Consider the following 57217-nt stretch of genomic DNA (forward strand, 5'->3'; position numbering starts at 1 on the left):
GGTTTCGTGTGGCCGCCGGGGGGCGACATCGCAGGCTACCGGGGCCTTCCCCCAACACCCCAGCCCCGTGACCGGTGCCCCTCAGCGGCGCCGCCCGCGGCCGGGGGCGCCGGCGAACGCCTGGGCGATGCCGAGCCAGTCCCGAGCTCCCTCGGTGGCCACCAGGGCGGTGTCCTCGTGGTGGCGCCGCTGGGTGACGACGAGGCACAGGTCGAGGGCGGGACCGGTCACCCGTTCGCCGGCGTCGGGCTCGCCCCACGCCCACAGCGTCCCGTCGGGGGCGTCCACCTCGACGCGCACCGGCGACGCCGGCACGTCCCTGCGGCGCAGGCGGTAGGAGTGGGCGCGGGTGGCCACGCCGAGGTGGGCGATGTGGCGGAGGCGGGCGGTCGGGGTGCGCTCGACGCCGAGGGCGTCGGCCACGTCCTGGCCGTGGGCCCAGGTCTCCATCAGCCGCGCCGTGACCGAGCTGGCCGAGCTCATGTCGGGCCCGAACCACGGCAGCCGGGCCGACGGGTCGGCGTCGACGAAGCTCGCCACGAGCGCCTCGCGGGCGCCGACGAACCAGCGGTGCACGGCGGTGGCGTCGAGGGTCCGGGCGTCGGCCGCCACCTGGTCGGGGAAGTCCGGGCCGCGGCCCATCACCTCGGCGGCGGCGGTGCGGAAGCCGTCCGGGTCGACGAGCGCCTGGACCGCGGCGTCGTCGAAGAAGGCGAGGTGGCTCACCTGGTCACGGATCAGCCAGCCCTCGGCCGGGGTGGGGCGGTCCCAGTCGGGCGGCCCCAGCGGGGCGAGCAGGGCGAGCAGGTCGTCGGTCTCGGCCTCGAGGTCGGCGACGAGCGCCGGCAGGTCGACCGGCATCAGCCCCGCCGGAAGAGGCGACGGATCCGGCCCCGGCGCTGCTGACGGGTCCACTCCCGCTCGGCCTCGGACCGGGCCGCCTCGACCGCCTCGCCCACGATGGCCTCGGCCTCGTCGAGCAGGGCGACGATCTCGTGGGGCCGCTCGTCGAGGCCCGGCGGCTCGGCGGGGGGCCGGGTCACGGCCAGGCTGCCCTGGTCCCACCCCACGTCGGCCAGCCGCGGGGCGTAGGCGGCGCACTCGGCGGGGCAGCGCCACGGCGCCTCGGGGGCCAGGTCGAGCTCGCAGGTCCGCATCGTGTCGCCGCTGTCGTAGACCCGGCTGGCGAAGAACCGGCACTGGTGGCGCATGGGCACGCCCCCAGTCTGCCGCCCCGGCCCCGGCGACGGCCGGCGGGTCAGGAGGTGCGCCGGCGGACGACGACGAGCGCGGCGGCGCCGACGGCGAGGACCAGGACCGCACCGCCGACGAGGGCGGCCGCAGGGAGGGCGCGATCGGTCCCCGCCGACCCGTCCTCGTCGATGGCGGCCCCGCCGGGGCCGGGGGTCGCGGCCGTCCCCGGGGCGGGAGCGGGCGGCGCCTCCGGCTCCGGCCCCTCGGCGAGGGGCGCGCTCCCCCGGCCCAGCTCGGCCGGCACGGCCTCGTCGGCGGTGAGGGGGCGCGTCCCCGTGCAGAGGTCGGTGTGGAGACCGTCGTCGTCCTCGAGGGCGAAGACCAGGTACCGACCCTCCTCGAACGCGTACTCGCAGGCCCCCGAGCTGACCTCGCCCCCGAAGACGACCACTTCGGCCGGGGCCTCGCCGTCGTAGAGGCGCTCGACCGCCACCGTGTTGCGCACGGCGTCGTGGACCTCGGTCTCGCCCGACGGCTCCTGGTCGACGACCACGCCCACCAGCACGACGTCGGCGTAGGCGACCTGCTCGGCGACGCCCCACGCCGCGCAGGAGCACGCCCCCGCCACCGTCGGGGCCGGCCCGACGGACACGGCAGCGACGATCACGACGAGGGCGAGGAGGCGGCGCACGGGTGTCTCGACGACGGAGGCGGCCGTCCGGTTCCCGCTCAGCCGTCGGCGGTGGCGACCGGTGGCGGTGAGACGACGGAAGGGGGTCTGACCCCCTTCCGTCGGTCAGCGCCCGGTGTGCGTCAGCCGACGCTGCCCTCCATCTGGAGCTCGATCAGGCGGGACCACTCGACGGCGTACTCCATCGGCAGGGTGCGGGTGACGGGCTCGATGAACCCGTTCACCACCATGCCCATCGCCTGCTCCTCGGTGAGGCCCCGGCTCATCAGGTAGAAGAGCTGCTCGTCGGCCACCCGGCTGACGGTGGCCTCGTGGCCGATCCGGGCGTCGTGCGAGCCCACCTCCATGTAGGGGTAGGTGTCGCTGACCGACTCGGGGTCGAGGATCAGGGCGTCGCACTGGACGTGGCTCTTGCAGCCGTAGGCGTCGTCCTCGACCCGGACCAGGCCCCGGTACGAGGTGCGCCCGCCGTGGCTGGAGATCGACTTGGACACGATCTTCGAGCTGGTCTCGGGGGCGGCGTGGACCATCTTGGCCCCGGTGTCCTGGTGCTGGCCGGCGCCGGCGTAGGCGACCGACAGGACCTCGCCGGTGGCCTTGGGCCCGACGAGCCAGACGGCCGGGTACTTCATGGTGAGGCGGCTGCCGATGTTGCCGTCGATCCACTCCATGTGGCCCTCGGCCTCGACCTTGGCCCGCTTGGTGACCAGGTTGAACACGTTGTTCGACCAGTTCTGGATGGTCGTGTAGGTGACCCGGGCCTGCTCCTTGACGATGATCTCGACCACGGCCGAGTGGAGCGAGTCGGAGGTGTAGGTCGGGGCCGAGCAGCCCTCGATGTAGTGCACCTTCGAGCCCTTGTCGGCGATGATCAGCGTCCGTTCGAACTGGCCCATGTTCTCGGCGTTGATCCGGAAGTAGGCCTGCAGCGGCATCGAGACCTCGACGCCGGGCGGGACGTAGATGAAGCTGCCGCCGGACCAGACCGACGAGTTGAGCGACGCGAACTTGTTGTCGTTCATCGGGATCACGGACCCGAAGTGCGGCTTGACCAGGTCCGGGTGCTCCCGGAGGGCCGTGTCCATGTCGCAGAAGATGACGCCCTGGGCCTCGAGGTCCTCGCGGTTGCGGTGGAACACGACCTCGGACTCGTACTGGGCGGTGACGCCGGCCAGGTACTTCCGTTCGGCCTCGGGGATGCCGAGCTTCTCGTAGGTGTCCTTGATGGCGTCCGGCAGCTCCTCCCACTTGTCGACCTGACCCTCGGTCGGCTTGATGTAGTAGTAGATCTGGTCGAAGTAGATCTCCGACATGTCGCCGCCCCAGTTGGGCATGGGGCGCTTCTGGAAGCGGCGGAAGCTGTTGAGGCGGTACTCCAGCATCCAGTCGGGCTCGCCCTTCATCCACGACATCTCGCGGATGATGTCCTCGCTCAGCCCGCGGCGGGGCTTGAAGACGTAGTCCTCCTCGTCGGCCCAACCGAGCTTGTAGCGACCGAGGTCGAGATCCTGGACGGCCATGAAGGCTGCCTCCTGCCGGGGTGCGGCGTGGCGGTGGTTTCTCCTACGCCGATGGTAGCAACCCCCTCCCCCGATGCCGCGGGTCGGGCGTCACGCCGCTCAGCCGGCGGGAGCGTCGTCCTCGGTGCCGTCGGCCTCGGCGGCCGGGTCGGGGAAGGTCACCGTCACCGTGCGCTCGTCCACGCCCCGGACCAGGGTGACCTCGACCGACGGGCGGTCGGCGGCGGCCTCGAGGGCGTCCCACAGGTCGTCGACCGACGGGACCGGCACGCCGTCGACCGCCGTGACCAGGTCGCCCTCGGCGAGACCGGCGGCGGCGGCGGGCGAGCCCTCGACGACGGCCCGGACCAGGAGGCCGGGGGCCTCGGGCAGCCCGACCCGCCGGCGGAGCTTGGCCGCCTGGGGCCCGGGCACGATCACCACGCCGAGGCGCCGGGACCGCAGGTGGCGCCCGGCGACGAGGGCGTCGACCCGCTGGCGCAGGTCGGCGTCGGCCGGGAGGGCCAGGTAGAAGCCGTCGCCGAGGCGGTGGGTGTTGAGCCCGACGAGCCGGCCCTCGGCATCGACCAGGGGACCGCCCGACGAGCCCCGGGCCAGGGGGGCGGTGTGCTCGACGGCGCCGTTCACCCGGCGGCCCCGGGGGCCGCGGAAGCTGCGCCCCACCCCGGACACGAAGCCGGCGGTGATGCGGTCGCCGCCCCGGCCCCGGGCCAGGGCGAAGACGGCATCGCCGACCTCGGTCTCGTCGTCGGACCACGTCAGCGGGGTGGCGTCGCCGGTGGGGACGTCGAGGACGACGATGTCGTGGTCGGGGTCGGAGCCCACGACCGCCCCCTGGGCGTGTGTCCCGTCGGCGAAGGTGACCTGGGTCGTGCGATCCCGCAGGTTGTGGGCGCTGGTCAGCACCCGGTCGGGGGCGACGACCACGCCGGCGCCGCGGGCGTGGCGGCCGATGGCGACGGTGGCGGGGGCGGCGGCGGCGTGGGCCGCCCGGGTGGCGGTGGCGATCTCGGCGAGGGACATGCTCGGCTCCTACTGACTTGCGATGTGCAAGTGACTCTAGACCCGTCGGCGCCGCCCGCGCCCCCCGACCTCGGACGAGAACCGCACCATCCTGCGGGGTTCCGTCCGCATCTCGGGTGGGACCGGCAAGATGGCGCCATGCCCCGCCCCGGCCACGACCCCCACCCCCGGTCCCGGGGGCGGGGTCCGACCGGTCCCCCGCCCTCGGCACCCGAGCCCGATCTGGTGCGGGCGGTGGAGCGGGTCGGCGACCGGTGGGTCCTGCTGATCGTGGCCTCGCTCCTCGACGGACCCCGTCGCTTCGGCGACCTGGGCGAGGGCCTGGGCGTGGCGCCCAACATCCTCACCGCCCGGCTCCGGCAGCTGGCCGAGGACGGCCTCGTCGTGGCCCGGCCCTACAGCGAGCGCCCGCTGCGCCACGAGTACGTCCTCACCGGGTCGGGTCGAGAGCTGGCCGACGCCCTCACCCTGCTCTCGGAGTGGGGCTCGCGCCGGCGCGGCGGCCGGGGCGCCGCCGCCTTCCACGCCCGCTGCGGCACCGCCCTCGAGCTGCGGCCCTGGTGCCCCACGTGCGACCGCACCGTCGACCCGGCCGAGGCCACCCCCGAGGCCTACGACGTCTGACGTCCCTCAGCCGAGCGGGTGGTAGCCGGGGACGCCGGCGTGGGGGGTGTCGAGGTACACCTTGGCCTCGGGGTGACCGCTGAAGCGGCCGTGGCTCCAGCGGACCTCGACGTGGCCCCGCACGCTCACGTCGGCGCCGGCCTCGCGGTCGGCCACATTGGCCTGCCACCGCACCACGGGCTGGCCCGCGGGCTCGGGCCACACCTCGAAGGCGGTGAGCCGGTAGCGCTGCTGCCAGTCCCAGGCGGTGTCGATGCGGAGGCGCATCGGTGGCGCGGTCGCGGTCGAGGCGCCGAGGACGAAGTAGGGGGCGCCGCCGAGGCGGAGGAGCCGCCACAGGAGGCGTTCCTTGTCGGTGCGGTCGCCGAGCGTGCCCTTCCACCGGTCGGCCGAGCGCTCGGCCACGGCCCGGACGAAGGCGGCGTAGGGCTCCTCCACCGACGCCGGGGTGATGCGCTTGAACGCCGACTTGAGCAGGTCCCGGCCGCTCCGGGCCAGGTCGCCCACCATCTCGGGGACGTGGGCCAGCTCGGCCGCCCCGGCGATCCCGCTGGCGGCCAGCTCGTCGCGCGACGCCTCGTAGTACCGCTGGAGCTCGGTGGGGGCCACGGTCGAGAACCAGTCCCCCGCCCGGGCCACGGGACCGGACAGCCCCCCGTCGAACAGTCCGGTCGGGGCCACGTTGTGCAGCACCTTCGACAGGTACTTGCACGAGACCAGGTAGACGCGGTCGACGCGGAGGTCGGCCGGCACGTCGGACTGGAGCGGCAGCTTGTCGGGCCCCTTCCACTCGACGCGGGTCGGCACCCGGCTGCGCAGCCCGTCGGTGGCCCGGAGGAAGGCCAGGCCGTTGTCCCAGGCCCGGTGGAAGTCGGCGTCGTGGTCACCGGCGGCGCGGGCGGCGACGAGCCGGTCCCACGTGGCGTCGGGGACCCCGACGATCTCGGCCGGGCGGGCGGCGAGGGCCCAGTCGAGGTCGCCCAGGCCCATCATCGCCAGGCCCGTCGTGATCTCGGTGACCTCGGTCCGGAGCGACGGCATCCCCAGAGCGTCGCACGTCCGCCCGGACCCGGTGGCGAGCCGGCGCGCCTCGGTCCGTTCTGTCGCGCTCACCGCTCACCCGTGAGCGCCTGGCGCGACAGAACGAGGTACGCCCGGCACGCCAACGGTTCTGTCGCGCTGAGCGGTCACCGGTGAGCGCCTGGCGCGACAGTACGGGATCGGCCCGACTCGGGCCGCCGTCGTCGGGCCGGGGCGACGATCAGGCCAGGGTGGCGACGGCCTCGACGAGCACGGCCGGGTCGTCGGAGCACACCCCGTCGGCGCCGCGGGCGAAGACCGCGGCGGCCACCGCCGGGTCGAGCGTGTTCCAGCCCACGATGCCGGCACCCGTCGCCCGCACCGCCGCGACCCAGGCCTCGGTCAGCGGGGCCAGGGCGCCGGCGCCGAAGACGTCGTAGCAGGGGTGGACGAAGTCGAGGTCGAGCCCCCGCACCAGGCTGTGGACGTCGATGCCGGGGTCGTGGAACAGGAGGCTGGTGGTGAGGCCGGCCTCGGACTTGAGCCGTCCGGCCAGGTCGGCCCGGAAGCTGGCGCCGACGGCGTGGTCGGCCAGCCCGTGCGCCCGCAGGAGGTCGCCGAGGACGACCGGGCCGCCGGGCAGCAGCTGCTTGACGTCGAGGTAGATGCCCAGGCCGGCCTCGGCCACCACGGCCAGGACGTCGTCGAGCCGGGGTGGGTCCGGAGCCTCGGCCTCCGCCGCCGCGGCGCGCACCTCGGCCTCGGTCATCTGGGAGATCCACCGCACGCCGCCGCCGGCGACCACCCCGTCGTGGACGGCCAGGAGGACGCCGTCGGCGGTCATGTTCACGTCGACCTCGACGTCGGTCGCACCCCGGGCGGCAGCCTGGCGCACCGCCTCGGGCGAGTTCTCGGGGGCGAAGAGCGACGCCCCCCGGTGGGCGATCAGGTGCCGCTCGCCACCGGGCACCCAGTGCCCCGGCTCGGGCACCTCAGCGGGGCTCGAGGTCGTCGGCGCGCCAGAACCCGAGCTCGGGCCGGTCGACGGACCCCGACGCGTAGGCCGCCAGCCGGCGCCGCCCTTCGGGCGAGAGCACCTCGACCACGTCGAACAGGGCGGCGGGGCCGGCCGAGCGGAGGGCCCGGTCGATGGCCGAGCGGGGCCTGGGCGCCGAGGGCACCAGCAGCACCGGCGGGTCGCCGTCGTTGACCCCGGCGATGACGGCGCCCCGACCCACGGCGGCCATGGCCGTGTCGGTGCGGGCCAGGCCCGACGGCGCCACCGTGAACCCCCCGGCCAGCTCGAACAGCCAGCGTCGGCCCGAGGCGTCGACGGCGGTGACCGGCACCGTGAGGCCGACGCCGGCGACGACGTGCTTCTCCTTCACGTCGGCGAAGCCGACCTCGCCGAGCACGGCCATCGCCAGCTTCCGCATGGCGTCGCCCCGCACCCGGGCCTCGGCCAGCGCTGCTTCGGCCGGGTCGGCCACCCGCGCCACCACGGCCGCCTGCTCGACCTCGACCCGGCGGCGGGCGATGGCGACGTAGGCGGGGTCGAGGTCGTAGCCCGCGTACCGGCGCCCGGTGCGCACGGCGGCGACGGCGGTGGTGCCCGAGCCCAGGAAGGGGTCGACGACGAGGTCGTCGGCGTAGGTGTAGAGCTCGATCAGCCGCTGCGGGAGGGCGACCGGGAACGGGGCGGGGTGCTCGACGCGCGACGCCGACTCGGTCGGCATCTCCCACACGTCGAGGGTGGCGTCGAGGAACTCGTCGCCGGTGATGGTGGCGGCGTGGGGCAGCCCCTCGGCCTTGCGTTCGGCCGGCGTCAGGGCCCGCTCGAAGCGGCCCTTGGCCGCGATGACGACCCGCTCGGTGAGGTCGCGCAGGACGGGGTTGCGCGGCTGGCGGTAGGTGCCCCACGCGCAGTTGCCGCCGGCACCGCGGGCCTTGACCCACACCACCTCGCCCCGGATGAGCAGCCCGAGGTCGTCCTGGAGGATCCGGATCACGTCGGCCGACAGCGAGCGGTAGGGCTTGCGCCCGAGGTTGGCGATGTTGACGGCGATGCGGCCGCCGGGTTCGAGCACCCGGACGCACTCGGCGAAGACGTCGCGCAGCATGGCGACGTACTCGACGTAGCTGTCGGGAACCGCCGGGTTGTCGGCGTCGATGATCTCGTAGGCCTTGCCGGCGAAGTAGGGCGGCGAGGTGACGACCAGGGCGACCGAGCCGTCCTTGAGGTCGCTCATGTCGCGGGCGTCGCCGTGGACGAGGGGCTCGTCGGGCGAGTGCCGGACGACGGTGTCGTCGGTGCTCAGCTCGGGGGTGGTGAAGCGGGCGTAGAAGTCGGAGGCGTCGTGGCTCTCGCGCCGGCCCACGCCGAAGGCCGAGGTGGAGGTGGGCCGCCGTGGGCGCCGGGGGGTGTCGGCCATGGGAGAACCGTAACGGAGGGGTGTGACAGTCCGAGCGGAGCGAGGCCGCTCAGGGCGGCGGGCGGGGTCGGAGGACGTGTGACAGCCGAGCCGACGGGCTGCGCCCGGGTGGGGCGGGCAGCCGGAACTAGCCTCGCCGGGCCATGGCCGCCGACGACGACACCACCCCGACCGACCCGGCCAGCGTCATCGACGCGGTGGCGGCGGGTGCCGCCCGCCCCGAGGGCGAGGACGAGCACGACGGCGTCCCCGGCGGGGCCGACGACGAGGTGGCGGCGTGGCGCGACAAGCTGGCCACGGCGGCCATCTCCCCCCGGGCCAAGGAGGCCCTGACCGAGAGCCGCGAGCACCTCGACGCCGCCTGGCACAGCTCCGACGCCGGCACCGAGGCGGCCCCGGCGGGCAAGCTCCGCCACGCCCACCGGGCCGCCCTCGTCGGCATGCGCCACGTCACCTCCCACCAGGTCCCGTTCAACCGGGAGCTGGTCGTGGCGGTCGACCGCCTGACGCGCGTCGTCGAGGAGCTGGCCACCCGGCTGGAGCTGGTGGACACCCTCGAGGAGCGCTACGGCGGCATCCTCCGCCGGGCCCAGGCCGGGGTGGCGACCGCCGGGGTGCAGATCGACGACCTGGCCGGGGAGCTGGCCGAGGTGGTGGCCGGGCTGGAGGACGTCACCGCCCGCCTGGCCGACGTCGAGGCCGACGTCGCCGGGCAGCGCCAGGTGCTCGGGGCGACGCGAGCCCGCGAGGACGTGGTCCTCCGCACCCTCACCGGTGCAGCCGGCACCGGCACCGGCACCGACACGGCGACCCTGGCCGCCGAGGTCGACCGGGCCGACGCCGCCCTCCTCCGCCGGCTGGCCGCCGCCGGCCGGCCCCGCCCCGAGACGGTGCTGGCCTGGGCCCGCCAGCTCGAGCCGGCGGTCGCCGCCGCTGCGGCCGGTGCGCCGGTGCTGGACCTCGACCCCGACCGGGGCGAGTGGCTCGACGTCTGGGCCGGGCTCGAGGGACCGGCGAGCGGCGTCGAGAGCGACCCAGCAGCCGCGGCCGTGCTCCGCGAGCGGGGCCACGACGTCTCCGACGGCGAGCCCGTCGCCCACCTCGCCGAGCTCCCGGCCGGCTCGCTCGGCGCCGTCACGGCCGTGGCCCTGGCCGACGTCCGCCCCCTGGGCGAGCTGGTCGCCGTGGTCGACGCCGCCGTCACCGCCCTCCGGCCGGGTGGGGCCCTCGTGCTGGTGGTCGCCGACCCCGCCGGCGCCGCCACCGGCGACGTCCTCTGGGCCGACCCCCGGCGCCGGCCCGTCCACCCCGACGCCCTCGTGCTCCTCGCCCTCGACCGGGGCTTCGCCGAGGCCGAGGTCGTCGGTCTCGAGGACGGACCCCCCTCCCTGGCTCTGGTGGCCCGCACCGCGGGCGGCGCGCCGCCGCCGGCGTGACCCCTCGCCGGTCGGGGCGCGGCCGCCGCATCGCCGTGCTCAAGCCCGACGTGGGCGTGGCCGGCGGGTTCGAGCGGGTGGCGGCGCGGGTCGAGGCGACCCTGCGGGCCGACGGGCACGACGTCACCCGCCTGAGCGTCGAGCTGCCGTGGGACCCCCGCCCGCGGGTCTTCGGCACCGCCATCTCGCCCGAGGCGTGGTGGTCGTCGCCGGAGTACTTCCGCTACCTGGCCGGGGTGGAGGAGTTCGACCGGGTGGTCACCCGGCGCTTCGACGCCGTCGTGTCCACCCAGCCCCCCTCGACCACGCACCGCCACCCCCGCCACCTGGCGCTGTTCTTCCACCACCACCGCGTCTTCTACGACCTGGAGGACGTGTGGCTGGCGGGCGGGTTCGCCCCCGACCCGGACCTCCATCGCCAGGCCGGCATCCGCGTCCGCGCCCTCGACCAGCCCCGGTTCGAGGCCGTGCGGTGGTTCGCAGCCGGCTCCGAGACGGTGCGCCGCCGGCTCGGGCACTTCAACGGCATCGACCGGGTGTCGCTCTTCCACGCCGGGATGGCCGTGGGCGGCACCGTCGCCGCCGCCGCCCGCCGGGCCGCGGCCGGTGAGCGGCGCGACGGACCCGTGCTCTGCGTCGGCCGGCTCGAGTTCCCCAAGCGGCCCGAGCTGCTCGTCGCCGCCATGCGCCGGCTGCCCGAGGTCCCCGCCGTCCTCGTGGGCGACGGCGGCCGCACCGAGTGGGTCCGGGCCATCGACCACCGGCTCTCCCGCCCCGGGCTCGACCTCGACCGGGTCGACGAGACCGCCCTGTGGTGCTGCCGGGTCGACGACGGCGAGCGGGCGCCGCGCGGGTGGCGGTCGAACGTCGCGGTGGCGGGCCGGGTCGACGACCCCACGCTCGAGCACCTCTACGCCACGGCGCCGTGCGTGGTCGCCCCCGCCCTCGACGAGGACTACGGGCTCACGGCGATCGAGGCCATGGCCCACGGGGCGCCCGTCGTGGTGTGCGAGGACGGGGGCGGTCTGGCCGACCTGGTCGACCACGAGGTCGACGGCCTGGTGGTGGCGCCGACCGGCGCCGCCATCGCCGCCGCCGTCGAACGGATCCTCACCGACCCCGACCTGGCCGCCACCCTGGCCGCCGGCGCCCTCCGGCGGGCGGCGGCGACCACGTGGGCCCGGGCCGACGACCAGATCCGGGCCGCCCTCGCCATCACCTTCGACGAGGCCGAGCCCGATGGCGACCTGGTGACGGTCGGGGGCGACACCGCCGCCGTCGGATCGGTCGACGGGCCGTGAGGGTCGCCGTCGTCGCCCCCCGGTCCGAGCCGCCCACCGTCGGCGGGGCCGAGCGGGCCTGGACCGGGCTGGTCGGGGCCCTCGCCGCCGCGGGCCACGAGGCCGAGCTGGTGACCCGGCCCGTGGCGGAGGGCTCCTTCGCCGAGGTGGCGGCGGGCTACCGCACCTTCGCCGCCCTCGACCTGTCGGGCCACGACCTGGTCATCAGCTCCAAGTACCCGGCCTGGATGGCGCCGCACCCCCGGCACGTGCTCTGGATGTTCCACCCGCTGCGCGGCCTCTACGACACCTACCACCTGTTCCGGGCCCCGATGGACCCCGGGCCGGTGGCGGACCCGACGCGGGCCCTGCTCGACCTCGTCGCCGGCCCGGCCCGCCGCGACCGGGTGACCGAGGTGCTCGACGCCGTCGACGCCGCCGTGGCCGAGCTGGGCGCCGACCACGACGACCTGCGCCTGCCGGGCCCGACGTCGCGCCTCGTCGTCCACTGGCTCGACCGGGTCGCCCTGGCGCCGGGGGCGATCGCCCGGCACACCGCCCTGTCGCGGACCATCGCCGTCCGAGCCGACTACCTGCCGCCGGGCGTCGGGGCCCACGTCGCCCACGCCCCCTCCGACGTGCCCGCCTCCCACCCGCTCCCCGGCGCCCCGGCAGGGGACGCCGAGCGGCCCCGGACCCACCTGTTCACCACCAGCCGCCTCGACGGGCCCAAGCGGATCGACCTGGTCATCCGGGCCATGGCCCACGTCCCCGGCGAGGTCCCCCTCCTCGTCGCCGGCACCGGCCCCGACGAGGAGCGCCTGCGCGCCCTCGCCGCCGAGGACCCGCGCATCCGGTTCCTCGGCCGGGTGACCGACGAGGAGCTGGGCCGCCTCTACGCCGAGGCCATCGCCGTGCCCTTCGTCCCCTACGACGAGGACTACGGCCTCATCACCGTCGAGGCCATGGCCGCCGGCGCCCCCGTCGTCACCGTCGCCGACAGCGGCGGACCCACCGAGGTGATCCGCGACGGCGTCGACGGCCTGATCACCGACGCCACCCCCGAGGCCCTCGGCGCCGCCCTGGCCGGCCTGGTCGCCGACCGGGCCCGGGCCCGGGAGGTGGGCGAGGCCGCCCGGCGCCGGGCCGCCCGCATCTCGTGGCCGGCGGCGGTCCGCACGATCCTCGGCGACCTGGCCGACGACGCCCCGCCTCCGGCCCCGGACCGCCGACCGGGGCCGGGCACCGGTCGGAGGTCGGCGGGCCCGGGGGGACGGCCCAAGGTCGTGGTGCTGACGACGTTCCGGGTGGCCGACCGGGGCCACGGGGGGCAGCTCCGGAGCTTCCACCTCTACGGGGCGCTCGGCCGCCACGCCGACGTCGAGATCGTGAGCCTCACCGACGGCGGCGACGCCGGCTCGACCGAGCTGGCTCCGGGCCTGGTCGAGACGGCCGTGCCGGTGAGCGACGCCCAACGGGCGGCGGCCGAGGAGATGTCCCTCGCCGTGGGGATCCCCGTGAGCGACCTGGCCGCCGGGAGCGAGATCGAGCTCACCCCCGCCTACCTCCGGGCCCTCCGGACCGCGGCCCGCACCGCCGACGTGGTGATCCTGGCCGAGCCCTACCTCCACCCCGCCCTGGCCGCCGCCGGCGTCGACCTCCCCTTCGTGTACGACGCCTTCAACGTCGAGGCCGACCTCAAGGGCGACGTCCTCCCCCCCACCCGGGCCGGGCGGGCCGTCCTCGACCGGGTGACCGCCCTCGAGGCGCGGGTCTGCGCCGAGGCGGCCGCCATCACCGCCTGCAGCCGGGCCGACGCCCACGCCCTCGCCGCCGCCGGTGGCCGGTCGAGCCGGGTGGCCACGGTCGTGCCCAACGGCACCGACGTGCGGGCCCACCCGATGCCCGACCCCGAGACCCGGCGCCGCCGCGGGGCGCGCTGGCTCGAGCGCTACCGGGCCCTGGACCCCCGGCCGAGCCGCCTCGAGGCCATCGCCGTGTTCTTCGGCAGCTGGCACCCGCCCAACCTCGACGCCGCCGAGGCCGTGCTGTGGGCGGCGCCCGCCGTGCCCGAGGTCCTCTTCGTCCTCGGCGGGCGCCACGGCGATGCCTTCGAGGGGCGACGGTTGCCGGGCAACGTCGTGTTCACCGGCGTGGTGCCCACCTCGGCCAAGGACGCCCTGCTGAGCGCGGCCCACGTCGCCCTCAACCCGGTGCGGCTCGGGTCGGGCACGAACCTCAAGATCATCGAGTACCTGGCCGCCGGCATCCCCGTGGCGTCGTCGACGTTCGGGGTCCGGGGCCTCGAGGTGGCCAACGGCGTCCACGCCGTCATCGGCGACGACGTCCGGACCGCCGTCCAGTCCGTCCTCGCCGACCCCGAAGCCGCCGACGAGCGGGCCCGGGCCGGCCGGGCGCTGGTTGAGGAGGCCTACGACTGGTCGACCCTCGGGGAGCGGCTGTGGGCCGTCGTCGCCGACGTCATCGGGACGGCGAGGGGCCCGTCGGCCCCGGCCCGCCGGGGCTGACGGGGCGGGGCCACCGCCACCGCCGATCGGGTCCGCGAGCAGGCGCCCGGTACCCTTGTCCGGCACTCCGAGGAGACCGATTGACCATCGCTGGCACCGACCCCCACGACATCGAGGACCGGACGATCGATCGCGAGATCGGTCCGGCCACCGAGATCTCCAAGCGGCCGAACCCCGTCCGGCGGCTGATGAACGTCTGGGCCTACCGGGAGCTGCTCGGGAACCTCGTCCGCAAGGAGCTGAAGGTCAAGTACAAGAACAGCGTCCTCGGCTTCGTGTGGACGCTGCTCAACCCGACGCTCTACCTGGTCGTGTTCTCCCTGGTGTTCCAGGAGGTCCTGCGGGTCCAGGTCCCGTACTACGCCATCTTCTTCCTGTCGGGCCTGCTGGTCTGGAACTTCTTCTCCACCGCCCTCGGCTCCGGCACCGGCTCGATCACCGGGAACGCCCAGCTGGTGCAGAAGGTCTGGTTCCCCCGCGAGATCCTCCCGCTGGCCGCCATCGGCGCGGCCATGGTCCACTTCGCCCTCCAGGCCATCGTCCTCGTGGCCGCCCTGGGCATCTTCCGGCGGGCGCCGTCGGCCGAGTACGCCATCGCCCTCCCCCTCGCCATCCTCGTGCTGGTGGTGCTGGCCGCGGCGCTGGCCATCGCCCTGTCGGCGGTCAACGTCTACCTGCGCGACACCGAGCACCTGCTCGAGCTGGCCCTGCTGGCCTGGTTCTGGTTGTCGGCCGTCGTCTACCCGTACCGGCAGGTGGCCGAGCGGCTGGGCCCGAGCCGGGAGTGGATGGCGTCGCTGAACCCCATCATCCCCATCGTCCTCACCTTCCAGCGGGTCCTCTACAACCCCGAGGACACCACGCTCGGCTGGTACACCAACGGCGGTCGGGAGGGCTCCCGGTTCGACCCCACCAACGCCATCCCCGACCAGCCCGTCCCGGCCCTCATCCACCACCCCCTGGAGTGGTACCTGACCCGCCTCGGCCTCGTCGGGCTGGTCTCGATCGGGCTCCTGCTCGGCGCCCTGTGGCTCTTCGGGCGGCTCGAGGACGACATGGCCGAGGAGATCTGAGCATGGCCGAGGTCATCACCATCGACTCGGTCAGCAAGGTGTTCAAGCTGGCCAAGGACAAGCCCAAGTCGGCCAAGGAGCGCGTCATCCGGGCCGGGCGGATCAAGTGGGAGGAGTTCCGGGCCCTCGACGACGTGTCGTTCGCCGTCCAGCAGGGCGAGACGCTCGCCATGCTGGGCCACAACGGCAGCGGGAAGTCGACCCTCCTCAAGTGCGTGGCCGGCACCCTGCGCCCCACCACGGGCACCATCACCCACCGGGGCCGGCTGGCCGCCCTCCTCGAGCTGGGCGCCGGCTTCCACCCGGACCTCACCGGCCGGGAGAACGTCTTCCTCAACGGCTCGATCCTCGGCTTCTCCAAGGCCCAGGTGGAGGGCATCTTCGACGACATCGTCGACTTCGCCGAGCTCGAGGAGTTCATCGACCTCCAGGTGAAGCACTACTCCTCGGGCATGTACGCCCGGCTCGGCTTCGCCGTGGCCATCAACGTCGACCCCGACATCTTGCTGGTCGACGAGGTTCTCTCGGTCGGCGACGAGGCCTTCCAGCGCAAGTGCATCGACCGCATCCGGCGGATGCAGCGCGAGGGCCGCACGATCCTCGTCGTCTCCCACGCCACCGACCTGGTCCGCCAGATCGCCGACCGGGCCGTCGTGCTGGACCACGGGAAGATGGTCGCCGACGCCGCCCCCGGCGAGGCCATCCGGGCCTTCCGCGAGGCCCTGGCCGCCCGAGGCGTCGACATCCCCCTCCACGCCGAGGAGACCGACCACACCCCGCCGACGCTCGCCGACCCCGTCACCGGTGAGATGCCCATCATCGTCAGCCCCAACGCCCTGGTCGACGACCCCGGCGCCACGGTGAGGATCCGCCACGTCATCGCCGAGTACCCCGACGAGGACGCCGGCCACATGCTCCCGGGCCAGCCCCTCAAGCTGCGGATCGGCTACACCGCGACCGGGATGATCACCGACGTGGCCTTCGCCGTCGAGATCTTCGACGAGGACGGCACCCGCCTCATGGGCACCACCACCGACGTGCTGGAGCAGTACATCCACGCCGTCAAGGGCGACGGCGAGGTCAACTTCGTCTTCGACAACATGCCCCTCCTCGACGGCACCTTCCCGCTCACCGTCGCCATCCACTCCCACGACGGCGGCACCATCTACGACGAGCGCGAGTTCGAGGACACCTTCTCGGTCATGAACCCGGGCCGCACCCGCGGGATCGTCAACTTCCCGGTCAAGGTCGAGCACCTCTTCAACTTCTGAAGCCAGGTCGCAGACGCGGTCGTCTGCCGAACCGGGGCGCTGCCCGACCCCTTCCCGCCGAAGCTCGCTGCGCTCGCCGGCTCACTCCGACGCAGGCCGGGTGAGGGGGCTGCCGCCAGGCCCACCGGAACGCTTCGCGGGCGGTCGGCGCCCGCCTGCGTTCTCGGTGGCAGATGTCGGACGTACGTCCCACATATCCCACCGAGTTCGGCGTCAGGGGGTGGGAGGCTGGCCGACATGGCCGTGGTGAGCGTCGACGGGGCGGCGTTCGCCCACCCGGGTGGGGCGCCGCTGTTCGAGGACGTGGCGTTCCGCGTCCGGTCGGGCCAGCACGTGGCGCTCGTCGGGGCCAACGGCGTGGGCAAGTCGACGCTGCTGCGCTGCATCGCCGGCGAGCACGCCCTCACCGAGGGCACCATCCACTGCGACGGCACGGTCGCCCTGATGCCCCAGGCCATCGGGACCGGCGCCGAGGGGGCGGCGACGGTGCGGGACCTGCTGGTCCGCTTCGCCCGCGCCGCGGTGCGCGACGCCGCCCTCGCCCTCGACCGGGCCGAGGCGGCCAACGCCGCCGCGCCCAGCGAGGCGACCGGGCTCGCCCTCTCCGACGCCGTGATCGGCTGGGCCGACGTCGGCGGCTACGACCAGGAGAGCCGGTGGGACGCGGCGTGCGACGCCATCCTCGGCGGCGGGCTCGACGCGGTCGGCGGGCGGGCCGTCGCCACCCTCTCCGGCGGGGAGCGCAAGCGGCTGGTGCTCGAGTCGCTGCTCGCCAGCGACGCCGACGCCCTCCTGCTCGACGAGCCCGACAACTTCCTCGACATCCCGGCCAAGCGGTGGCTCGAACGCCGCCTCCGGGCCTCGCCCAAGACCGTCCTCGTGGTGAGCCACGACCGGGAGCTGCTCGCCGACGCCGCCGACGCGGTCGTCACCGTCGAGGGCAACGGTGCGTGGACCCACCCCGGAGGGTGGGCCACCTACAGGGCGGCGCGGGAGGCCCGCAACCAGGCGCTCGGCGACGCCCGCGCCCGGTGGAAGGCTGAGGAGCGGCGCCTCTTCCAGCTCTTCAAGGAGCTCAAGCAGCGGGCCTCGGTCAGCGACACCAACGCCAAGAAGGCGGCCGCCGCCGAGCACCGCTGGGAGCGGTGGGTCGAGGCCGGACCGCCCCCTCCCCCACCCAAGGACCGCGCCGTGCGGATGAGGCTCGCGGGGGCCGACAGCGGCCGCATCGTCCTGCGCTGCGAGCGGCTCGCGCTGACCGGCCTGACCGACCCCTTCGACCTCGAGGTGCACCTGGGCGACCGGGTGGCCGTCCTCGGGCCCAACGGGACCGGCAAGAGCCACCTGCTGCGCCTGCTCGCCGGGGACGCGACCGTCGGGAGCGCCGGCACCTTCCGCCTCGGCGCCCGGGTCGTGGCCGGCCTGTTCCACCAGACCGACGAGGTGGCGGCCTTCGCCGGCCGCACGCCGTTGGAGGTCGTGCGGGACGAGCACGACCTGGTGGAGGGGCCGGGGATGGCCGCCCTCGGTCGCTACGGCCTGGCCGAGTGCGCCCGGCGCCCGGTCGAGACCCTGTCGGGCGGGCAGCAGGCCCGGCTCCAGGTCCTGGGGTTGGAGCTGTCCGGCGTGAACTTGCTGCTCCTCGACGAGCCCACCGACAACCTCGACCTGGGATCGGCCGAGGCCCTCGACGCCGCCCTCGCCGGGTTCGTGGGGACGGTCGTCGCCGTCACCCACGACCGCTGGTTCCTGCGGGCCTTCGACCGCTTCGTGATCCTCGACGACGACGGCTCGGTCGTCGAGGCCCTCGACCGCGACGCCGCCCTCCACGCCGTCACCGGCGACCCCGCCTACCCCACCAGCAAGTCCGCCCTCGTCCCCCTCAGCGACGAAGCCCGGCAGCGGAGCGTCTAGATGTCGCTGATGCCCGAGGAGGTGCTGGGCGGCGTCACCTCGCGGAAGATCTGGTCGTACATCGGGACGAGGGCGGCGAGGACCGTGGCCAGGCCGCCCTCCGGTGGCCCGTGGAAGAGGTCGAGGACGTAGGTGTCGGACGCGTTCCACCCGGAGACGAGGGTGATCTGGCCCACCGGCACCCCGCCCATCAGGACCGGCCGAGGGGCCTTCCGGCCCGTCCCGATCCGCTGCCGGCGGAGCTCGATCGGGACGTCGATCCCCAGGCAGTGGACCAGCCACGGCTTGTGCGACCAGGTCTCGGCCCGCACCCACGCGACGGGGGCCAGGTCGGGCCCGACGACGACGTACCCCCACGGTCGCAGCGGAGGCCAGCCGAAGGTGGCACAGGTCTGGTCGACCAGGTGGGGGTCACGGGTCAGCCGGAGGACCTCACCCCCGTCCTCGTCGTAGAGGTCGAGGGTGGCGGCCCGCTCGCCCGGGTGCCGGCCGTCGACCGGGGGCCGCTCGACCATGGTGCCGATCAGGACCCCGTCGCCGTCGTAGTAGGCGTACGCCGGCCCGCCGATGCTCCGGGGCCGGAGCTGGGCGACGACGAGACGCGACCTGCCGACCAGGTCCGAGCCACCCGGGTCGGGCGGCGGCACCGGCGGTGGCGCCGACGCCCCCGCCTGGACCCCGCGGGGATGCTCCGCCCGCACGTCGTCGCACCACCGGTCGCCGTCCCACCACCGCACCCCCCGGCCCACCGAGGGGGTCGGGGTACCAGTCGGCCTTGGGTCCTCCCGGCACGGCCATGCGGTGAGCCTCCCGCTCGCCTCGTGCTCCCGGCGAGGGGCAGGCGTCCCCGCGGTCGCGCCGCTAGTTGAAGCCTCGGTTGTCCTGCTTGAGGGCGGTGTCGATGCTGAGGGCGGCGGCCACCACCAACGAGCGGAGGGGGTCCTCCAGGGGCCGGTGGATCGTCACCACGTAGTTGTCGGCGGTGGTGAAGACGGCCTTGGCGAAGCCTTCCCACGTCTTGGTGATGCGGGCCACCTCGGTGTCGGTGTGGTCCCTGATCGAGAAGTTCCACGCCCGCCAGTTCTCGGCGTTGAGCGAGCCCACGGCGTGGCCGCCCGAGCTGAGCCCGAAGCGGATCTTGCCGAAGACGTTCTCCTGGGTGATCTCGCCGACCGGCTGGCCGTCGCCGCGCTCGATCTGGAAGCGGGACTTGAACACCTTCGCCGGCCGGGTGATGCGCAGCAGGGCCGTGCCGTGGCCGTCGACGATCTCGAGCCGGTGGGTCATGAACTGGTCGTAGGAGGTGAGGGCCCGGACGACCTTCTTCGCGGTGGTCTGCCCGACCTGGCGCACGGCCGCGATCTGCTGGCCGTGCTGGTCGTAGACGGCGTACTCGTTGGTGATCTCGATCAGCTTGGCCTTCTGGTTCACCACCAGGACGGGCTCGGTGAAGATCGTGCCCCCGCCCGACGACGCCGCCGGGGCGACCTGCTGGTGCGGGACCTGCTGGCTGGCGAAGGGCCCTCCGGCATGGCGGTCGCTCGCCGCCCGGGCCACCTGGGCCTGGACGTCGTGGGGGGCGTCGGTGCCGGCGGGCACGGCCCAGTCGTCGCTGGACTCGACGGCCGGGGCGCCGCCCCGGACGACGTTGGGGGTCCAGGTCGCACCGTCGAACCAGCGCTGCTCGGCCCGGCCGTAGGGGTCCGGGTACCAACCGGCCGGCGTGCCTCCGGGGGTGCTCATGGCGGTGTCCTCTCTGCGCGTCTCGCCCGCGCTCGACCGGGGCGGGCGGCCATCATGCCGCCTCCCCGGCCCCCCTCCGACACCCGTCCGCCGGGCAGCCCGCCCCCCCGCGGGGACGGGCTGCCGGAGGTGGGGTCAGGCGCTGTAGGTGAGCTTCCCGCCGTCGAGGACGACGCGGCCGTCGTCGCCGGTGGTCTGGAACAGGGCCTCGCCGGTGCCGGTGTCCCACATGCGCACGGTCAGCCGCTCGCCGGGCAGCACCGGGGACGAGAACCGCCCCTCCATGGTGCGGAACCGGGCCGGGTCGCCGCCGCAGAGGCGGTGGAGCAGGGCCCGGCCGGTGAAGCCGTAGGTGCACAGCCCGTGGAGGATCGGCCGGTCGAAGCCGCCCATGGCCGCGAAGGTCGGGTCCGAGTGGAGGGGGTTGCGGTCGCCCGAGAGCCGGTAGATCAGGGCCTGGTCGCTGCGGGTGACGTAGGCCTGCTCGTGGTCCGGGTCCCGCTCGGGCGGGGGGTTCTTGGGGCCCGACGGTCCGCGCTCGCCGCCGAAGCCGCCCTCGCCCCGGATGAACGCCGACATGGTGGTGGTGAAGAGGGGCGCGCCCGAGCTGGTGTCGGTCGAGACCGAGCGGACCTCGACGAGGGCGCCCTTGCCCTTGTCGTAGATGCCGGTGATCTCGCCCACGGTCTCGACCTCGCCCTCGACGGGGATCGGCGAGTGGAGCTCGATCGCCTGCTCGCCGTGGACGAGCATCGCCGGGTTGAACGACCCGATGGAGGCGAAGGCCCCGCCCCCGCCGACGCCGAGCACCACGGCCATGGTCGGCAGCACCTGCTGGTCGATGCCGTTCGAGTTCTCGGTGGTGAACTGGAGCTCGTCGAGCGGGTCGACGGCACCGGCCCCCACGCCGAGGGCGTAGAGGATGGCGTCCTTCGACGTCCAGGAGTGGCGGACCGGGTCGCTCTTGGACCCGACGGCGTCTGGGTTGATGGCCATCGTCGTCCCTCAGCTCTCGTCGTAGCCGAACATGTTGGCGTTGGGCCGGGCGTCGGCGACCAGCTGCATGGCGATCTCGCCGATCAGGGCCGGGTCGAGGACCGGCTCCGCCGTCGGTCCTCGGTGCCAGCCCTCCGACACCGACAGGGCCTGGCCGGTCACGTCGAACACCCGACCGGTCACGCTGCGGCTCTCGGGCGACGCCAGCCACACGACGATCGGCGCGATCCACTTCGGCGACATCTTCTCCTTGGTCTCCTCGTCGGCCTGCCCCATGCCCAGGTTCTCGGTCATGCGGGTGAGCGCGGCGGGGGCGATGGCGTTGACGGTGACCCCGTACCGGGCCAGCTCCTTGGCCGCGATGATCGTGAAGGCGGCGATGCCGGCCTTGGCCGCGCCGTAGTTGGTCTGGCCCACGTTGCCGTAGATGCCCGAGGGCGACGAGGTGTTGATGATCCGGCCGTCGACCTCCTCGCCGGCCTTCGACCGCTCGCGCCAGTAGGCGGCGGCGTGGCGGGCCGGGGCGAAGGTCCCCTTGAGGTGGACCTGGATCACGGCGTCCCACTCGGCCTCGGACATGTTCGTGAGCATCCGGTCCCGCAGGATGCCGGCGTTGTTGATGAGGACGTCGAGCCGTCCGAAGGTGTCGACGGCCTGCCCGATGAGGTTCTCGGCCCCGGCCCAGGTGGAGATGTCGTCGCCGTTGGCGATCGCCTCGCCGCCGGCGGCGACGATCTCGTCGACCACGTCGTGGGCCGGGCCCGTCGAGTTGCCGCTGCCGTCGATCTCGCCGCCGAGGTCGTTGACCACGACCTTGGCACCCTGCTCGGCGAGCATCAGCGAGTGCTCGCGGCCGATGCCCCGGCCCGCTCCCGTGACGATGCACACCCGTCCCTCGCAGATCCCTGTCACCTGGTCGACTCCTGTCGTCGTGCGTCATGCCGGCCGATGGGTGGCCGGCGGCCCGCCATGATGCACCACGACGGGCCGCCGCGGATCGGTCCCTCCGGATCGATGGCAGACCTCCCCCATCGGGGCGAGGTGCCGCCTCGATCCGAGCGTCACCTGGCAAGGTGGGAGGGTGCGACGCCCCCGGACTCGGTCGATCATCGGCACCGGCATCCCCGTCGTCGTCGTCATGCTGTTCTTCGGCGCCTGGGCGTTCGACACCAGCGCGGCGGCCGACGGCACCCTCCGCAACGTCGAGCTCGACGGCCGCGACGTCGGCGGTCGCAGCGAGGCCGAGGTGGTCGAGATGGTCGCGGCGATGGCCGAGGACTTCGGCGCCCGGCCGGTCGAGATCGACACCGGCGCCCGCACCCTCGAGTCCACCGCCGGGGAGATGGGCCTGTCGTTCGACGTGGCGGCCACCGTCCGGGCCGTGTTCGACGAGGGCCGGGAGGGCGCGGCGCTGGCCCGCCCCTTCGCCTGGGCCGGCTCGTTCGTCTCGCCCTACGAGGTGAGCTCGCGGTTCTCCCTGCGCGACGACCAGCTGGCGCTCGTCCTCGCCAGCCTCGAGGGCGAGGACGCCCGGGCTCCGGTCGAGCCCGTCGTGACCCCCACCCCCGAGGGGATCACCGTCGAGCCCGGCCAGCCGGGCGAGGCCCTCGACCCGGATGTGGTCGCCGAGCGCCTGATGGAGGCCGCCCGCGCCGGCGAGGACCCGCTCACCATCGAGGTCGTCCCCGAGCAGCGCGATCCGGTGATCTCCGACGCCCAGGCCCAGGCCGTCGCCGATCGGGCCGCGGCCTACACCTCCGACCCCCTCGTCGTCACCGTGGCCGGCCAGCAGGTCACCTTCGAGCCGGCCGAGCTGCGGACGTGGCTGGGGGCCCAGATCACCTCCGACGGCATGGCCCTCGAGTTCGACGGCGAGGCCATCACCGCCGCCCTGACCGAGCGCATCGGGTCGCTGGGCGACGCCGAGCCCCAGGACGCCCGCTTCGACGTGGTGAACGGGACGGTGCAGCTGATCCCCGCCGTCGTGGGCCTGGCGTGCTGCGCCGACGACGCCGCGTCCCGGGTGGCCGACGCCCTCCGCGGGGGGCAGCCCACCGTCGAGGTCGAGGCCGTCACCCAGGAGCCCGAGCTGACGACCGCCGAGGCCGAGGCTCTGCGCATCCACGAGCCGGTCGGCACCACCACCGAGTGGAACGGCCAGGCCCAGGTGAAGTCGTTCACCACCTACCACGCCCCCGGCGAGGCGCGCGTCACGAACATCCACCGGATCGCCGACCTCGTCCGGGGCGCCCTGGTGCTGCCGGGCGAGACCTTCTCCGTCAACGGCCACGTCGGCCAGCGGACCGTCGAGAAGGGCTTCGTGGTGGCCGGCGCCATCGCCAACGGCGAGCACGTCGACGAGGTCGGCGGCGGCGTCTCGCAGTTCGCCACCACCTTGTTCAACGCCGCCTTCTTCGCCGGGCTGCCCTTCGGCGAGTACCAGGCCCACTCCGAGCACTTCAGCCGGTACCCGCGGGGCCGCGAGGCCACCATGGGCTGGGAGCACCCCGACCTCCAGTTCGTGAACGACACCCCCTACGGCATCCTCATCTGGACCAGCTACACCGACACGAGCATCACCGTCACGCTGTACTCGTCGCAGCACGCCTTCGGCGAGCAGGTCGCCCAGACCGAGGAGCCGGCGGGCAACTGCACCCGGGTCACCACCACCCGGCGCATCACCTACCCGGACGGCACCACCGCCACCGACACCGTCGGGGCCCGCTACCGCCAGGGCGGCGCCACCAGCTGCTGATCGGGTCCCCGACGTGAACGTCGTCCGGGTGTCAAGGGGTCAGACACCATCCGACCGTCGGGGGACGCGGCTGGCCTGTTCGGCACGGTCGGAAGGCATCCGACCCCGGCACGTACGATCTGCCGATGGGTGAGCTGCGGTACGAGGACCGGATGAGCGACTCGGACGCGCTCATGTGGACCATCGAGAAGGACGCCATGCTGCGGTCGACGATCACGGCGGTCGCCGTGCTCGACCGGGCCCCCGACCACGACCGCCTCCGCCACCTGCTCGAGCGGGGGACCCGCCTGGTCCCCCGCCTCCGGCAGCGGGTCCGGGCCCACCCCCTCTCCATCGCCCCGCCCCGATGGGAGATCGACCCCCACTTCGACCTCGACTACCACCTCCGCTTCGCCCGGGCCGCCGGGACGGGCGACCTGCGCAGCGTCCTCGACATGGCCCAGCCCATCGCCATGGCCGGCTTCGACCGGGCCCGGCCCCTGTGGGAGGCCACCTTGATCGAGGGGATGGAGGACGACCGGGCCGCCCTGGTGATGAAGGTCCACCACGCCATCACCGACGGTGTGGGCAGCATCAAGCTGGCGCTGATCATGTTCGAGCTCGAGCGCGACGGCACGGCCGAAGACATGCCCGCCGCCCCGGCGGCGAAGGTGATGTCGGAGGTGTCCCGCTGGGTCGACGCCATCGCCCACGAGCAGCGCCGGGCCCTCGGCATCGCCCGGCGCTCGGGGGCGACCGTCGCCGGCTCGGCGGTGACGGCCGCGACGTCCGTCGTCGGCGACCCGGCGGGGACCGCCGCCCGCGTGCGGGAGACGGTCGAGTCGGTGGCCCACCTGGTCGCACCGGCCACCGCCCCCCTCTCGCCGGTGATGACGGGTCGCTCGCTCTCGGTCCGCTTCGACAGCATCGAGGTGCCGCTGGCGGCGGTGAAGGCCGCGGCCAAGTCCGCCGGAGCCACGCTCAACGACGCCTTCGTCGCCGCCACCGCCGGCGGGTTCGCCCTGTACCACCAGGAGATGGGCGCTCCGGCCGACGCCCTCCGCATGACGATGCCCATCAACGTGCGCACCGCCGGGACCGAGGACGTGGCCGGGAACCAGTTCGTCCCGGCCCGGTTCCCGATCCCGCTCGACGTCGAGGACCCGGTGGAGCGGATGCGGGTCCTCCACGAGCTGGTGCTGCGCCAGCGGGGCGAGCCGTCGCTGGGGTTCGTCGAACCCATGGCCGGACTGCTCCGCCGGCTGCCCACCACCCTCACCACCGGGTTGTTCGGCTCGATGCTGAAGGGCGTCGACCTGGTCACCAGCAACGTGCCGGGCGCTCCCCTCCCGATCTACACCGCCGGCGGCCGGGTCGAGGCCATGTACGCCCTCGGACCGCTGACGGGGGCGGCGGCCAACCTGACCCTCCTCAGCTACCTCGACGACCTCCACATCGGGGTCAACGTCGACCCGGCGGCGGTGACCGAGCCCGACCGGCTGGTGCGGGCCCTGCGGACGGCGTGGGACGACCTCCTGGCCGCGGGCGCTCCCGCCCGCGCGGCGCGGCGGCGTCGCTCCTCGTCGCCGGCGTGAGCGAGAGCGACCTGGACGTCGACGTCCTCGTGGTCGGCGGCGGGCCCGGGGGCGCGGCGGCGGCCGTGGCCCTGGCCCGGGCCGGGCGCGAGGTCGTCGTCGTCGACAAGGCCACCTTCCCCCGGGACAAGATCTGCGGCGACGGGCTGACCACGGGCGCCCTGCACCACCTCGAGCACATCGGCGTCGACCCCGGCCGGGTGGCCTCGTGGCGCACGGTCGACACCATGGAGGTGGTGACGCCCTCCGGGGAGGTGCGGACCCTCCCGTTCCCCCAGGGGCAGGGCGCCTACGCCGCCGTGGCCCGCCGCATCGACCTCGACGCCGAGGTGCTCGACGCCGCCCGGCGGGCGGGGGCGACGGTGCACGCGGGCCACGCCCTGTGCCGCGTCGCCGCCCCCGGGTCGGCGGACGAGCCGTTCGTCGGGTCCGTCACCGGGTTGGGCACCGTGCGGGCCCGCCACGTCGTCGGCGCCGACGGCATGTGGTCCCCCCTGCGCAAGGCGATGGGCCTGGCCGTGCCCGGCTACCGGGGCGACTGCCACGCCTTCCGCCAGTACCTGCGCGGCGTCGACGCCGCCGCCCTCGACGCCCTGTGGGTCTGGTTCGAGCCCGACGTGCTGCCCGGGTACGCCTGGTCGTTCCCCCTCGGCGACGGCTCGGTCAACGTCGGCTTCGGCATCCACCGGGGCGGACGGATGGGGGTCTCGGAGATGGGCGAGGTCTGGCGGTCGCTGCTCCGTCGGCCGGCGCTCACCCGGGTCCTGGGCACGGGGTGGGAGGCCGAGGGGCCGCCCCGGGCCTGGCCCATCCCGGCCCGACTGGGCGCCCTGCCGCTCGCCCACGGGCGGGCCCTCTTCGTCGGCGACGCCGCCGGCGCCTGCGACCCCATGACCGGCGAGGGCATCGGCCAGGCCCTGGCGTCGGGGCTCGACGCCGCCGCCGCGGTGCTTGCAGGCCGGTCCTGCGACCCGGCCGGCATCGCCGCCGCCTACGAGACGACCCTGCGGCGGGGCCTCGTCCGCGACAACGCCATGGCCGCCCGGCTGCTCCCGCTCCTCCGGCGCCGCCAGGGCGCCGAGGCCGCCGTCCGCGTCGCCAGCGCCACCCCCTGGGTCCGGCAGAGCTTCGCCCGCTGGCTGTTCGAGGACTACCCGCGAGCCCTCGTCCTGACCCCCCACCGCTGGCACCGCGGCGCCTTCACCGGCCCGGGTTCCTACCGCTGACCGGCACCTCCTCGGGGCGGACGGGGTGTACCGGGCCCGGAAACTGACCCACCGGTCAAGTCAGCGGCCTAGGGTGGGCCCATGCGCACGCGCCTGACCGAGATCCTCGACGTCGAGCACCCGATCATGCTCGCCGGGATGGGCGGGGTGTCCTACGCCGAGCTGGTCGCGGCGGTGTCCGAGGCCGGCGGCTTCGGGTGCATCGGCGCCTCGACCATGGCCCACCCCCAGCTGGTGGAGGAGATGGCCGCCGTCCGGGAGAGGACGGCCAAGCCCTTCGGCGTCGACCTCCTCACCGCCGCCCCGCAGGACTTCGAGGCCAAGATCCGCGACATCGCCAAGGGTGGGGCGACCATCTACGTCGCCGGCCTGGGCGTCCCCCGCGACGTGGTCGACCTCTGCCACGAGCTCAACCTCCTCGTGGTCAACATGTGCGGCAAGGTCCGCCACGCCGTCGCCGCCGTCGAGGCCGGCTGCGACCTGGTCGTGGCCCAGGGCACCGAGGCGGGCGGCCACACCGGCCAGGTCGCCACCTTCGCCCTCGTGCCCCAGATCGTCGACGCCGTCGGCGACAAGATCCCCGTGGTCGCGGCCGGCGGCATCAGCGACGGCCGGGGCCTCGCCGCCGCCCTCGCCCTCGGCGCCGACGGCGTCTGGGTCGGGACCCGCTTCATCGCCACCCCCGAGGCCCACACCGTCCCCGGCTACAAGGACGCCCTGCTCGGCCTGGGCGAGGACGGCACCATCGTCACCCGCGCCTACACGGGCAAGACCTGCCGGGTCGTGCGCAACTCCTACACCGAGGCCTTCGAGGAGGCAGGGGGCACCCCGGAGCCGTTCCCGTACCAGGTGCTCAAGTCGATCGAGGACGGCGCCAACCACCTCGGCGGCGGGCCCGACACCGAGGTCGACCCCGACCGCGAGTTCATGCCCGCCGGCCAGGGCGCCGGCGCCATCACCGAGCTGGTGCCGGCCGCCGAGCTGGTCGAGCGCTTCGTGGCCGAGGCCGAGGCCGCCCTCGCCCGCGCCACCTCCCCCGTCTGACCGTCCTCGGCACGGAAGCGCACGTCTGCGGTGCCCGTCCGGGCCGAGTTCGCATCGCGGCGATGACCTGGCACGCTGGGGGGGCATGTCGAACATCCCCACGCTCCAGCCGGCGCGCACCGACGTCGACGTCGACACCCGCATCGACGAGCGCACGACCGACGACGGCGACCACGAGAAGCTGGCCCACATCGTCCTGCCCAAGTCGGCGGTGACCGAGGCCTACATCACCGGCACGCCGGTGACCGCCCTGTGCGGCAAGTCATGGGTGCCCACCCGCGACCCCGGCCGCTACCCGGTCTGCGAGACGTGCAAGGAGATCCTCAACGCCGCTCGCGGCCGCCAGGGCAAGCCCCCGATCTGAGCCCGGCGAGCGCCGGTGGCCGACCGCCGTCAGCCCAGGGGCTGCATGAAGCTCCAGAAGCCGCCCTCGGGGTCGAGGGACGACCACTCCCGGTACCCGTAGGGCTGGTCGACGGGCTCGTAGCGGACGTCGGCGCCGTGCTCGGACGCGTGGCGGAAGTGGGCGTCGCAGTCGTCGACCATCACCGCGGTCATCGCCGTGCACGTCCCCGCGGTCCGGGGCGAGCTGTAGCCCATGTCGGGGTGGGCCGGGTGGAGCCAGAGCACGCCGTCGCCGGCCTGGACCTCGACGTGGATCGGCCTCCCGTCGTCGTCCCGGCTGATCACGGCCGGGCCGAGGCCGTAGACCCCGACCAGGTGGTCGTGGATCGCCTCCAGGTCCTCGTACACGAGGATCCCGATCCGGCGTTGGACTGCGGTGTCGAGCATGGTCATCTCCTCGAGGACCCTGAGCAGGTCCTCGGTCGGCGGCCCGCCGTCGTCTCCGTCCAGGGACTCGATGCGGACCAGGTGGGTGCGGAGCCGCGCCTCGGCGGCCATGCGCCGCTCCAGCTCGAGCCGGTGGCGGACCAGGGCGGAGCGGGTGTCCCACCCCGGGTCGTCGAGGACCGAGCCGATCTCGTCGAGCGGCAGGCCCAGGCGGCGCAGCAGGCAGATGCGGTAGAGCCTCTCGATGTCGGCCGGCGCGTAGAGGCGGTGGCCGCTGGGCGTGCGCCCGGACGCGACCAGCAGCCCGATCTCGTCGTAGTGGTGGAGGGTCCGGACCGTCAGGCCCGTCGCCTCCGCCACCTCACCGACCTTGCGGCCCTCGTCTGCCATGCGGGGGACGGTACGACCTCCCGTCGCGTGAGGATCAAGCCCTCCGGTCGTCTCGCCTGCGGCTCGTCTCCGTGGCCGTCTGCCAAGATCGTCCGGCCACGGGATGTCCTCGCGGCGGCGGTGTCGGACCACCCGCCTCACCAAAACCGGAGAGACCCGTGACCGCAGTCGACATGGGGGCGCCCGACGCGCCCGCCGGGCCACCCCTCGAGCCCACGCTCACGATCAGCCGGGTGGCGGTGGTCGCCGTCGCCGCCTACGCCGGGGCCCAGGTCATCGCCCAGGTCACCAGCCTCAAGATCGGCCGGGTGTGGGGTGAGAGCGTCGACATGGGGACCTTCGTGTACCCCATCACCTTCACGCTGCGCGACGTGGTGCACAAGGTCGCGGGCCGCTCGGCGGCCCGGGCCCTGATCCTCGCCACCGCGGCGGTGAACCTGTTCCTCGCCGCCTACCTGGGCTGGACCGCGAGCGTCGACAGCGACCCGAGCTGGGGCCTGGGGGCCGAGTACGAGACGTTGCTCGGGCCGATCTGGCGGATCGTGCTGGCGTCGCTCGCGGCCATGGTGATCAGCGAGCTGATCGACACCGAGGTGTACCACCTCTTCGTCACCCGCATCACCCGACGGTTCCAGTGGCTGCGGGTGCTGGTGTCGAACGCGGTCAGCGTCCCGGTCGACAACCTCGTCTTCGCCGTGGGCGCCTTCGCCCCCGTGACCCTGCTCGGCACCGACGGCCTGCCGTGGGCCACGGTCTGGAGCATCTTCTGGGTCAACCTGTGGGTGAAGGGCCTGGTGTCGGTGGCGTCGATCCCGCTGATCTACGCCAGCAAGGACCGTCGCATCGACGAGTGAGGCCGTGGCCTACGAGCCGACGTTCACCTCGGCCCGGTCGTCGAAGAAGCTGAGCATGCCGGTGATCCCCCGGGCGGCCTCGTTGGGCTCCTCGTAGCTCCACGCGATGCCGTCGTGGGCGGTCCCGTCGAGGTCCAGGGTCCAGTACGACGCCGTGCCCTTGAACGGGCACACGGTGGTGAGGGCGATCGGGCGGACCAGGTCCATGCGGACGTCGTCCCTCGGGATGTAGTACCGGGTCGGGATGCCCGTCTCGTGGAGGAGCACGGGGCGGTCGGTGGCCGCGACCACCTGGCCGTCGACCACCACCTCGACGTGCACGTCGCCCGGGTCGGTCGTCACGGTGTGGCCTGCGCTCATGGGATCGAGGCTACGAGCGCCCACCCGCGACCGGACCGTCAGCCGACCCGGGACGCGACGTGCCTGGCCCGTCGCGTCCCGGCGCGTCTGGGAACCGCTACACGTCCTGGCACCACTCCTTGACCATGGACACCACGTCGTTCTGGGTCTGGTCGCCGGTGGGGACGGGGGTGATGTTGAGGTGCGTCACCCCTGCGACCGCGAACGAGGCGATCCTGTCCTTCACGTAGCCGGCCGGCCCGCACAGGGTCGTCGCCTCGAGCAGGGCGTCGGGCACCTTGGCCGCCGCCTCCTGCTTCTTGCCGTCGAGGTACAGGTCCTGGATCTCCCCCGCCTCCTTCTCGAACCCGTACCGGCAGACGAGGTCGTTGTAGAAGTTGCGGCCCTTGGCGCCCATGCCGCCGACGTAGAGGGCGATCATGGGGCGGGCGAAGTCGCGGATCGACTTCACGTCGTCGCCGATGGCCACGATGCCGCCGGCGCTGATCATCAACGGGTCGAGGTCGGCGGCCCGCTTCTCGGCCCCGCGGGCCAGGTCCTCGCCCCAGACCTCCTGGGCCTTGTCGGGGTGGAAGAACAGCGGCATCCAGCCGTCGGCGATCTCGGCGGTGACCTCGACGTTCTTGGGCCCGAGGGAGGCGATCCAGATCGGGATCCGGGGGCGCACGGGGTGGGCGATGATCTTCAGCGGCTTGCCCAGCCCGGTGCCCTGGCCCTCGGGCAGGGGCAGCGGGTAGAGCGGGCCGTCGGCGGTGAGGCGGTCCTCGCGGGCCCACACCTTGCGGCAGATGTCGACGATCTCCCGGGTGCGGGCGAGGGGCTTGTCGTAGGGGACGCCGTGCCAGCCCTCGATGACCTGGGGGCCGGAGGCGCCGAGGCCGAGGTGGCAGCGGCCGTCGGAGAGGGCGTCGATGCCGGCGGCGGTCATGGCCAGCAGCGTCGGGGTGCGGGTGTAGATCGGGAGGATGCCGGAGGCGATCTGCACGGTCTCGGTGCTGGCCGCCAGGTACCCCATCAGGCTCACGCCGTCGAAGCCGTAGGCCTCGGCGACCCAGGCCAGGTCGAGCCCGGCCTTCTCCAGCTCGGACACCTGCTGGGCGGACTCCTTGAAGCCCCCTGCGTAGCTGAGCTGCATGCTGACCTGCATCGGAACCTCGAGATGTCGGGGGGCGGGACCGCCGTTGACCCTCTCATCCCTTGACCGGCCGGTCAAGGAACGACGCTAGGCGCCCAGACGCTCGCGGGCGGCCTTGGACCGGTCGATGAGGAGCTGGGGCACGAGCACGCCGGCATGGGTGTAGCCCCCGCCCCCGCCGTCGTCGGCGCCGGCCTCGGCCGCGTCGCCGCCGTCGGCGGCCTCCTCGGCCTCGTCGCCCCGCTCCAGGCGGCGCCGCCACTCGGCCGGGGTGGCGAGGTGCTTGCGGTTGACGGAGCCGACGGCGACGCCGTTGTCGAAGGCGACCCAGTAGCGGATCCAGCTCAGCCCGACGACCAGGACGACCTTGCCCTTGGTGCCGGCGGGGACCGAGCGCAGGTCGGTGGTCAGCACCACCCGGTCACCCTTGCGGAGGATCTCGGCGCTGTCGTCCTTCGTGGCCACGCCATGAATGTACGCGGCGGGCGGCGGGCGCTCCGAACCGTGGGCCCACCCCGGCGAGCGCCGCAGTGACCGATGCGACCCCGATCTCGGGGGGAATGCGCGGGCCAGATCGTTAGTTTGGTGAACTGATGACCACGCCGACGGCCCCGCCGCTCACCCACACCGCCGCCGCCCTGCGGCTCGCCGTCGGCCGACTCTCGCGGCGCATGCGCCAGGAGTCGACCCTGGGCCGCAGCCTGACCCAGATCGGGATCATGGTGACCCTCGACCGCCGGGGCCCGACGACCCTGGGCGACCTGGCCGCGGCCGAGCGGGTGGCGCCGCCCACCATCACCAAGGCGGTGGCCACCCTGGTGGCCGAGGGTCTGGTCGAGAAGGTCGCCGACCCCGACGACCGCCGGGTCCACCGGGCCCGCCTCACCGCCGCCGGCCGCCGCGACATCGAGGCCATCCGCCGCCAGCGCGAGGCCTGGCTCACCACCCGGCTGGCCACCCTCGACCCCGAGGCCGTCGACCAGCTGGTCGCCGTCCTCCCCCTCCTCGAGGCCCTGTCGGCCGACGAGGACTGACCACCCCACCCCACGACCCTCCCGATCACGACACCGACACGAGCACGCGCATGACAGAGAAGCTGGGCACCGCCGCCCGCGACACCTTCCGATCCCTCCACGTCCGCAACTTCCGCCTCTTCTTCTCGGGCCAGCTGATCTCCCAGACGGGGACCTGGCTCACCATGGTCGCCCAGACCCTGCTGGTCCTGAAGCTGACCGACTCCGGGGTGGCCATCGGCCTCCTCACCGCCTTCCAGTTCGGCCCCGTGCTCGTCCTGGGCGCCTGGGCCGGCAGCGTCGCCGACCGGGCCGACAAGCGCCGCCTGCTCATCCGCATGCAGACGCTGGCCATGGTCCAGTCGCTCGTGTTCGCCGCCGTCGTCTTCAGCGGCCACGCCACCGTGGCCGTGATCTACGCCCTCGCCTTCGCCCAGGGCATCATCACCGCCTTCGACAACCCCGCTCGGCGGGCGTTCGTCGTGGAGATGGTGCCCAAGGACATCGTCGCCAACGCCGTCAGCCTCAACAGCACGGTGATGACCGGGTCGCGCATCGTCGGCCCTGCCGCCGCCGGCCTCCTGGTCGTGACCGTCGGGTTCGGCTGGGCCTTCCTCGTCGACGGCCTCAGCTACATCGCGGTGATCTACGGGCTGCTGCTGATGCGCTCCGAGGAGCTCCACCCGTCGACGCCGACGGCCAAGGCCAAGGGCCAGGTCCGCGAGGGCCTGCGCTACGTCCGCTCGCAGCCGGACCTGTTCGTGCCGCTGGTGATGATGGCCGCCATCGGGACCTTCGCCTTCAACTTCCAGGTGACGATCCCGCTGCTCGTGACCGGGCCGCTGGGCGGCGGCGAGGGCACCTTCACGGTGCTGTTCTCGGTCCTCAGCCTGGGTTCGATGGCCGGGGCGCTGTGGACGGCGCGCCGGACCGAGGTCGACGGCCGTCAGATCATCGTGGCCGCCGCCGGCTTCGGCGCCACGATGCTGCTGCTCGCCCTGGCGCCGACGCTGTGGGCCAGCTTCCCGGCGGCGATCCTGCTCGGCATCGCGTCCATCGCCTTCATGACGACCTCGACGGCGATCGTCCAGATGCGGGCCGCCCCCGAGTACCGAGGCCGCGTCCTCGCCCTCCAGGCGATGGTGTTCCTGGGCAGCACACCGATCGGCGGGCCGACGGTCGGCTGGATCATCGACGTGTTCGGGCCCCGCGCCGGTGTCGCCGTCGGCGGGCTGGCCTGCCTCGGCGCCGCCGCATGGGGCCACCGAGCCCTGCGCCGGCCCGACGAGCCCGTCGTCGTCGACGACGAGCAGGCCGAGGCCCCCGCCCTCACCCTGACCGACTGACCCCCAGCGCACCGACGGTGCCCGGAGCGCGAGCGGATGGGCATGGCCACGACGCCGGCTGGTGCGGTCACGCTCGTCGGAGCGACCTCCGTCGCCATCCTCGGTTCTGTTCGCGCCAGGCGACATCGGTGTCCGGTAGCGGTGTCAGAACGGTGCCGGCGGCCACACCACCGACCGCCGACTGGTGCTGGCCACCGGTCGGCGGTCAGCCGATCGCGGGCTCCGGGGGGAGGCCGAGGATCTTCTCGCCGAGGATCGAGCGCTGGACCTCGCCGGTGCCACCGCCGATCGTGAGCGCCGGGGCGAAGAGGTAGCCGAAGGCCCAGGTCGGGTCGGCCACGCCGCACGGCCCCCCGGTGGGGAGCATGCCGTCGGCGCCGGCGAGGTCCTTGGCCACGGCCATGACGGCCTGGCCGTGCTCGTCGGCCAGCACCTTGCGGATCGACGCCTCCGGTCCGGGCTGCTCGCCCTTGATGGCGGCGGTGACGGTGCGCAGGCGGATCAGCCGCAGGATCTCGGACTCGATGTGGAGCCGGGCCAGGCGCTGGCGCAGGTGCGGGTCGGTCGTGCCCCCGGCCCCCCGCACGACGTCGAGGAGGTCCGACGCCTGCGGCCCCATGCCCCACAGGGCGCCGCCCGACGACAGCGACACCCGCTCGTTCCCCAGCGTCACCTTGGCCAGGCCCCAGCCTTGGTCGACCTCGCCCACCAGGTGGTCGGCCGGCAGCCGGACCTCGTCGAGGAAGACCTCGTTGAAGGTGTGCCCGCCCGTCATCTCGATCAGCGGGCGGATCTCGATCCCGGGCGCCTCCATGTCGCAGACGAAGTAGGAGATGCCCTTCTGCTTGGGGGCGTCGGGGTTGGTGCGGGCGATCAGGATGCCCCAGCGGGACAGGTGGGCCATCGAGGTCCAGACCTTCTGGCCCTCGATCACCCACTCGTCGCCGTCCCGGGTGGCCCGGGTCGACAGCCCGGCCAGGTCGCTGCCGGCGCCGGGCTCGCTGAAGAGCTGGCACCAGATCTCCTCGCCCGAGAGCAGCCGGGGCAGCCACCGCGCCTTCTGCTCCTCGGTGCCGGCGTGGAGCAGGGTGGGCCCGCCCCAGCCGATGCCGATCATGTTCGCCGGCCGGCGCACCCCCGCCCGGCGCAGCTCCTCGTCGATGATGATCTGGTGGATCGGGTCGGCGTCGAGGCCGTAGGGCCGGGGCCAGTGCGGGGCCACGTAGCCGGCGTCGGCCAGCTCCCGCCCCGACGGGGTGGGGTGGTCCGCCAGCCACCGTCGCACCGCCTGGCGCCGCTCGTCGTCCTCACCGGGGAGGTCGAAGTCCACGCGCTCCGGCCGCCTCAGCCGGCGGTGACGGTGTCGGCGGCCCAGGCCTTGAGCCGCTTGTAGTCGACCTTGCCGTTGGGCGCCCGACCGATGGTCTCGATCGGCAGCACCCGCTTGGGGGCCTTGTAGCTCGCCAGCTTGCCCTTGACGTGGGCGATGACGTCGGCCTCGTCGAGCTCGGCGTCGGGGACGAGCTCGACCACGCCGGTGATCGACTCGCCGAACTTCTCGTCGGGCAGGCCCACCGCCACGGCGTCGGCGATGGCCGGGTGGAGCTTGAGGACCTCCTCGACCTCCTCGGGGAAGACCTTCTCGCCCCCGGTGTTGATGCACACCGAGCCGCGGCCGAGGAGGGTGATCGACCCGTCCGCCTCGACCTGGGCGAAGTCGCCGGGCACCGAGTAGCGCTTGCCGTCGAGGACCAGGAACGTCGCCGCCGACTTGGTCTCGTCCTTGTAGTAGCCGATGGGCTGGAACCCGCCCACGGCCACCCGGCCGATCTCACCCGAGCCGGGAACGACATCGGTGCCGTCCTCGCCGATCACCCGGGTGTTCTCGCCCACGGTGAACTTCGCCGTCTGGACCTCGGCACCGGCCGAGCTGATCGACTGGCCCATGCCCACCGCCTCCGACGAGCTGAAGGCGTCGATGATCATGGCGCTCTTGGCGTGGGTCAGCAGCTCCTGCTTCACCGGCTCGGAGAACATGACGCCCGAGGAGGTGATGGCCAGGAGCGAGGCCAGCGACCAGCGGTCGGGGCTGGCGGCGAGGGCCCGGTTGATGGGCTTGGCGAAGGCGTCACCGACGATGGCGATGAGGTTCACCGCCTCGCGGTCGATGGTGTCGAGCAGCTCGGCCACGTCGAGGGTGCGGGACTCGAGGGTCACGCAGCTGCCGCCGCCCGAGAGGGTGATGAGCTGGGTGAAGCACCCGGTGCCGTGCATCAGGGGGCAGGCGGGCAGGCCCACCATCCCCGGCTTGGTGACGCGGGCCCGCACGCTCTCGAGGTCGGGCTCGCCCTCCCGCACGGTGGCGTCGATGGCCGACCCGATGAGGTTGCGGAACAGGTCGTCCTGGCGCCACATGACGCCCTTGGGCATCCCGGTGGTGCCGCCGGTGTAGAGCATGTAGAGGTGGTCGCCGCTGCGCCCCCACGGGCCCATGGCCCGCTCGGGGTTGCTGGTCGCCGCCTCCTCGTAGGGCGCGGCCCAGTCGGGGCACGGGCCGGACCCGTCGTCGACCCACAGCCACAGCCGCACCCGGGGGACCCGGTCGCGGATCCGCTCGATGGTGTCGACGAACGCCCCGTGGAACACCACGGCGACGGCGTCGGCGTTGTCCCAGAGGTAGACGAGCTCGTCGTCGGCGTAGCGGTAGTTCGTGTTGAGCGGGGCCAGCCCGGCCTTCCACGACGCGTACACCGACTCCAGGTACTCGGGGCCGTTGTAGAGGTACTGGGCCACCTTGTCCTGCTCGGACACACCCGAGGCCAGGAGGGCGTGGGCCACGCCGTTGGCGCGCTCGTCGAACTGCTTCCAGGTGTACCGCCGCTCCCCCTGGACCTGGGCCTGCGCCTCAGGGATCTGCTCGGCGATGACCTCCCAGACCTCAGCGAAGTTCCAACCGTTCGTGGGCATCAGGCTCTGGCTCCCGAGGGGGTCGCGGACGGAGGCGGAGCGTACCGTCCGGGCGCCGTGGGTCGGCAGCCGGCCGCGGCGACGGGACCGGGCTTCGCGCTGGGGCACCCGGTCGAGATCGCGGCATGATGGGTCACATGAGCAACCCGTTGCTGAACCCGGACAAGTTCGGCCCCGCCGCCGGACCGCCCACGGCGTGGCCGGGTCAGCCGGGGGCCCCCGTGCCGCCCGCCCCCGACAACGTGCCCGGGTCGCCCTGGCCGCCTCCCCCGCCGCGACCCGGGGTGGGCACCACCCTCGGGCGCCAGGGCGTGGCCTCGGCCACCGCCGTCCTGCTGGCGATCATCGCCGTCGTCGGGGTCGTGGGCTGGAACCTTGTCACCACCGAGACGACCGTCGGCCTGAACGACCAGGGCCAGGTCGTCGAGCAGACCTCGGTCAGCATCCCGCCGTGGATCTTCGCCGCCCTCTTCGTCGGGCTCGCCCTCGTCATCGCCACCTACTTCAAGCCGGCGTGGGCGCGGGTCACCGCACCGCTCTACGCCGTGGCCGAAGGCCTCCTCATTGGCGCCATCTCCAAGGCCTACGAGGTCCGCTTCGAGGGGATCGTGCTGCAGGCCGTCGGCCTCACCCTCGGCATCTTCGTGATGATGCTGGTGCTCTACGCCACCGGCCGCATCCGGGTCACGCCCCGGTTCCGGCTCGGGATCATCGCCGCCACCGGCGGCATCCTGCTGATCTACCTGGCCACCTTCGTCATGAGGCTGTTCGGTGGCGACATGCCGTTCATCCACGGCACCGGGCCCGTCGGCATCGGCTTCAGCCTGGTGGTCGTGGTCATCGCCGCCCTCAACCTCACGCTCGACTTCGACTTCATCGACCGGGCCGAGCGGGCCGGCGCCCCCCGCCAGCTCGAGTGGTTCGCCGCCCTGGGGCTCGTCGTCACCCTGGTCTGGCTCTACCTGGAGCTGCTGCGGCTGCTGGCCAAGCTCCGGAGCCGGTAGCCCCGAACCCCCGGTCGTGCCCTGGCGACCGGACGACATCGGCGACCTGACGGGACGGGTCGCCGTCGTCACCGGCGCCACCAGCGGGCTGGGCACCGTCACCGCCCGCGAGCTGGCCCGCCACGGCGCCCACGTGATCGCCACTGCGCGCGACGAGCGGCGCGGGGAGCGGGCCCTCGAGCGGCTGCGTGCCGACGTCCCCGCCGGCTCGATCGAGCTGCGGGCGCTGGACCTGGCGTCGCTGGCGAGCGTGGCCACCTTCGCCGCTGACGTGGGCCGCGACCACCGCCGCCTCGACGTCGTCGTCAACAACGCCGGGGTCATGGCCCCGCCCCGCGGCCGCACCGAGGACGGCTTCGAGCTCCAGATCGGCACCAACCACCTCGGCCCGTTCGCCCTGACCGGGCGCCTCCTCCCCCTGCTCCACGTCGCCCCCGCCGCCCGGGTCGTCACCGTGGCCAGCCTGGCCCACACGTGGGGGACGATCGACCTCGCCGACCTGACCTACGAGCGGCGCCGGTACCTGCGCTGGCCGGCCTACGGCGCCAGCAAGCTGGCCAACCTCCTCTTCGCCTTCGAGCTCGACCGGCGTCTCCGCGCCACCGCCTCCCCGGTGGTGTCGCTGGCCGCCCACCCCGGGCTGGCCCGCACCCGGCTGGGCCGGTCCGGCGGCGGGCCGCTGGCCTGGCTCCAGTCGATCGGCGTCGTCCTGGCCCGGCCCACCCACCAGAGCGCCCGCCGGGGCGCCGAGCCCCAGCTGCGGGCGGCCACCGATCCCGACGTGCCGGGCGGGGCCTACCTGGGTCCCGGCGGCCCGGGCGAGGCCCGGGGCCCGGCCGTGATCGTGGGCTGCTCGCCCGCCGCCCGCGACCCGTCGTGCGCCCAGGCCCTGTGGGACCTCAGCGTGGCCCTGACCGGCGTCGACCCCGGCCTCGACCCGGCTTTCGCTCCGACCGCAGGGCGTCGGTAGGTTCGATCCCCGCACGCACCCCAACGAGGAGAGAGCCATGGCCGATCTCGGCTACGACGGCAAGGTCGCGATCATCACCGGCGCCGGAGGCGGCCTGGGCCGCTCCCACGCCCTCGAGCTGGCGAAGCGGGGCGCCCTCGTCGTCGTCAACGACCTGGGCGGGTCCGTCGACGGTCAGGGCGGGTCGCACACCGCCGCCCAGCAGGTCGTCGACGAGATCAAGGCCGCCGGCGGCGAGGCCGTGGCGAGCTACGACAGCGTGGCCACCCCGGAGGGCGGCCAGGCCATCGTCCAGACCGCCCTCGACGCCTACGAGCGCGTCGACATCGTGATCAACAACGCCGGCATCCTGCGTGACGCGGCGTTCAAGAACATGGACGCCGAGAAGCTCGAGCCGGTCCTCGACGTCCACGTCAAGGGTGCGTTCTACGTCACCCAGGCCGCCTGGGCCTCGATGCGCGAGAACAACTACGGCCGCATCGTGAACACCTCGTCGGCCGCCGGCCTCTTCGGCAACTTCGGCCAGACCAACTACGGCGCGGCCAAGGCCGGCCTGGTCGGGTTCACCCGTGTGCTCGCCGTCGAGGGCGCCAAGAACAACATCAAGGCCAACGCCATCGCCCCCGTCGCCAAGTCGCGCATGACCGAGGACCTCCTCGGCCCGCTGGTCGACAAGCTCGGCCCCGAGTTCATCACCCCCGTCGTGGCCTGGCTGGCCCACGAGGACTGCCCCGTGACGGGCGAGGTGTACAGCTGCGGCGGCGGCCACGTGGCCCGGGTCTTCACCGGCGTCACCCCGGGCTGGACCGACACCGAGAGCCTCACCGTCGAGGACATCCGGGACCACTTCGACGAGATCCGCGACGAGGACGGCTACATCGTCCCCGCCAACCTCACCGAGGAGCTCCAGCAGACCCTCAAGGCCCTCCAGGGCTGAGCCGCCCGGCCCGCGCCATCCTCGCCGGGGTGGCGCGGGTCCCGGACCGGGGGCGGGCGCCGGCTGCGGCCGCGCCCCTCCCGGCGCACCGGATCACCCGCAGCGGGAGGGGGAGCGCGCCCAGGCCGCGAGCCGACGACGGGTGTCCGCCGTCGCGACGCGTCGGCCCGGGCGCCCGATGGCAGGATGCTCGGGGACACGGGCGCGCGCCGCTGGTCGGCGGCCGCCCCGGGCCGCGACCCCCGTCCCACCCGAGGAGGCGCACCGCATGAGCGACGCCGGATGGCACCCGGATCCCCACGGCCGGGCCGATCGCCGCTACCACGACGGCTCCCGGTGGACCGAGCACGTCGCCGACGCCGAGGGCACCGCCACCGTCGACCCGCTGGGGGCTGATGCCGCGCCCGGCCCGCCGGCGGGACCGGACGAGCCGACGTCATCGCCGGCCATCGTCATCGGCCCGCCGCCCCCGCGCCGACCCCGGGGCGCGACGCCACCCGCCGAGGCCACCTCCGACGTCACCGTCGCGCTTCCGGCGGCGCCACCCACCGCCGCGCCGGCCACCGCTCCCCCTCCCGTGGCGTCGCCGCCCGTCGCCCCCGACGAGCCGACCACCGCCGACCTCCCTCCGGCCGCCCACGCCGACGCTCCCCGGACCCAGCGCATGGGTCCCGAGGACGTCGCCGCCGCCGCCGCCCTCGCCGACGCCACCGGCCGCAACCCGCGCCCCGACGGCCTGGCGCCCGGAGCCGGCCCGGGTGAGCCGACGGCCGACCGAGCTGCCGCCCAGGCCCGGCTGAGCGTCCTGGGGCTCATCGGCTCGCTCGTCGGCATCGGCCTCGGTCTGGTCGCGCTCCTGGGGCTGCCCTGGCTGTCGGGCGGCGCCGGTGTCGACGATGCGTCGTACCTCGACCTGCGCGAGGCGGTGACCCGGGCCGGTCCCGACATCGGCGCCATCGCCAACGGGTTCATCGTCTCGGGCGCGATCTTCGTCGTGGCCGTCGGGGGGATCATCGCCGTGGGGCGGTCCCTCGGGCTGGCGGCGGCGCGGGTGCTGGCGACCGTCGCCGTCCTCGGGGGCCTGGCCGCCCTGTCGGTGACGGGGTTCCTGGCCATGGACCTCGACGACGGCGCGAGCGGCGCGGCCGGGACGGAGGACCCGGTCCCCGCCCCGGCGGGCTCACCTGTCACCACCCCCACCGGCGACACGATCATCGACCCGGCGACCGGCGCACCGGTCACGACCCCGGACGTGGGCCAGGGCGAGACCACCCCGGCCGAGGGCCAGGAGGTCGCGGTCGACCCGTCGGCCGCCGAGGACCGGTTGGCCGCTGCCGCCGTGCTCGCCACCGCGGTCATGGGCGTGGCCGCCGCCCTGGGCGTGATCGGCCTCCTCCTCAGGCACGCCACCGGCCACCTGGTCGCCGGCGTGGGGCTCCTGGTGGGGTTCGTGTGGGCGGTCGGCGCCGTCGGCGTCCTGTCCACCGAGGACGACGTGGGGGACCTGGGCCTCGGCCCCTACGGCGTGGTGGCCAGCGCCCTGCTCCTGGCCGTCAGCGCCGCCGTCCCCGGCCGCCGCCGCCCGGCCCCCTCCTAGCACCCCCTCTCCTGCGGGGCGACCGCTCGGTGGTAGGAAGCGGCCGTGCCTGACCGCCCCCACGATCGGCCCCTCGTGGCCGCCGGGCACCCCGCCGTCGTCGCCGCCGCCCACGAGGTGCTCGCCGCCGGGGGGAGCGCGGTGGACGCCGTGGTCGCCGGCGGGCTGACCGCGGCGGTGGCCGAGCCCTGCCTCACCAGCCTGGCAGGCGGAGGGTTCGCCCTCGTGCGGACGGCCGAGGGCGAGGAGGTCCTCGTCGACTTCTTCGTCGACACGCCCGGCCGCAGCCTCGTCGACCCGCCGGCGCCGCACTTCACCGAGGTCGAGGTCCGGTTCGAGGCGGCCCGCCAGACCTTCCACTGCGGTCCGGGGTCCATCGCCGTCCCCGGCTGCCTGCCCGGGTACCGCCACCTCCACGACCGGTTCGGGCGCCTGCCGCTGGCCGACGTGGTCGCCCCCGCCGCCCGCCTGGCCGCCCGGGGGGTGGCCCTGGCGCCGCGCCAGGCGGGGATCGTCGCCCTCCTCGAACCGATCCTGCTGCGGACGCCGGCGGGCCGGGCCCTGTTCGCCCCCGGCGGCCGCCTCCTCGGCGCCGGCGACGTGCTGACGAACCCCGACCTGGCGGCGGTGCTGGCCGCCCTCGGCGCCGGCGACGACGTGGCGTTCGCGTCGGGGCCCGTCGGTGACGCCCTCCTCGCCACCACCGCCACCGACGGGCTCGTCACCGCCGAGGACGTGGCCGCGTACCGGGTGGTCGAGCGCCCCCCGCTCGCCCTCGCCTGGCGGGGCCGGCGGATCCTGACCAACCCGGCCCCGTCGTTCGGCGGCACGTTGGTGGCGGCGGCCCTGGGCCGGGTCGACGCGGAGACCGCCGGCCCCGGGGACCCGGCCTGGGTCGATGCCCTGGTCGGTGCGTCAGCCGACGTCGACGCCCGGCGCGTCGCCATCCTCGCCGCCGCCGGGCGGCCGGCGTCGGCCCGGGGCACGACCCACATCAGCGTGTGGGACGGGGCCGGCGGGGCGGCGGCGATGACGACCTCGAGCGGCGAGTGCTCGGGGGACGTCCTGCCCGGCACCGGGATCCTCGCCAACAACATCCTCGGCGAGGAGGACCTGCACCCCGACGGGTTCCACGCCGCCCCGCCCGGCGTCCGGGTGGCGTCGATGATGTCGCCGACGATCGTCGTGGGCGCCGACGGCCGGACCGAGGTGGTGGTGGGCAGCGGCGGGTCGAAGCGGATCCGCTCGACGATCGCCCAGGTCCTCGTCAACGTCCTCGTCCACGGGCTCGACCCGCGATCCGCGGTCGACGCGCCCCGGGCCCACTGGGACGGCGACCACACCGAGGTCGAGCCCGGGCTCCCGGGCGCCGCCCTCGAGGCCCTCGCCGCCCGGGGTCCGGTCAACGCCTGGCCCGGCCCGAGCGTCTACTTCGGCGGGGCCCACCTCGTCGTCCCCGGCGTCGGCGCCGCCGGTGACCCCCGCCGCGACGGCGCGCCCTGACCCCTACCGACGGGCGACGACCTCGTGGGCCTCGCGGAGGACGATGCCGGTGGCGAGGCGGACGAGCGGCTCGACGTCGCCCTGCAGCACCACCAGGGCGTCGGGGGCCACGCCGTCGACCACCTCGGCCCGTCCCCGCCCGACCCGGACGGTGGCACCCTGCCCGCCCGAGCGGAGGCCGACGGCCACGACGACCGGCGAGCCCAGCACCACGGCCCGGACGACGGCGTTGCCCAGCAGGACGGGGACGGCCTCGGCGGCGAGGGCGCCGAGCAGCCCGACCTCCGGGTCGTCGGCCCCCGCCACCTCGGGCACCGGTGGTGCCAGGCGGGCCAGGGCGCCGAGGGCGATCCCCGTCGCCAGGGCCGGGGCGGCGGTGGCCAGCCCCACGGCGGCGAGCGGGAGGTCGACCACCAGGTCGGCGGTCGGGCGTCGGTCCCGCACCGCCCCCAGGACCCGTCGGGTCCGGGCCTCGACCTCGGACTCCACCCGGCCCCGGGCGACGACGGCCCGCACGCCCCGCACGGCCCGCTCGGGCAGGACCTCGGCCAGCTCGTCGGGCTCCACGGGGTGCCCGGCGCGGGCGCAGCGCTCGGCGTGGGCGGCGAGGGCCAGGCGCACGTCGCCGTCCGGGGTGGTGCCGGCGTAGGCCCGCCACTCGGAGTGCACCCACGCCACGCCGGTCGCACCCTGGGCGTGGGCGGTGGCGACCAGCACGTCCTCGCGCAGGGCGGCGGGGACGGGGGCGCCGGGCACGAGCGTGCGCAGCCCCGCGGGCGCGGTGACGACCCCCTCGACGGCCCACGCGGCGGCGGCCCGCAGGCCCCGGAGGCGTGGCATCTGCGAGCTCACCGGGGGCCGAGGATTGCGTGCAGCAGGGCGGTCAGGACCTCCCGGGCCCCGTCGACGTCGCGCCCGTCGAGGGTCCGGAGCTGCTCCCACGAGGTCCAGCTGGCGGACACGTCGAGCATCGAGAGCACGACGGCGCGGTCGCGCGGGTGGGCGTCCAGCTCCCGGCCGAAGACGGCTTCGACCTCGGTGCGCAGGAACTGGTGGCCGGCGGCGACGCGGGCCTGGATGCCGGGTGAGAACGGGGCGTGGACGGCGGCGGCCCGCCGGATCGGCGTGACCGCCTCGAGCAGCTGGGCCCGCTGGTGGACGAACAGGTCCACCCGCTCGGGGAAGGGCAGCTCCGGGTCGATGGGTTGGACCAGCCCGGCCAGGCTGCTGATCGCCCGCTCGGCGACCAGGCCGAACAGCGTCTCCAGGTCGTCGAAGTGCTGGAACACCGAGCGGACCGAGACCCCGGCCTCCTCGGCGATGCGGGGCGCCGTCGGCCGGTAGTCGCCGGCGTCGACCAGGGCCACGCAGGCGTCGACGATGGCGTCCCGGGTGCGGTGGGCCCGGGCCGTGCGCCCGTCGACCGGCGGCGCGGCGACCGCGTCGACGGCGCCCTGGTCCGCGCCGGAGCCGATCACCCGTCCACCTGCATGGGGCGAACACTAGGGGAGGCGTCGGTCGGGGCGACCACGACGGCGACGTCTCCGGGCCGCCCGGCGGACACCGGCGGGGACCCCTAGGTTCACCGGCGGCCCGACACCGTGAGGAGCGCTGTGACCGACCTGCTGGACCTGTCCGACCGCATCATCGCCGGCGAGGCCGCCATCGAGGACCACCATCCGTTCTCCCCACCGAACGAGCTCCAGGAGGTCGGCGACGGCACCGCCTTCATCCAGTCGTTCGCCAACGTCTCGGCCCTGCGCGCCGACGACGGCCTGGTGCTCGTCGACACGGGCAGCCCGTTCGTGGCCCCGATGATCCACGGGCTCGTGCGGGGGTGGGACCGGGCCCCGCTCCACACCGCGGTGTACACCCACGGCCACATCGACCACGTCTTCGGCACCGGGCCCTTCGAGGAGGAGGCCGCGGCCGCCGGGGGACCCGCGGTCCGCGTCGTCGCCCACGAGGACATCGAGGCCCGCTTCGACCGGTACTGCGCCTGCGCCGGCTACAACGCGGTGATCAACCAGCGGCAGTTCCAGGCCCCCGGGCTGACCTGGCCGACCGAGTACCGCCGGCCCGACGTCACCTACCGCGACCGCCTCGACCTCGAGGTCGGCGGCCTGGGGCTCGAGCTCCACCACGCCCGGGGCGAGACCGACGACGCCACCTGGGTGTGGGTGCCCGAGCAGCGGACGGTGTGCACCGGCGACCTGATCATCTGGTGCACCCCCAACGCCGGCAACCCCCAGAAGGTGCAGCGCTACGCCCGGGAGTGGGCCGTCGCCCTGCGGGCCATGGCCGCCCACGCGCCCGAGCTCCTGCTCCCCGGCCACGGCCTGCCGGTGCGGGGCGAGGACCGGGTGCGCGCCGTCCTGGAGGACACGGCCACGGTGCTCGAGGTCCTGCACGACCGCACCCTGGAGCTGATGAACGAGGGCGCCCGCCTCGACGACATCGTCCACGAGGTCCGCGCCCCCGCGGACCTGCTGGCCAAGCCGTACCTGCGCCCCATCTACGACGACCCCGAGTTCGTGGTCCGGGGGGTGTGGCGCCTCTACGGCGGCTGGTACGACGGCGACCCGTCGCACCTCAAGCCGGCCCCGGCCGGCGCCCTCGCCGCCGAGCTGGCCGCCCTCGCCGGCGGGCCGGGCGCCCTGGCCGACCGGGCGAGCCGGCTGGCTGCGGCGGGCGACGACGCCTCGCTGCGGCTCGCCGGCCACCTGGCCGAGCTGGCGACCCAGGCCGCCCCCGACGACCCCGCCCTCCACCGGGTCCGGGCCGAGGTGTTCCGCACCCGCGCCGCCGCCGAGCACGCCCTCATGGCCAAGGGCGTCTTCACCTGGGCCGCCAACGAGTCCGACGCCAAGACGACCGACCACCCCGAGGACTAGGAACGACGCAGACGACGTCTGAGGCCAACCCCGACCCGATCCCCGCGAGGCCCGCCGCAGCCGCCGGGGGGGGGTGCGGGGGTCTCCACCCGCAGAGGAGCCGTGGCGCCGAGGCACGAGGCGTCCGGCTCCGGGAAGGTGTTCAGCCCCGAGCGGAGCGAGGGCCCGTCAGCTCGAGGAACGGCGTGAGCGTCAGCGGACGAGTGACGAGATCACTCATCAGGGTGGCCCACCACGACCGACCCGTGGTGGGCCGTGACCTTCCAGTCGCCGTCGATCCGCCGCAGGACCTTCAGCGCCGCGACGGTGGTGCCGGCGGGGTCGCTGCCGGCGCCGAGGAGGTTCTCGTCGAGCGTGACCCAGGCGGTGTCGCCGTCGACCCGCACCCGCACGTCGGTGGTGAAGACCTGCATGGGGTCGGACTGGTCGAAGATCCCGAACCACGAGGCGGCGATGGCGCCCCACCCGTGGAGGGTCGCCCACCCCGGGTGGGTGCAGGAGGCGTCGTCGCCGTGGGCCCAGATGTCCGACATGGCGTCGAGGTCGCGGGCCTCGAAGGCGGCGTAGAAGCGGTCGACCACCGCACCGACGGCGTGGGCATCGGGGGCGGCGGGCTCTGACGTCGGGTCGATCCCCTCACGGTAGCGGCCGACCTCTGTGACCAGGGCCGGTGCAAACGCTCATGATCCGTTTGGCCCATCCGATGGAGGGGACCATGGCCTGGCCCCGACGACACGGACCCGAGGACCTGGCCCGCGCCCTCTCCGAGCTGCCGGACGCCTTCACGGTCCGCCCCCTCGGCCCCGCCCACCTGGTGCTGGGCCCCACCGGAGCCCAGGTCGTGGCCCTCGACGACGGGTCGCCCGAGGCGCCGCGGGCCACCGCCCGCCTGGCCTCGGTGGTCCGCTCGGCCCTGGCCGAGGAGGTGCCGTGGACGCCGTTCGTCCACGCCCTGCTGGTGACCGACCGGGCCGACCCGTGCCCGCCCGCCACCCGCATCGCCGCCCCGCAGCTGCTGCGGGCGGTCGCCGACGGGCCCGAGGCATTGGACCCCGACCTCCTGCGCCGCCTCCGGGCCGCGGTCGAGGGGGGCGCCCTCGACGGCCTGGCGTCGATGCCCCGCGACGGCGCCATCTCCACCAGCCACTGAGGCGACGGGCGCGTCCCCGCGGGAGCGTCCACCGCCACTGTCCTCCAGCCCGACCCCACCACCACCCTGAGGGCGACGGTCGAGCGGGCGCCTCCGGCGGGAGCGTCCACCGTCACTGTCCTCCAGCCCGACCCCACCACCACCCTGAGGGCGACGGTCGAGGGGGCGCCTCCGGCGGGAGCGTCCACCGCCACTGTCGTACCCCCGGCGTAGGGTCGGAGGCATGTCGCTGCCCGTCCCGGTCACGTTGTCGCCCTCGAAGGTGACCTCCTTCCGCGACTGCGCCCTGGCCTTCCGCTTCTCGGCCATCGACCGCATCCCGGAGCCGACCACGCCCGCCATGGCCAAGGGCACCCTCGTCCACGCCGCCCTCGAGCGGCTCTTCGCCGTCGACCCCGCCGATCGCACCGTCGAGGCCGGCCTCGCCTGCCTCGACGCCGCCGTCGCCCACCTCTCCGAGCCCGGGCGCGACCTGGCCGATCTCGACCTCGACGCCGACGGCCACGCCGCCCTGCGGGCCGACGCCGAGCGCCTGGTGCGCAACTACTTCCTGCTCGAGGACCCCCGGCAGATCCGCCCCATCGGCCTCGAGCTGCGGCTGCAGGCCCCCGTCGGCGACCTGCAGCTGGTCGGCATCATCGACCGCCTCGAGCTGGACGCCGACGGTGAGCTGGTCGTCACCGACTACAAGACCGGCAAGGCCCCGTCGGACCGGTACGAGCAGGCGAAGCTGGGCGGCATCCACTTCTACTCGCTGCTGTGCGAGGAGCTGTTCGGCAAGCGGCCGGCTCGGGTCCAGCTGCTCCACCTGAGCGAGCCGGTCACGATCACCGCCATCCCCACCGACCAGTCCACCCGAGGCCTGCGCACCCGGGTCGGTGCCATGTGGGACGCCATCACCCGGGCCTGCGACCGCGACGACTTCCGACCCAAGCCGGGGCCGCTGTGCGGCTGGTGCTCGTTCCAGACGTGGTGCCCGTCCTTCGGTGGCGACCCGGCCCGGGCCGCCATCGACGCCGGCGTCGCCCCCCGTCCCGAGGCGCCCGCCCCGGACCCGGCGACGGCCGGCGTCGAGCCCGGGAACGTGGTCGACCTCGTGCCCCGCCTCGTCGGCTCGGGTGCCGGGCCGGCAGCCCCGTAGCATCCGATCCCATGTCCGCCGCCGAGACCGCCCCTGACGACGCCCCCGGCGCGGACGACGAGCACACGCCGGTCGACACCGTCATCGAGGTCGTCGACGAGGCCACGTCGGGCCCGCCCCCACCGTGGTCGCGATCCCTCACCTCCCACCTGGCGGGCTTCGACGAGGCCGTCGACGCCCGGTTCGACCGGCACCTGCGGGGCCGGGCACCGGTCGACCGGGTCATGTACTCGGTCACCGAGCTGGCCGACTTCAGCCTCCTCTGGCACCTGCTGGCCGCCGCCCGGGGGCTCCGCTCGGATGCGGACCTCACCGCCGCCGTGCGGGTCTCCGCCGCCCTGGCCGCCGAGTCGACGCTGGTCAACGCCGGCATCAAGTCGCTGTTCCGCCGCGAGCGGCCGATCCCCGACTTCGAGCGCCCCCACCACCTGCGCATCCCGCTGACCACCAGCTTCCCCAGCGGTCACGCCAGCGCCGCGTTCTGCGCGGCGACGCTCCTGGCCGACGGCCGGGGCCGGGCCGCCACCGTGGGCTGGTTCGGGCTGGCCGGTCTGGTCGCCTCCAGCCGCGTCCACGTGAAGATCCACCACGCCAGCGACGTGCTCGGCGGGGTGGCCGTCGGCCTCGTGGTCGGCCAGGTGGCCCGGCGCCTCTGGCGCCTGCGCTGACACGCCGGCGAGGCGGAGCCGAGTGGCGGAGGAGACACGCCGGCGAGGCGGAGCCGAGTGGCGGAGGAGACACGCCGGCGAGGCGGAGCCGAGTGGCGGAGGACGCGGGAAGCCCTCGGCCGGCCCCGGGGTTGCACCAGCCATGACGGACTTCGCCGTGACCTGGGACTACCGCTGCCCCTTCGCCCGCAACGCCCACGAGCACGTGCTCGCCGGCCTCGCCGCAGGGGCCGGCTGGGACGTCCGGTTCGTGCCCTTCTCGCTGGGCCAGGTCCACGTCGAGGACGGCGAGAGCCCCATCTGGGACCGGCCCGAGGACGACAGCGGCATCGTCGCCCTCCAGGTCGGCGTCCACGTGCGCGACACCGCCCCCGAGGCGTTCCTGGGCGTCCACGGCGCCCTCTTCGCCGCCCGCCACGACCAGGGCCAGGACCTGCGCGACCGCGACGTGCTGGCCAAGGTGCTGGCCGACCACGGCGTCGACGCCGACGCCGCCTTCGCCGGGGTCGACGACGGCTCGCTGCTGGCCCAGGTCCGGGCCGAGCACGAGGCCGCAGCGACCGACCACGACGTGTGGGGCGTGCCGACGTTCATCCACGACGGGGCCGCCGCCTTCGTCCGCCTGCTCGACCGCCCCGGCGAGGACGGCGCCCACGCCCGGTCCACCATCGACCGCGTCGTGGCCCTCCTGGCCGTGCCGAACCTCAACGAGTTCAAGCACACGAGCGTGCCCTTCTAGGAGCGCCTAGGTTCGGCTCGGTGGAGGAGAGCCGGCACCTGACCGACGTCGAGGCCCTGATGTGGACCCTCGACGCCGACCCGCACCTGTCGTCGGCGTTCGCCAACATCAGCCTGTTCGACCGCCCGCCGGACCCGGACCGGTTCCGGGCCACCATGGAGCGGGCCGTCCGCACCGTCCCCCGGCTGCGGCGCCGCGTCGAGGGTGGGCTGGCCGGCATCACCCCGCCCCGGTGGGTCGACGACACCGAGCTCGACCTCGATGACCACGTCCGCCACGTCGTCCTCGACGCCCCGGGCGACATGCGCCAGCTGCTCGACCTGGCCACCGCGACGGCGTCGGCCCCGTTCCCCCGCGACCGCCCGCTGTGGGACTTCCTCCTCGTCGAGGGGCTCGCCGACGGCGGCGGCGCCATGATCCAGAAGCTCCACCACAGCATCACCGACGGCGAGGGTGGGGTGCGGATGTCGGTCGAGTTCATCGACTTCGAGCGCAACCCGCCGCCCCGGCCCGACCCGGAGCCGGTCGCCACGGGTGACGCCGAGGGGGCGCCGCCACCGTCTCCGGTGGAGTCCGCCATCAGCTCGCTGGCCCAGCTCACCCGCACGCCCCGTGACCTCATCCGCCAGGCGGTCGGGGGGGCGGTCGAGATGGGGGTCCACCCGTCCCGGCTGGCCGCGCTGCCCGGCGATGCGGCGGCGACAGCCCGATCCCTGGCCCGTCAGATCGGCGTCACCGGCGAGGCGCTGTCGCCGCTGTGGCGCGAGCGGACCCTCGATCGGCGCCTCGAGCTGCTGCGCATCCCCCTCGCCGACGCCAAGGCGGCGGCCACCGCCCTCGGCGGCAGCGTCAACGACCTGTTCGTCACGGGCGCCGCCGGCGGTGCCGGTGCGTACCACCGGGCCTTCGACGTCACCGTCGACGAGCTGCGGATGGCCATGCCGATCAGCACCCGCTCCGACAAGTCGTCGGGCGGCAACGCCTTCGCCCCGACCCGCGTCCGGGTCCCGGTCGACGAGGACCCCCGCCAGCGGTTCCGCGAGGTGCACGACCGCCTCGGCATCACCAAGGGCGAGCGGGCCGTGGGCTTCGCCGGCGCCGTCGCCGGGCTGGGGAACCTGCTCCCCGCGCCGGTGCTGGTCCGGATGGTCCGCCAGCAGACCGCCACGGTGGACTTCACCACCTCGAACGTGCGGGGGGCGCCGTTCCCCCTCTACATCGCGGGCGCCGAGATCCTCGGCAACCACCCGATCGGCCCGCTCGCCGGCACGGCGTGGAACCTGACGACGATGTCGGTCAACGGGAACCTCGACATGGGCCTGCACATCGACGTCGGCGCCGTGGCCGAGCCGGTGCTGCTGCGGACCTGCATCGAGGCCGCCTTCGACGAGCTGCTCGCCCTGGCCTGAGCCGAGGGGGCGACGGGGCGGACGAGCCGCCGTCGAGCTCCGCTCAGGCGGGTGCGCCCTCGCCCACGGGCTCGTCGACGGGACCGGGGTCCGAGGCCATGAGGAGCAGACGCAGATCGAGCAGGAGGTCGGACATCTCGGTCGACGACACCAGCTCACGAGCGGCCAGCTGCGCAAGGGACCGATCGATGACGGTCAGCGCTTCGGTGATCACGGTGGGCTCGGTCGTCTGTGTCACAGACGCCACCCTACCCCTGGTCCGCGCGTCAACCACGCGCACCCCCCGGGGCATGGGTCACCCACCCCGCCGGTGGGGTGGGGCGGCGGCGGGCTCGGCGGTGCCGGCCCGTAGGGTGCGGACGTGCAGTACCAGGTCGTGCGTCGCCTCGGCCGGGGGGGCATGGGCGTGGTCGACCTGGCGGTGGCGCCCGACGGCACCGAGGTGGCCCTGAAGCGGCTGTCGCTCCACGGCACACCCGACGAGATCGCCCGGGCCCGGGCCCGCATCCGGCGCGAGGCCGAGGTCCTCCGGTCGCTCGACCACCCCGGCATCGTGCGCCTGCTCGACCTCCTCGACGACGGCGACGACGTCGTGCTGGTGATGCCGTACCTGTCCGGCGGCAGCCTCCACCAGCGGGTGGCGACCCAGGGGCCGATGGAGCCCGAGGCCGTGCAGGTGCTGGCCGACCGCCTGCTCGACGCCCTGGCCGCCGCCCACCGCCAGGGGGTGGTCCACCGCGACATCAAGCCCGAGAACGTCCTGTTCACCGCCGACGGCGACCCCCGGCTGGTCGACTTCGGCGTCGCCAGCACCCAGGACCACACCCTCGGCCTGACGGCGACGTCGATGGTCGTCGGGACCCCCGGCTTCATGGCCCCCGAGCAGGCGCGGGGCGAGCCCGCCAGCGCCGCCGCCGACGTGTTCGCCCTGGGCGCGACCCTGCTCTTCGCCCTCACCGGCGCAGGGCCGTTCGGTCCGGTCGCGGCCGACCCGCGGGTGCTCATGCACCGCGCCGCGTCCGGCAAGGTCGACCGGCCACCCCGGGACCTGCCCCCCGAGCTGCGCGCCGTTCTCGTCACCGCCCTCGACCCCCGGGCCGACCGGCGACCGTCGGCGGCCCGCCTGCGGGGCTCGGCGGCGACGGGCGCCACGAGCCCGCTGACCGGCCTGGCCGACGTCGTGCTGCGCAACCGGGTGCTGGTGGGCGGGGTGGCGGCCGTCGTCGCCCTCCTGCTCGTGGCCGGGCTGGTCGCCGTCGTGACGGGTGGCGACGACGGGCGCGCCGCCGGCGAGGCCCTGGCCCCGCAGGCCACGACCACGTCCACCCCGCTGACGACCACGACGGCGCCGTGCACGGACCTCCCCTACTGGCCGTGCACCGACGGCGTGCGGATCGGCACCCCGGCCCCGAACACCGACGGCCACGTCTGCGACACGGGCTTCGCCGACTACGACGACGAGCCGCAGAACGGGTGCGAGGCCGAGCCCGACGACCTCGACGACCCGGAGCTCCTGACCGACGACGACGGCGAGGTCGAGGGCACGATCGTGCCCCGCGACGACGTGGACACCTTCGTCCTACCGACCGAGGACGGGGGGTTCCTCTGCAACGGGGACGTCACGGTGACGCTCTCCGCCCCCGAGGGCATGGACCTGGAGGTGGTGGTCCGCCGCGACGTCGACGGCCAGGTGGTCGCCATCGAGCAGGTCGACGGGGGCGACCAGGTCGAGGTCCGCGTCGGCGAGCGCTGCCTGGAGTCCGACGGCGACATCGGCGTCGTGGTCCGGGCCGTCGGCGAGGGCCGGGCCGCCGCCGCCTACACCCTCGCCCGCGACGGCTCCTTCTGACGCGACCCACCACCCACCCCGCGTTCTCGCGTCACGGACGGGAGGACTTCTCGGCGACGCAGGAACGCGTCCGAGAGGTCAGCCGAGAGGTGGGGTCGTGCGGACGACGAGGCGGTCGGGGCCAGGGTGGGCGCCGGGCACGAACCAGGTGCTGCCGCTCCCGGCCAGGACGGGGACCTCGCCGGTCGCGCCCCCCAGGGCGTCGCGCCACGCCGCCAGGCGGGGCTCGACCACGAGGGCGGCCGGCTCGAGGTCGTTGGGCCCGGCGGCGGTGGGCCCGCCCAGCTCGTCCCACGCCGCGTAGACGGCCGGGGTGGAGCAGCCGAAGGGCGGCACGACGAGCGTGAAGGTGGCGTCCTCGGGCGGGAGCGGGTCGAGGACCTCGCCGATGCCGGTGACCCGGGCGCGCCCGCCCCGCAGGCAGAAGGGCACGTCGGCGCCGAGGCCGGCGGCCAGGTCGACGTCGTCGGCCCGGCCCGCCCACCGGAGCACGGCGGCGGCGTCGGCCGACCCCCCGCCCAGCCCCCCGCCGGCGGGGATGCGCTTCACCAGGTGGACCGACGCCCTCCGGCCCACGGCGACGAGGGCCCGGCGGACCAGGTTGTCGTCGGTGGCGGGCACCGGCAGCCCGGTGCTCGCCTCCTCGACGGTGAGGTCGTCGCCGGGTCCGAACGTCAGCGTGTCGGCCAGGTCGAGCGACACCATCACTGCGTCGACCAGGTGGAAGCCGTCGTCGCGCACCCCGGTCACCCGGAGCGACAGCGTCAGCTTGGCCGGAGCCGTGATCACGTCGGGCACGGCGGCGGACGGTAGCGGTCCCGACGGGTGCACCTGATCTGACGGAGTGTCAGGTCGGTTCCTACGCTGCGGGGATGGCCGACGACCGCCCCCTCGACGAGCAGGTGCAGCACCGGACCGACGGAGGGGTGGCGTGGATCACCCTGAACCGCCCCGAGGTCGGCAACGCCATCACGCCCGACCAGCGGGACCGCGTCATCGACCTGCTGGCGGCAGCCTCGTCCGACATCGCCGTCCGGGCCGTCGTCGTGACCGCCACCGGCAAGGCCTTCTGCACCGGGGCGGACCTGCGGGCCTCGCGCCCCGCCGCCGCTCGCCCCGAGGGGGCGCCCGACCGGGCCGTGGGCGACATCAGCCGCACCATCCGCGACGGGGCCCAGCGCCTGGTCGCCGCCGTGCTCGACTGCGAGGTGCCGGTCATCGCCGCCGTGAACGGCACCGCCGCCGGCATCGGCGCCCACCTGGCGCTGGCCTGCGACCTGGTGGTCGCGGCGGACACGGCGAGCTTCATCGAGGTCTTCGTGCGTCGGGGGATCGTCCCCGACGGTGGCGGCGCCTACCTCCTCCCCCGCCTCATCGGCCCGCACCGGACCAAGGAGCTGATGTTCTTCGGCGACAAGGTCCCGGCCGCCGACGCCGAGCGCCTCGGTCTCGTCAACCGGGTCGTCCCCGCCGACGAGCTCGAGGCCGCGGCGGCCGAGTGGGCCGCCCGCCTGGCCGCCGGCCCGACCCGCGCCCTGGCGCTGACCAAGTGGCTGGTGAACCGGTCGCTGGAGTCCGACCGGGCCGGCGCCTTCGCCGACGAGGCGGTCGCCCAGGAGCTCACCATGCACACCGCCGACGCCCAGGAGGGCATCGCCGCCTTCGTCGAGCGCCGGGATCCCACCTACCAGGGCTGGTAGCCGCACGCCTGGGTCGCCTGTGAGGCAGGGATCGGCCACCGATGGCCGATCGGTGGCTCAGAACGGCCCGGGGGGCAACGCCTCCACGACCACCGAGCCGGGCTGGACCCGACGCCGCGGCGCGGGGACCGCCGGTAGGGTCGGCCGGTGGCCGAGACCAACCCGCACCGCCTCCCCCGCACCGTCCTCCCCCGCCGCTACGACCTCCGGTTGGCGCCGGACCTCGAAGCCGCCACCTTCGCCGGGACGGTGGCCATCGAGGTCGAGGTCCAGGAGCCCACGGCCGAGGTGGTGCTCAACGCCATCGAGCTCGAGGTCGACGAGGCGTGGCTCGAGGTCGGCGGCGCACGCCGGGACGTCACCGTGACCCTCGACGAGGAGCACGAGCGGGCCACGCTCGCCGTCGACGGTGGGCCCCTGGCCGCCGGGCCGGCCATCGTCCACCTCGCGTTCCGGGGGATCCTCAACGACAAGCTGAGGGGCTTCTACCGGTCGACGTTCACCGACGACGACGGCACCGACCGGGTGATCGCCACGACCCAGTTCGAGGCCACCGACGCCCGCCGGGCGTTCCCGTGCTGGGACGAGCCCGACCTCAAGGCCACCTTCGCCATCACCCTCGACGTGCCCGAGGACCTCTTCGCGGTGAGCAACGCCGCCGAGGCCGGCCGCGAGCCGATCGAGGACGGCCGCCACCGCGTCACCTTCGCCGAGTCGATGCTCATGTCGACCTACCTCGTGGCCTTCGTCGTCGGCCCGCTGGAGGCCACCGACCCGATCGACGTCGACGGCGTGCCCCTCCGCATCGTCCACCGTGCCGGCCAGGCCGACCTCACGGCGTTCGCCCTCGAGTCGGGCGCCTTCGCCCTCCGGTACTTCACCGAGTACTTCGGCGTGCCGTACCCGGCCGACAAGCTCGACCTGGTCGCCGTGCCCGACTTCGCCTTCGGGGCCATGGAGAACCTCGGGTGCGTCACCTTCCGCGACGCCCTCCTCATCGTCGATCCCGAGCGGTCGACCCAGTCCGAGCTCCAGCGGGTCGCCGACGTCATCCACCACGAGATCGCCCACATGTGGTTCGGCGACCTGGTGACCATGGCGTGGTGGGAGGGCATCTGGCTCAACGAGGCCTTCGCCACGTTCATGGAGATGCGCTGCACCGACGCCTTCCGACCCGAGTGGGACCGGTGGACGGACTTCGGGATCTCGCGCACCGCCGCCTACGACACCGACGCCCTCACCACGACCCGGCCCATCGAGTTCGAGGTCGTCTCCCCGGCCGACGCCGAGGGCATGTTCGACGTCCTCACCTACGAGAAGGGCGCCGCCGTCGTCCGCATGCTCGAGCAGTACCTCGGCGAGGACCGCTTCCGCGACGGCATCCGCCTCTACATCAGCCGCCACGCCCACGGGAACACGGTGACCACCGACCTGTGGGACGCCATCGAGGAGGCCACCGGCGAGCCGGTGCGGCGGATCATGGACAGCTGGATCTTCCAGGGCGGACACCCGGAGCTGGCGGTCACCGTCGAGCCGGAGGGCGAGACCGCGACCCTGCGGCTGACCCAGCAGCGGTTCCTGTACGACACCGGTGACGGCTCCGGGGACGACGCCACCCGGTGGGTCGTGCCCGTGCTGGTCCGGTGGGCGCCCGGGGCGGAGGCCACCACGTCGAGCGTCACCCTCGAGCGCGTCCTGGTCGAGGGCACCACGGCCGAGGTCACCCTCGCCACCCCGCCGGCGTGGGTCATCACCAACAGCGGCGGGTCCGGGTTCTTCCGGGTCCGTTACGACGCCGCCGGGCTGGCCGCCGCCGCTCGGGCCCCGGGCATCTCCGCCGTCGAGCGCTACGCCCTGATCGACGACGCCTGGGCGTCGCTGCTCGCCGGGACGATCGGGATCGGCGAGGTCCTCGAGCTCCTGCGCGGCTACGCCGACGAGACCGACCTGTCGGTGTGGCAGCGCGTCCTCGGCGTCGTGAGCGCCCTCGACCGGCTGGTCGACGACGACACCCGCCCGCACCTCCAGACCTGGGTGCGCGCCTTCGCCGGCCCCGCGCTGCGCCGCGTCGGCCTCGACCCCGTCGCCGGGGAGCCCGACCGGACCGCGGCACTGCGGGGCGCGCTCGTCACGGCCCTGGGGACCACCGGTGCCGACCCCGAGACCCGCGCCCGGGCCCAGGCCCTGCTGGCCCGGGCCGACGAGGGCGAGGAGGTCGACACGGACCTGTTCGACGCCGCCCTCCGGGTCCTCGCCGCCGAGGGCGGCGCCGAGCGCTTCGCCGCCTTCCGCCAGCGCTCGGCCACCGGCGCCACCCCGCAGGAGCGCCTGCGCTACCTGGGTGTCCTGGCCGACTTCCCCGGCGACGCCGAGAACGACGCCTTCCTGGCCATGTGCCTCACCGACGACGTCCGCACCCAGGACGCTCCCTTCGTGATCCGGCGGGCGATCGCCAACCGCACCCAGGCCCGGCGGACGTGGGACTTCCTGACCGCCCACTGGGACGAGGCCCTGGCCCGGTTCCCGTCCAACAGCATCAGCCGCCTGCTGGAGGGGATCCGGTCCGTGACCGACCCCGCCCTGGCCCATGCCGTCGAGGGCTTCCTGGCCGAGCACCCCGTCCCCCAGGGCGACAAGCCCATCGCCCAGCACCGGGAGCGGATGCGGGCGGGGGTGGCCCTGCGCGGCCGGGTCGCCGGCGACCTGGCCTCGGCCCTCAAGGACGGGCCGTCGTGACCGACGGGTAGTCCATCGGAGGGGTGTGCCCATCACCCCGACGTGCCATGTCAGGGACGTGGCGTCCGGCGACCCTCCCTCCCCCCGTGGCTCCCACCTCCTCGACCACCCGCACCAACACCCGCCCCTGGGAGCCCGAGTCGACGCGCGCCAGCCGGCAGCGACGGGTGCTCCCCTTCCTCGCCCTCGTGGCCGCCGCCCTCGTGGTCGTCGCCCTCCCCCCGGGCGAGCCCGGGCGCTTCGGTGCCATCGCCCTGGCGTTCCTGGGGTTCGCAGGGTGCGGTGCCCTCATCGTCTTCGTGCCGTGGGAGCGCCTGCCCGACTGGCCTCGCCTGGGCATCGTGGCGATCTACTGCACCAACGTCGGCCTCGTCCGTGACGCGACGGGCGGTGGTCGGTCGGGCTTCTTGTTCATGCTCCTCCTGGTGGTCATGTGGCAGGCGGCCTACGGCAGCCGGCCCCAGATCGCCGTCACGCTCGTGATGTCGGTCCTGACCGCGATCGTCCCCATCGTCACCGTGGGCGGCGACGAGTACCCGGGCTCGGAGTGGCGCAAGGCCCTCATGTTCAGCCTCGTCGCCGCCGTCATCGGCATCGTCGTGCACGAGCTCGTCCGGCGGACGACCCAGGAGCGGTGGGCGGTCGATCGGGTGGCGCGACTGGGCCGGGCCGCCGCGCACCACGACTCCCGCAGCGACGTGTGCCAGCTCGCCCTCGAG

Annotated in this window: 54 protein-coding genes (2 of these 54 running past the window's edge); 30 read left to right on the plus strand and 24 right to left on the minus strand. The window is 74.6% G+C overall.

Features of this window, described 5'->3' with window-relative positions:
- From HC251_RS16195 to HC251_RS16220, 6 genes are all read right to left on the minus strand, one after another.
- Positions 1–29, minus strand: the start of a protein-coding gene (locus HC251_RS16195; RefSeq protein WP_219941630.1) for a SufD family Fe-S cluster assembly protein. Its footprint begins 1264 nt before the window's first position; only the first 29 of its 1293 coding nucleotides appear in the window; it begins with the start codon at positions 27–29; its stop codon lies beyond the left edge, outside the window.
- 52 nt (positions 30–81) lie between these two features.
- Positions 82–861, minus strand: a complete 780-nt coding sequence (locus tag HC251_RS16200; protein WP_219941631.1) for a TIGR03084 family metal-binding protein — start codon at positions 859–861, stop codon at positions 82–84.
- Positions 861–1217, minus strand: a complete 357-nt coding sequence (locus HC251_RS16205; RefSeq protein WP_219941632.1) for a hypothetical protein — start codon at positions 1215–1217, stop codon at positions 861–863. Before HC251_RS16205 ends, HC251_RS16200 begins: the two co-directional genes overlap by 1 nt.
- 41 nt (positions 1218–1258) lie before the next feature.
- Positions 1259–1885 carry a hypothetical protein gene (locus HC251_RS16210; protein ID WP_219941633.1) on the minus strand — a complete coding sequence of 209 codons (627 nt, stop codon included), beginning with the start codon at positions 1883–1885 and terminating at the stop codon, positions 1259–1261.
- Positions 1886–2007: 122 nt separating this feature from the next.
- Positions 2008–3405, minus strand: coding sequence for a Fe-S cluster assembly protein SufB (gene sufB, locus HC251_RS16215; protein ID WP_219941634.1), 1398 nt, complete (start codon positions 3403–3405; stop codon positions 2008–2010).
- Positions 3406–3504: 99 nt separating this feature from the next.
- Positions 3505–4428 (minus strand): S1C family serine protease, encoded by a 924-nt coding sequence (locus HC251_RS16220; RefSeq protein ID WP_219941635.1) that lies wholly within the window; start codon positions 4426–4428, stop codon positions 3505–3507.
- A gap of 138 nt (positions 4429–4566) precedes the next feature.
- On the opposite strand from HC251_RS16220, the gene HC251_RS16225 reads away from it, so the two are divergent.
- Complete coding sequence (locus tag HC251_RS16225) at positions 4567–5052, plus strand: helix-turn-helix domain-containing protein (protein WP_219941636.1); 486 nt, start codon at positions 4567–4569, stop codon at positions 5050–5052.
- A gap of 6 nt (positions 5053–5058) precedes the next feature.
- Here the strand turns inward: HC251_RS16225 and HC251_RS16230 are convergent, their stop codons facing one another.
- From HC251_RS16230 to HC251_RS16240, 3 genes are all read right to left on the minus strand, one after another.
- Positions 5059–6093 carry a hypothetical protein gene (locus tag HC251_RS16230; RefSeq protein WP_219941637.1) on the minus strand — a complete coding sequence of 345 codons (1035 nt, stop codon included), beginning with the start codon at positions 6091–6093 and terminating at the stop codon, positions 5059–5061.
- Positions 6094–6313: 220 nt separating this feature from the next.
- Complete coding sequence (locus tag HC251_RS16235) at positions 6314–7063, minus strand: glycerophosphodiester phosphodiesterase (RefSeq protein WP_219941638.1); 750 nt, start codon at positions 7061–7063, stop codon at positions 6314–6316.
- Between the two features lies 1 nt (position 7064).
- Positions 7065–8504: a site-specific DNA-methyltransferase gene (locus HC251_RS16240; RefSeq protein WP_219941639.1), complete on the minus strand. Its 1440-nt coding sequence runs from the start codon at positions 8502–8504 to the stop codon at positions 7065–7067.
- 143 nt (positions 8505–8647) lie between these two features.
- Between HC251_RS16240 and HC251_RS16245 the strand changes: the two genes are divergently transcribed.
- The 6 genes from HC251_RS16245 (at position 8648) to HC251_RS16270 (ending at position 18006) form a co-directional block, all read left to right on the plus strand.
- Positions 8648–9940: a hypothetical protein gene (locus HC251_RS16245; RefSeq protein ID WP_219941640.1), complete on the plus strand. Its 1293-nt coding sequence runs from the start codon at positions 8648–8650 to the stop codon at positions 9938–9940.
- A complete protein-coding gene (locus tag HC251_RS16250) occupies positions 9937–11241 on the plus strand; it encodes a glycosyltransferase family 4 protein (RefSeq protein ID WP_219941641.1) in 1305 nt (434 codons plus the stop codon). Before HC251_RS16245 ends, HC251_RS16250 begins: the two co-directional genes overlap by 4 nt.
- Positions 11238–13748, plus strand: a complete 2511-nt coding sequence (locus HC251_RS16255; RefSeq protein ID WP_219941642.1) for a glycosyltransferase family 4 protein — start codon at positions 11238–11240, stop codon at positions 13746–13748. Before HC251_RS16250 ends, HC251_RS16255 begins: the two co-directional genes overlap by 4 nt.
- Before the next feature lie 80 nt (positions 13749–13828).
- Positions 13829–14821 carry an ABC transporter permease gene (locus HC251_RS16260; RefSeq protein ID WP_219941643.1) on the plus strand — a complete coding sequence of 331 codons (993 nt, stop codon included), beginning with the start codon at positions 13829–13831 and terminating at the stop codon, positions 14819–14821.
- Positions 14822–14823: 2 nt separating this feature from the next.
- A complete protein-coding gene (locus HC251_RS16265) occupies positions 14824–16092 on the plus strand; it encodes an ABC transporter ATP-binding protein (RefSeq protein WP_219941644.1) in 1269 nt (422 codons plus the stop codon).
- A gap of 237 nt (positions 16093–16329) precedes the next feature.
- The gene (locus tag HC251_RS16270; RefSeq protein ID WP_219941645.1) at positions 16330–18006 is read left to right on the plus strand and encodes an ABC-F family ATP-binding cassette domain-containing protein; all 1677 of its coding nucleotides are present in this window, start codon (positions 16330–16332) and stop codon (positions 18004–18006) included.
- On the opposite strand, the gene HC251_RS16275 is transcribed toward HC251_RS16270, so the two are convergent.
- From HC251_RS16275 to HC251_RS16290, 4 genes are all read right to left on the minus strand, one after another.
- Positions 18003–18755 (minus strand): hypothetical protein, encoded by a 753-nt coding sequence (locus HC251_RS16275; protein ID WP_219941646.1) that lies wholly within the window; start codon positions 18753–18755, stop codon positions 18003–18005. The two genes, HC251_RS16270 and HC251_RS16275, sit on opposite strands and share 4 nt — an antisense overlap.
- Before the next feature lie 112 nt (positions 18756–18867).
- A complete protein-coding gene (locus HC251_RS16280) occupies positions 18868–19749 on the minus strand; it encodes a phospholipid scramblase-related protein (protein WP_219941647.1) in 882 nt (293 codons plus the stop codon).
- 135 nt (positions 19750–19884) lie between these two features.
- Complete coding sequence (locus tag HC251_RS16285) at positions 19885–20745, minus strand: MaoC/PaaZ C-terminal domain-containing protein (RefSeq protein ID WP_219941648.1); 861 nt, start codon at positions 20743–20745, stop codon at positions 19885–19887.
- Positions 20746–20754: 9 nt separating this feature from the next.
- Positions 20755–21657 (minus strand): SDR family oxidoreductase, encoded by a 903-nt coding sequence (locus HC251_RS16290; protein WP_219941649.1) that lies wholly within the window; start codon positions 21655–21657, stop codon positions 20755–20757.
- A 169-nt stretch (positions 21658–21826) separates the two neighbouring features.
- Between HC251_RS16290 and HC251_RS16295 the strand changes: the two genes are divergently transcribed.
- The 5 genes from HC251_RS16295 (at position 21827) to HC251_RS16315 (ending at position 27708) form a co-directional block, all read left to right on the plus strand.
- A complete protein-coding gene (locus HC251_RS16295; RefSeq protein WP_219941650.1) occupies positions 21827–23500 on the plus strand; it encodes a VanW family protein in 1674 nt (557 codons plus the stop codon).
- 125 nt (positions 23501–23625) lie between these two features.
- Positions 23626–25074: a wax ester/triacylglycerol synthase domain-containing protein gene (locus HC251_RS16300; RefSeq protein WP_219941651.1), complete on the plus strand. Its 1449-nt coding sequence runs from the start codon at positions 23626–23628 to the stop codon at positions 25072–25074.
- A complete protein-coding gene (locus HC251_RS16305) occupies positions 25071–26300 on the plus strand; it encodes an NAD(P)/FAD-dependent oxidoreductase (RefSeq protein ID WP_219941652.1) in 1230 nt (409 codons plus the stop codon). Before HC251_RS16300 ends, HC251_RS16305 begins: the two co-directional genes overlap by 4 nt.
- An 81-nt stretch (positions 26301–26381) precedes the next feature.
- Entirely contained in the window at positions 26382–27344 is a 963-nt protein-coding gene (locus HC251_RS16310) for a nitronate monooxygenase family protein (protein ID WP_219941653.1), read from the plus strand.
- A gap of 85 nt (positions 27345–27429) precedes the next feature.
- Positions 27430–27708 carry a DUF3039 domain-containing protein gene (locus HC251_RS16315; protein WP_219941654.1) on the plus strand — a complete coding sequence of 93 codons (279 nt, stop codon included), beginning with the start codon at positions 27430–27432 and terminating at the stop codon, positions 27706–27708.
- Positions 27709–27737: 29 nt separating this feature from the next.
- On the opposite strand, the gene HC251_RS16320 is transcribed toward HC251_RS16315, so the two are convergent.
- Positions 27738–28526 carry a MerR family transcriptional regulator gene (locus tag HC251_RS16320; RefSeq protein ID WP_219941655.1) on the minus strand — a complete coding sequence of 263 codons (789 nt, stop codon included), beginning with the start codon at positions 28524–28526 and terminating at the stop codon, positions 27738–27740.
- 158 nt (positions 28527–28684) lie between these two features.
- On the opposite strand from HC251_RS16320, the gene HC251_RS16325 reads away from it, so the two are divergent.
- Positions 28685–29380: a queuosine precursor transporter gene (locus tag HC251_RS16325; RefSeq protein WP_219941656.1), complete on the plus strand. Its 696-nt coding sequence runs from the start codon at positions 28685–28687 to the stop codon at positions 29378–29380.
- A gap of 9 nt (positions 29381–29389) precedes the next feature.
- Here HC251_RS16325 and HC251_RS16330 read toward each other — a convergent pair whose 3' ends face one another.
- The 3 genes from HC251_RS16330 to HC251_RS16340 form a co-directional block, all read right to left on the minus strand.
- Positions 29390–29740 carry a DUF427 domain-containing protein gene (locus tag HC251_RS16330; RefSeq protein WP_219941657.1) on the minus strand — a complete coding sequence of 117 codons (351 nt, stop codon included), beginning with the start codon at positions 29738–29740 and terminating at the stop codon, positions 29390–29392.
- Between the two features lie 97 nt (positions 29741–29837).
- Complete coding sequence (locus tag HC251_RS16335; RefSeq protein ID WP_219941658.1) at positions 29838–30887, minus strand: LLM class F420-dependent oxidoreductase; 1050 nt, start codon at positions 30885–30887, stop codon at positions 29838–29840.
- A gap of 75 nt (positions 30888–30962) precedes the next feature.
- Entirely contained in the window at positions 30963–31340 is a 378-nt protein-coding gene (locus HC251_RS16340) for a hypothetical protein (RefSeq protein ID WP_219941659.1), read from the minus strand.
- Between the two features lie 128 nt (positions 31341–31468).
- Between HC251_RS16340 and HC251_RS16345 the strand changes: the two genes are divergently transcribed.
- Both HC251_RS16345 and HC251_RS16350 read left to right on the plus strand, forming a co-directional pair.
- The gene (locus HC251_RS16345) at positions 31469–31909 is read left to right on the plus strand and encodes a MarR family winged helix-turn-helix transcriptional regulator (RefSeq protein ID WP_219941660.1); all 441 of its coding nucleotides are present in this window, start codon (positions 31469–31471) and stop codon (positions 31907–31909) included.
- Between the two features lie 50 nt (positions 31910–31959).
- Positions 31960–33234, plus strand: coding sequence for an MFS transporter (locus tag HC251_RS16350; protein ID WP_219941661.1), 1275 nt, complete (start codon positions 31960–31962; stop codon positions 33232–33234).
- Positions 33235–33439: 205 nt separating this feature from the next.
- Here HC251_RS16350 and HC251_RS16355 read toward each other — a convergent pair whose 3' ends face one another.
- Together HC251_RS16355 and HC251_RS16360 are read right to left on the minus strand one after the other, a co-directional pair.
- Positions 33440–34564: an acyl-CoA dehydrogenase family protein gene (locus HC251_RS16355; RefSeq protein ID WP_219941662.1), complete on the minus strand. Its 1125-nt coding sequence runs from the start codon at positions 34562–34564 to the stop codon at positions 33440–33442.
- Between the two features lie 14 nt (positions 34565–34578).
- Positions 34579–36201: an acyl-CoA synthetase gene (locus tag HC251_RS16360; RefSeq protein ID WP_219941664.1), complete on the minus strand. Its 1623-nt coding sequence runs from the start codon at positions 36199–36201 to the stop codon at positions 34579–34581.
- 137 nt (positions 36202–36338) lie between these two features.
- Between HC251_RS16360 and HC251_RS16365 the strand changes: the two genes are divergently transcribed.
- The 5 genes from HC251_RS16365 (at position 36339) to HC251_RS16385 (ending at position 42212) form a co-directional block, all read left to right on the plus strand.
- Positions 36339–37205, plus strand: a complete 867-nt coding sequence (locus tag HC251_RS16365; RefSeq protein ID WP_219941666.1) for a Bax inhibitor-1/YccA family protein — start codon at positions 36339–36341, stop codon at positions 37203–37205.
- A 16-nt stretch (positions 37206–37221) separates the two neighbouring features.
- Positions 37222–38175: an oxidoreductase gene (locus tag HC251_RS16370; RefSeq protein ID WP_219941667.1), complete on the plus strand. Its 954-nt coding sequence runs from the start codon at positions 37222–37224 to the stop codon at positions 38173–38175.
- 37 nt (positions 38176–38212) lie between these two features.
- A complete protein-coding gene (locus tag HC251_RS16375) occupies positions 38213–39112 on the plus strand; it encodes an SDR family oxidoreductase (RefSeq protein WP_219941668.1) in 900 nt (299 codons plus the stop codon).
- A 268-nt stretch (positions 39113–39380) separates the two neighbouring features.
- Positions 39381–40709, plus strand: a complete 1329-nt coding sequence (locus HC251_RS16380; RefSeq protein ID WP_219941670.1) for a DUF2510 domain-containing protein — start codon at positions 39381–39383, stop codon at positions 40707–40709.
- A gap of 45 nt (positions 40710–40754) precedes the next feature.
- The gene (locus tag HC251_RS16385; RefSeq protein WP_219941671.1) at positions 40755–42212 is read left to right on the plus strand and encodes a gamma-glutamyltransferase; all 1458 of its coding nucleotides are present in this window, start codon (positions 40755–40757) and stop codon (positions 42210–42212) included.
- Positions 42213–42215: 3 nt separating this feature from the next.
- Here HC251_RS16385 and HC251_RS16390 read toward each other — a convergent pair whose 3' ends face one another.
- Both HC251_RS16390 and HC251_RS16395 read right to left on the minus strand, forming a co-directional pair.
- Complete coding sequence (locus HC251_RS16390) at positions 42216–43052, minus strand: hypothetical protein (protein WP_219941673.1); 837 nt, start codon at positions 43050–43052, stop codon at positions 42216–42218.
- Between the two features lie 8 nt (positions 43053–43060).
- Positions 43061–43690 carry a TetR/AcrR family transcriptional regulator gene (locus tag HC251_RS16395; protein ID WP_219941674.1) on the minus strand — a complete coding sequence of 210 codons (630 nt, stop codon included), beginning with the start codon at positions 43688–43690 and terminating at the stop codon, positions 43061–43063.
- A gap of 135 nt (positions 43691–43825) precedes the next feature.
- Between HC251_RS16395 and HC251_RS16400 the strand changes: the two genes are divergently transcribed.
- Entirely contained in the window at positions 43826–45106 is a 1281-nt protein-coding gene (locus tag HC251_RS16400) for an alkyl sulfatase dimerization domain-containing protein (RefSeq protein ID WP_219941675.1), read from the plus strand.
- Between the two features lie 212 nt (positions 45107–45318).
- Here the strand turns inward: HC251_RS16400 and HC251_RS16405 are convergent, their stop codons facing one another.
- On the minus strand, positions 45319–45771 hold the full coding sequence (locus HC251_RS16405; RefSeq protein ID WP_370651303.1) for a nuclear transport factor 2 family protein: 453 nt from the start codon (positions 45769–45771) through the stop codon (positions 45319–45321).
- A gap of 50 nt (positions 45772–45821) precedes the next feature.
- Between HC251_RS16405 and HC251_RS16410 the strand changes: the two genes are divergently transcribed.
- The 5 genes from HC251_RS16410 to HC251_RS16430 all read left to right on the plus strand — a co-directional run bounded on the left by HC251_RS16410 (position 45822) and on the right by HC251_RS16430 (position 50213).
- Entirely contained in the window at positions 45822–46256 is a 435-nt protein-coding gene (locus tag HC251_RS16410) for a hypothetical protein (RefSeq protein WP_219941678.1), read from the plus strand.
- A gap of 223 nt (positions 46257–46479) precedes the next feature.
- Positions 46480–47397 (plus strand): PD-(D/E)XK nuclease family protein, encoded by a 918-nt coding sequence (locus tag HC251_RS16415; protein WP_219941680.1) that lies wholly within the window; start codon positions 46480–46482, stop codon positions 47395–47397.
- 11 nt (positions 47398–47408) lie between these two features.
- Positions 47409–48065, plus strand: a complete 657-nt coding sequence (locus HC251_RS16420) for a phosphatase PAP2 family protein (RefSeq protein ID WP_219941681.1) — start codon at positions 47409–47411, stop codon at positions 48063–48065.
- Between the two features lie 142 nt (positions 48066–48207).
- A complete protein-coding gene (locus HC251_RS16425; RefSeq protein ID WP_219941682.1) occupies positions 48208–48804 on the plus strand; it encodes a DsbA family protein in 597 nt (198 codons plus the stop codon).
- A gap of 20 nt (positions 48805–48824) precedes the next feature.
- On the plus strand, positions 48825–50213 hold the full coding sequence (locus HC251_RS16430) for a wax ester/triacylglycerol synthase domain-containing protein (RefSeq protein WP_219941683.1): 1389 nt from the start codon (positions 48825–48827) through the stop codon (positions 50211–50213).
- 43 nt (positions 50214–50256) lie between these two features.
- Here the strand turns inward: HC251_RS16430 and HC251_RS16435 are convergent, their stop codons facing one another.
- Positions 50257–50451, minus strand: coding sequence for a hypothetical protein (locus HC251_RS16435; RefSeq protein ID WP_219941684.1), 195 nt, complete (start codon positions 50449–50451; stop codon positions 50257–50259).
- Between the two features lie 123 nt (positions 50452–50574).
- Here HC251_RS16435 and HC251_RS16440 point away from each other — a divergent pair, with 123 nt between their 5' ends.
- Positions 50575–52062 (plus strand): serine/threonine-protein kinase, encoded by a 1488-nt coding sequence (locus tag HC251_RS16440; protein ID WP_219941685.1) that lies wholly within the window; start codon positions 50575–50577, stop codon positions 52060–52062.
- Positions 52063–52140: 78 nt separating this feature from the next.
- Here the strand turns inward: HC251_RS16440 and HC251_RS16445 are convergent, their stop codons facing one another.
- On the minus strand, positions 52141–52860 hold the full coding sequence (locus HC251_RS16445; protein WP_219941687.1) for a 4-(cytidine 5'-diphospho)-2-C-methyl-D-erythritol kinase: 720 nt from the start codon (positions 52858–52860) through the stop codon (positions 52141–52143).
- Positions 52861–52934: 74 nt separating this feature from the next.
- On the opposite strand from HC251_RS16445, the gene HC251_RS16450 reads away from it, so the two are divergent.
- The 3 genes from HC251_RS16450 to HC251_RS16460 all read left to right on the plus strand — a co-directional run.
- On the plus strand, positions 52935–53762 hold the full coding sequence (locus HC251_RS16450) for an enoyl-CoA hydratase/isomerase family protein (protein ID WP_219941688.1): 828 nt from the start codon (positions 52935–52937) through the stop codon (positions 53760–53762).
- A 147-nt stretch (positions 53763–53909) separates the two neighbouring features.
- Positions 53910–56498, plus strand: coding sequence for a M1 family metallopeptidase (locus tag HC251_RS16455; RefSeq protein WP_219941689.1), 2589 nt, complete (start codon positions 53910–53912; stop codon positions 56496–56498).
- An 86-nt stretch (positions 56499–56584) separates the two neighbouring features.
- Positions 56585–57217, plus strand: the beginning of a protein-coding gene (locus HC251_RS16460) for a GGDEF domain-containing protein (protein ID WP_219941690.1). The gene runs 909 nt beyond the window's last position; 633 of the gene's 1542 nt are visible here — the first part of the coding sequence; it begins with the start codon at positions 56585–56587; its stop codon lies beyond the right edge, outside the window.

This window comes from Iamia sp. SCSIO 61187, assembly GCF_019443745.1.
GTDB lineage: Bacteria > Actinomycetota > Acidimicrobiia > Acidimicrobiales > Iamiaceae > Iamia.

Coding starts and splice junctions, on each gene's coding strand:
- HC251_RS16380 (WP_219941670.1), top strand. CDS start 39,381: ATGAGCGACGCCGGATGGCACCCGGATCCCCACGGCCGGGCCGATCGC.
- HC251_RS16360 (WP_219941664.1), bottom strand. CDS start 36,201: ATGCCCACGAACGGTTGGAACTTCGCTGAGGTCTGGGAGGTCATCGCC.
- HC251_RS16310 (WP_219941653.1), top strand. CDS start 26,382: ATGCGCACGCGCCTGACCGAGATCCTCGACGTCGAGCACCCGATCATG.
- HC251_RS16285 (WP_219941648.1), bottom strand. CDS start 20,745: ATGGCCATCAACCCAGACGCCGTCGGGTCCAAGAGCGACCCGGTCCGC.
- HC251_RS16365 (WP_219941666.1), top strand. CDS start 36,339: ATGAGCAACCCGTTGCTGAACCCGGACAAGTTCGGCCCCGCCGCCGGA.
- HC251_RS16315 (WP_219941654.1), top strand. CDS start 27,430: ATGTCGAACATCCCCACGCTCCAGCCGGCGCGCACCGACGTCGACGTC.
- HC251_RS16410 (WP_219941678.1), top strand. CDS start 45,822: ATGGCCTGGCCCCGACGACACGGACCCGAGGACCTGGCCCGCGCCCTC.
- HC251_RS16390 (WP_219941673.1), bottom strand. CDS start 43,052: ATGCCACGCCTCCGGGGCCTGCGGGCCGCCGCCGCGTGGGCCGTCGAG.
- HC251_RS16300 (WP_219941651.1), top strand. CDS start 23,626: ATGGGTGAGCTGCGGTACGAGGACCGGATGAGCGACTCGGACGCGCTC.
- HC251_RS16420 (WP_219941681.1), top strand. CDS start 47,409: ATGTCCGCCGCCGAGACCGCCCCTGACGACGCCCCCGGCGCGGACGAC.
- HC251_RS16345 (WP_219941660.1), top strand. CDS start 31,469: ATGACCACGCCGACGGCCCCGCCGCTCACCCACACCGCCGCCGCCCTG.
- HC251_RS16425 (WP_219941682.1), top strand. CDS start 48,208: ATGACGGACTTCGCCGTGACCTGGGACTACCGCTGCCCCTTCGCCCGC.
- HC251_RS16270 (WP_219941645.1), top strand. CDS start 16,330: ATGGCCGTGGTGAGCGTCGACGGGGCGGCGTTCGCCCACCCGGGTGGG.
- HC251_RS16320 (WP_219941655.1), bottom strand. CDS start 28,526: ATGGCAGACGAGGGCCGCAAGGTCGGTGAGGTGGCGGAGGCGACGGGC.
- HC251_RS16330 (WP_219941657.1), bottom strand. CDS start 29,740: ATGAGCGCAGGCCACACCGTGACGACCGACCCGGGCGACGTGCACGTC.
- HC251_RS16280 (WP_219941647.1), bottom strand. CDS start 19,749: ATGAGCACCCCCGGAGGCACGCCGGCCGGTTGGTACCCGGACCCCTAC.
- HC251_RS16375 (WP_219941668.1), top strand. CDS start 38,213: ATGGCCGATCTCGGCTACGACGGCAAGGTCGCGATCATCACCGGCGCC.
- HC251_RS16450 (WP_219941688.1), top strand. CDS start 52,935: ATGGCCGACGACCGCCCCCTCGACGAGCAGGTGCAGCACCGGACCGAC.
- HC251_RS16200 (WP_219941631.1), bottom strand. CDS start 861: ATGCCGGTCGACCTGCCGGCGCTCGTCGCCGACCTCGAGGCCGAGACC.
- HC251_RS16220 (WP_219941635.1), bottom strand. CDS start 4,428: ATGTCCCTCGCCGAGATCGCCACCGCCACCCGGGCGGCCCACGCCGCC.
- HC251_RS16240 (WP_219941639.1), bottom strand. CDS start 8,504: ATGGCCGACACCCCCCGGCGCCCACGGCGGCCCACCTCCACCTCGGCC.
- HC251_RS16265 (WP_219941644.1), top strand. CDS start 14,824: ATGGCCGAGGTCATCACCATCGACTCGGTCAGCAAGGTGTTCAAGCTG.
- HC251_RS16245 (WP_219941640.1), top strand. CDS start 8,648: ATGGCCGCCGACGACGACACCACCCCGACCGACCCGGCCAGCGTCATC.
- HC251_RS16415 (WP_219941680.1), top strand. CDS start 46,480: ATGTCGCTGCCCGTCCCGGTCACGTTGTCGCCCTCGAAGGTGACCTCC.
- sufB (WP_219941634.1), bottom strand. CDS start 3,405: ATGGCCGTCCAGGATCTCGACCTCGGTCGCTACAAGCTCGGTTGGGCC.
- HC251_RS16350 (WP_219941661.1), top strand. CDS start 31,960: ATGACAGAGAAGCTGGGCACCGCCGCCCGCGACACCTTCCGATCCCTC.
- HC251_RS16335 (WP_219941658.1), bottom strand. CDS start 30,887: ATGCAGGTCAGCATGCAGCTCAGCTACGCAGGGGGCTTCAAGGAGTCC.
- HC251_RS16230 (WP_219941637.1), bottom strand. CDS start 6,093: ATGCCGTCGCTCCGGACCGAGGTCACCGAGATCACGACGGGCCTGGCG.
- HC251_RS16225 (WP_219941636.1), top strand. CDS start 4,567: ATGCCCCGCCCCGGCCACGACCCCCACCCCCGGTCCCGGGGGCGGGGT.